We start from the raw sequence: 55,571 nt of genomic DNA, 5'->3' as shown, positions 1-55,571 counted from the left end.
TGACTCGATGAGCGACACGAGCAACACCACCTCGCGGTTGGTGAAGCCAAAGACGCTCGCGCAAAAGGTTGCGAACCCGAACCTCCTGGGTCTTAAGTAGCTTAGCTATAAAATTGGGGGGAGATCCGTTCCATGGATTTGGCCACACGCATCCTCGAACTCCAAAAGCGCGCACTCGATCATCGGGAAGTGCTGCTAACAGAGGAAGCCGCAAAGACGGCGCTCGTTATGCCGTTCTTGCAATCGCTAGGCTATGACGTCTTCAATCCGAGCGAAGTCGTGCCAGAATTTACCGCGGACGTTGGCACCAAGAAGGGTGAGAAGGTCGATTACGCCGTTTGCAACGAGGGAAAGGTCTCAATTCTTGTCGAATGCAAACCGTCCACCGTCGAACTCAACATCAATCACGCAGGTCAGCTATTTCGCTATTTCAGCGTTACCGACGCTCGACTCGCCGTTCTCACTAATGGTGTTGTCTATCAGTTCTATTCAGATGTAGAGCGCCCCAACAAGATGGATGACAAGCCGTTCTTCACGTTCAGCCTGGACGGCGTGAAAACTGCGGACGTCAAAACGCTGGAAAAGTTCGCGAAAGCATCCTTCGATATTGAAAAAATCGTCCAGGAAGCCGGAAATCTAAAGCTACAATCCCTTCTCAGAAAAGAGATAGAGAAGGAATTCGCCGAGCCATCCGAGGAGTTCACCAAGCTTCTCGCCGGTCGAGTTCACGAAGGTCGCCTGACGCCAGCGATCAAGGATAGCTTCGGGAAAATGATAGCTTCATCGATCTCGACCGTCATTCGGGAGCTCGTCAACGAACGGTTGTCCTCAGCACTGAACGCTTCCAACCCTTCGATCTTGGAGAATGACAACCCGGAAGAAGAGCCTAACGAGGATGGCGTCATTACGACCGCGGAAGAAATATCCGGCTTCCACATCATTCAGGCGATTGCTTCTAAATTTGTTGACCCCAAACGCATCATCATCCGAGACGCGAAGTCTTATTGCGCGATACTTTTGGATGACAACAACCGAAAGACCATCGCCCGGATGCACTTCAATGGCATTACCACAAAATATCTAGGTACTTTTGTTGGCAAGGAGGAGCATCGCCACCTTCTTCCGGAGCTGACCCACATCTACCAACTTAGCGATCACATTGAGGCGCGCCTCAAGGAGCTCGACGGCGGGGGCGGCGGCTGACAGGGGCAGAACGGCCTCTGCGAACGGTGTGAAGCTGCTTGCAGAGGCCGCGCCAGCCCTACGAGGGCTTCCCTACCGCTCCAGGAACGGCACGAAGCCGCCGAAGATCATGCGCTTGCCGTCGAAGGGCATGTCCTTGGGGTCCTGCTTGAGGCGCGGGTCGGCCATGACCTTGGCCATGATCTCGTCGCGCGAGGCCTTGTCCTTGTAGGTGATCCACGAGAACACCACGATCTCGTCTTCCTTGGCCTGGACGGCGCGCGGGAACGAGGTCACTTCGCCGTAGGGCGTGTCGTCGCCCAGGCACTCGACGTACGACACCGCGCCGTACTCCATCCAGACCTCGCCGCCCAGCCGGGCCATCGCCTTGTAGTCCTCGACCTTGTCCTTGGGGACCGCGATCACGAAACCGTCGACATAGGACATGACGTCCTCCCTGGGGTTGTTGCCGTCCAAAGGACGGGCGACGGCGCGGCGTTCCGACATGGCGTCGGAAAAAATGGTCGCCGCCCGCGCCTTCGCCCTGGGTCGGCCCAGGACCGACCCTCGGTCGGATCGCCGACCAACGCCATTGCACTTAAGCGCGACCGTGTCATTCTCCTCAACCGGACGGAGCGTCGCCTTGCAACGAGCGCTCCACGGTCGCGAACGCCGGGAGGGCAGGTTCATGGCGCCGATCAGAGGGTTCTTCGTGTGGGGCGGCGGCGCGCTGCTGATCCTGATCCCGTTCTACCTGTTCGCGCTGCTGGGCTGGCCGGCCCATCCCGACTCCTGCACCAACATCAACGCCGCGGGCGTCCAGGTGCCCCCGGTCGTCGACGGCAGGCCCGACTGGGCGCACGCCGACAGCTGCTACTGCGAGGCCTTCCGGATCGAGGACGTCTACAACGGCGCGCCCGGCATCCGGCAGAAGGTCAACACCTACAGCAACTACTACGCGCTGTTCACGTCGCTGGCCGTGGTGTTCCTGATCCGCCGCGACCGCAAGAAGGTGATCGACGGCGAGTCCACCGTCCGGAACGTCTTCTACAATTCCGGCAGCTGGGTCCCGGAGGTCTGGGTCTTCGCCGTTCTGTTCCTGGGCCTGGGCAGCATGTGGTTCCACGCCTCGCTGTCCAGCACGGTCAGTTGGTTTGACGGCATGTCGATGTACGTCTTCGCCTCGTTCCTGCCCGTCATCACGGTCCGACGACGCTTCGACATCGGGGTGTTCTTCTACTGCGCCTATGCGGTGCTGGTGATCGTCTTCACCATGCTGAACCGGATCCTGGACGACGTGCCCCTGATCTCGATGAAGCTGATCGGCTCGCTGGTCGGGCTGTACTTCCTGACCGAGCTGGCGCTGCAGATCTACGACATGATCCGCCTGGGCGGCCCCTCGGCCTGGTGGGACCAGGTCAAGACCGACTGGCGGGACGGCTGGTCCAAGCGCGCGACCATCTTCTGGTGGGTCGGCGCGGGCTGCTTCGGCCTGGCCACCATGTTCCAGATCCTGTCCCAGACCGGCGGGCCGCTGTGCAGCGCCACCAGCGGGTTCCAGCCGCACGGCCTGCTGTGGCACACCCTGTCGGGCGCCATGGCCGTGCTGCTGTACTTCTACTGGCGCGAACAGCCGGACGAGGCCATGCGCGCCCGGTTCGCCTCGGCCAGTTCGAGCTGACCCGTCAGGGCTGGACCGAGTAACCGGCGGAGGCCGGCACCCACATCAGGGTGTCGCCCATGTCCGGCCGCGCCACGCCGTTCAGCTTGACCTCGGCGATCCACCAGTCGCCGCTGCGGCGATAGGTGGTGCAGACCTCCTGGCCCAGGACCGAGGCCATCGACTCCTGGATCTGGGCGCGGATCGGGACCGCGTCCGCCTCCGGGACGCGACGGCCGCGGAAGGCGATCTGGGCCTTGTCGATCCCCGAGATCGGCCCGCAGACCGCCCCGTCCTTCACCGTCACCAGCGTGACCGTGGTCATGGTCACCGGCGGCGAGTCCTGCAGCAGCACCTCGGCCCTGTTGAGGATATTGCCGTCGGCCGCGAAGGCGTAGCCGGCCATGGACCGGCAGGTCTTGCGGACCGGATCGGGCCGATAGCACTGCAGGTCGCCGATGCGGGCGGGCGCCAGCGGATCGGCCATGGCGGCCGGCGCGGCGGCCTGCAGGGCGGCGGCCAGGATCAGGGACAGCACGCTCGGGTTCTCCGTTCGCGCCCGAAGGCGGGGGCACGCACTCGCTCACACGCCTTGGCCGACCTGGCAAGACCTCCACCGCGAGTGTGTGTCCCCTATTCCGGCTACTCCGTCTTCAGATAGATCTCCGAGCCCTGTTCCTTGAACTTCTCGCTCATCTCGGCCATGCCCAGCTCGGCGCTGTTGGGCGCCTTGCCGGCCGCGAAGTCGCGGACCTCCTGACTGATCTTCATCGAGCAGAACTTGGGCCCGCACATCGAGCAGAAGTGCGCGGTCTTGTGCGCCTCCTTGGGCAGGGTCTCGTCGTGGAACTTGCGGGCCGTCTCCGGATCGAGGCCAAGGTTGAACTGGTCCTCCCAGCGGAACTCGAACCGCGCCCGGCTGATGGCGTCGTCCCACATCGCCGCGCCGGGGTGGCCCTTGGCGAGGTCGGCGGCGTGGGCGGCCAGCTTGTAGGTGATGACGCCGGTCTTGACGTCGTCGCGGTCCGGCAGGCCCAGGTGCTCCTTGGGCGTGACGTAGCAGAGCATGGCTGTGCCGAACCAGCCGATCATCGCCGCGCCGATGGCCGAGGTGATGTGGTCGTAGCCAGGGGCGATGTCGGTGGTCAACGGGCCGAGGGTGTAGAACGGGGCCTCGTGGCAGTGCTTCAGCTGCTCGTCCATGTTGGCCTTGATCTTGTGCATGGCCACGTGGCCCGGCCCTTCGATCATCACCTGGACGCCGTGGTTCCAGGCCACCTTGGTCAGTTCGCCCAGGGTGCGCAGCTCGCTGAACTGGGCCTCGTCGTTGGCGTCGGCGGTCGAGCCCGGACGCAGGCCGTCGCCGAGGCTGAACGACACGTCGTAGGCGCGCATGATCTCGCAGATGTCCTCGAACCGCTCGTAGAGGAAGTTCTCCTTGTGGTGCGCCAGGCACCACTTGGCCATGATCGAGCCGCCGCGCGAGACGATGCCCGTCACCCGTTTTGCAGTCATCGGGACAAAGGGGAGTCTCACGCCCGCGTGGATCGTGAAGTAGTCGACGCCCTGCTCGCACTGCTCGATCAGGGTGTCGCGGAAGACCTCCCAGTTCAGGTCCTCGGCCACGCCGTTGACCTTCTCCAGCGCCTGGTAGATCGGCACCGTGCCGATCGGGACGCTCGAGTTACGGATGATCCAGTCGCGGATGTTGTGGATGTTGCGGCCGGTCGACAGGTCCATGACCGTGTCGGCGCCCCAGCGCGTGGCCCAGACCAGCTTGTCGACCTCGTCGGCCACGGTGCCCAGCACGGCCGAGTTGCCGATGTTGGCGTTGATCTTGACCAGGAAGTTGCGGCCGATCGCCATCGGCTCCAGCTCGCCGTGGTTGATGTTGGCCGGGATGATGGCCCGGCCGCGCGCGATTTCCTGGCGCACGAACTCGGGGGTCACGAAGTCGGGGATCGAGGCGCCGAAGTCCTCGCCGTCGCGCACGCACGGGCGGGTCTGCTCACGGCGCAGGTTCTCGCGGATGGCGACGTATTCCATCTCGGCCGTGATGATCCCGGCCCGGGCGTATTCCAGCTGGGTGACCAGCTTGCCGGGCTTGGAGCGGTAGATCTTGCGCGAGGTGTCCGGGAACTCCGGCGCCAGGTGCTTGCCGGCCGCGAAGCCGTTGTCCTCGGGCTTCACCTGGCGGGGATCGGTCACCAGCTCGACGTCGCCGCGCGCCACGACCCAGGCCTCGCGCGAGCGCGGCAGGCCCTTCTCGATGTCGATGGCGACCGACGGATCGCTGTAGGGACCGGACGGGTCGTAGATCGTCACCGGCGGCTCGTTGGCCGACGGGTGGACGGCCACCTCGCGGAACGGCACGCGGATGTCGGGGAACAGTTCGCCGGCCTGATAGACCTTGCGCGAGCCGGGGATCGGCCCCGTCGACAGGGTCTCGGCCACGGCCTTGATGGTGGACTGGATGTTCATTTCGGGCGCTCCTTCAGCTTCAAGGAGACCCGGACGTGTCGCGCTTAAGTCGGTTTACGGACGGGGTTCGAGCGTTCCGACCGCGTTCCCTCCCTTCGCCGGCATGACCCGGATCAGGTTCGACGGGTCAGGGCCAGGCCCAATCTCAGCCGCGCGAAGCGGCCCCCCGGTGAACGGGGCGACCCTAGACCGACTGACGCGCGGGTCAAGGGCGGGCGCTATCGAGAATGCGCCGCGACCGCTCAAGGATCGACGACCGGTCCAGCGCCGCCTCCAGCCGGTCCAGCGCCGCCAGGACGTCGCGCGCCTCGGCGTCCAGTTCGACGGCCGCCGCCGACAGGGCCTCCCAGGCCGGGGCCAGCCGCCGCGCCAGGGCCTCGCCGTCGTCGGTCAGGCGCAGGACCCGGCTGCGGCCGTCGCGCGGGTCGCGGTCCTCGGCCACCAGCCCCTCGGCGACCAGGGCCTGGCGCACCTGGCTGACCGCCACGTGGGTGACCCCCAGCGCGGCCGCCAGGTCGCCGACCGAACGCGGGCCGTGCAGGACCAGCTGGTTCAGCACCCCGAACCAGCGCTGCTCGAACCGCACGTCGAGCGCGGCGTACATCCGGCCGGCGTCGCGGTCGATCCGCTCGGACAGCCGCCGCAGCCGCGCGCCCAGGGCGGCGGCGCCGGAGGCGCGGGGGTAGTCGCCAGAGGTGCTGTCGGGGGACATGTCTTCGGAGGCCATTGACAGAATCCGTAAGTGCTTACATTTCTCTCATCACCTCTACAGGAGACGCCGGCGGATGAACAGACGCGACTTCATGGCGGGCGCGGCCCTCCTCGGCCTCGGCCTGCCCGCCGGCGCCGGCCGGTGCGCCGATCCCGCGTCGGACCTGGCCGGCGACGAGCCCGCCAAGGTCTGGTTCCGGCAATGGCTGGCGGTGTTCAACGGCGACGATCCGGCCGCCTATCGCGCCTTCATCCAGGCCCGGCTGCCCGACGCCCTGCCCTATGTCGACGAGGACCTGGCCACGCGCGAGGCGTCCGGCGGCTTCACCGTGCTGCGCGCTGAGGCGACCGGGCCCGGCGAGCTGACCGTCTGGGTCCAGGACCGCGCCTGGGACCGGTTCTCCAAGGTGGTGGTGACCGCCGGACCGGAAGGCGGCCTGGCCGACATCGCGTTCTCGGGCGCCACGCCCCCGGACGGTTTCCGGATCGCCCGGCTCGGCGAGGCCCAGGCCGTCGCCGCCCTGGCCGGCAAGCTTAGCGCCGAGGCCGCCGCCGACCGCTTCTCCGGCGCCGTGCTGGCCGCGCGGGCGGACCGCGTGATCCTACGCGAGGCCTACGGGCTGGCCGACCGCGCCCGACGAGGCAAGGTCGAGACCGGCACGCGGTTCTGCGTCGGCTCGATGGGCAAGATGTTCACCGCCGTCGCGATCCTGCAGCAGGTCCAGGCCGGGCGGATGGCGCTGGACACGCCGGTGGCCGCCCTGATGCCCGACTATCCGAACGCGGCCCTGGCCAAGCGCCTGACCGTCGAGCACCTGCTGACCCACACCGGCGGCACGGGCGACATCTTCGGCCCGTTCCACGACGCCCATCAGGCCGAGCTGGGCACGGTGTCGGACTATGTGCGGCTGTACGGCCCGCGCGAGCCGCTGTTCGAGCCGGGCGCCCGGTTCGCCTACAGCAACTACGGCTTCGTCCTGCTGGGCGCGATCCTCGAACGGGTCTCCGGCCGGCCCTACGAAGCCTATTTCGACGACCACGTCTTCGGACCGGCCGGCATGAGCGCGACCGGCCAGCGGCCGCGCGACGGCGACGCCCTGCCCTATGCCGGAAGCGCCCTGGCGGGCCTGAAGCCGCTGACGCCCTATGTCGGCCTGCCCGCCGGCGGCGGCTATTCGACGGTGGACGACCTCCACGCCTTCGCGACCGCCCTGCGGGAACACCACCTGCTGGACGCCGCCCATACGACGCTGGCGACCACGCCGAGGGTCGCGGCCGGCGGGGCGTCGAAGTGGGGGCTGGGCTTCCGGATCCAGAGCCGCAACGGCGCGACCTGCTACGGCCACGGCGGCGGCGCGCCGGGGGTCAACGGCGACCTGGCGATCTATCCGGGCTCCGGCTACGTCACGGCGGTGCTGAGCAATCGCGGTCACCCCACGGCTGTGAACCCGGCCGAGTATCTGGGCCATCGCCTGCCCGCCGCGCGGCCGGCGTAACCTTCCCTCCCGCCCGCGCGAATGGCATCCTGCGACCCGGAGCCCGGAGGATGTCGGCATGGCGCGATCGAAGCTCGAGCAAGGCCCCGTTTCCAACCGTCGCGCCGTGCTCGGCGCGGTCCTGGGCGCGACAGCCCTGGCGATCGCCCCGCGCGCGCTCGCCCGAGCGCCCGTCCGCAACGTGGTGCTGGTGCACGGCGCCTGGGCGGACGGTTCGTGCTGGAGCGACGTCGTCGTGCGGCTGCAGGCGGCCGGGTACAACGTCACGGTCGTCCAGAACCCGCTGACCTCGCTGGCCGACGACGTCGCCGCCACCCGCCGCGCCCTGGCCCTGCAGGACGGCCCGACCGTGCTGGTCGGCCATTCCTGGGGCGGGGTGGTGATCAGCGAGGCCGGCGACGATCCGAAGGTCACGGCCCTGGTCTATGTGGCCGCCCGCGCGCCCGACGCCGGCGAGGACTTCGCCGCCCTGGTCGCGCGCTACCCGACCACGCCGGTCCGCGCCGGGGTGGTGACGACCGACGGCTATTCGCGGCTGACGGAGGACGCCTTCCTCAAGCACTTCGCCGGCGACGTCCCGACCGCCCGGGCGCGGGTGCTGTACGCCGCCCAGCAGCCGATCGCCGCGGACCTGTTCGCCGCCAGGACCACGGTCGCGGCCTGGCGCGGCAAGCCCAGCTACTACGCCGTCTCGGCCCACGACGAGACCACCTCGCCGGACCTTGAGCGCTTCCTGGCCCAGCGGATGAAGGCGACGACCATCGAGCTGCCGTCCAGCCACGTCTCGATGATCTCGCACCCTCAGGCGATCACCGACCTGATCGAACGCGCCGCCCAATCAAGCGATTAGAGATGGGCGGGCGGCTAGAGCGTCCGCGCCCCGAACGTGTCGCACGCGCCGGGGTCGCCCGCGTCGTAGCCCTTGCCGAACCAGCGCATGCGCTGGGCCGAGGTCCCGTGGGTGAAGCTGTCGGGCATGACCCGGCCCTGGGCCTGTTCCTGGATGGCGTCGTCGCCGACCGCCGAGGCCGCGCCGAGGCCGTCCTCGATGTCGGCCCTGGTGATCCGGATGCCGCCGTTCGAGGCCTCGGGCGCGTGCCGGGCCCAGACGCCGGCGTAGCAGTCGGCCTGCAGCTCCAGCCGCACCGAGCCGCTTTCGGCCCCGCGCGCGCCCAGCCGCCGGGCCTCGTCGGCCGCGCCGGTCAGGCTCTGGATGTGGTGGCCGATCTCGTGGCTGATCACATAGGCCCGGGCGAACTCGCCCTTGGCCCCGAACCGGGTCTCCAGTTCGTTCCAGAAGCTGAGGTCCAGATAGACCTTGTTGTCGGCCGGGCAATAGAACGGCCCCATGGCCGATTGCCCCGTACCGCAGCCGGTGCCCGTGGCCTGGTCGTACAGCACCACCGCCCGGGGCGGACGGTAGCTGACGCCGTGCTTGGCCAGCAGCGGACCCCAGACGTCGGTGTTGGAGGTCTCGATCACGTCGACGAATTGGCCGTCGCGGTCGCTGACCTGGCCGCGCGCGCCCTCCTGGGCGGCGGGCTGCTGGGCGCCGTTGACGACGCTCATCGTGGTGTCGGGACTGATCCCGAAGACGAAATAGCCGATCGCGGCCAGCACCACCGCCCCGATGCCGCCGCCGGCCAGGCCCACCGGGCCCAGGCCGCGACGGTCTTCGATATTGCCCTCGCGGCGTCCGCCACCCCACTCCATGCGTTCGGTCTCCTGGTGTCTGATCTGGTGTCTGGAAAGGGCGTCAGGACGCCGGCTTGATCGCGCGCAGGCGGGCGTTGCTGGCGGCCAGGGCCTGGTCGGTCAGTCGCTCCATCCGCTCGATGTCGGACGCCATGTCCCCGGCGCTGGGACCGCGCGGCGGGGCCGGCGGCAGGGTCGAGCGCAGCGTCGGCTCGGTGGGCGGATGCGCCGCCTCGTCCAGCGACCGCAGGGTCAGTTGGGCGTTGTAGCGGCTCTGGGCCGCCGACAGCTCGCGCTGGGCGGCCAGGGCGTTCTGGCGGTTGACGTCCTGCTGCAGATAGAAGGCGTTGCGCTCGCGCTGGGCGCGCGGGTCGATCTGGGCGGAGGCCGAGGCGGCGAAGGCCAGGGCCAGCCCTGTCGCCGCGATCATCGTCCGAACCTTGCTCATGCCGTCAGGGCTCCGCTTTCGAGCCCTTCAACCTACGCCGCCAATGCGTCGGGTTCAGGGCCGCTTGACGGTGAAACGCGTGAGCTCCTGTTTGGGGGCCTGCCAATCGGGATCGAGCTCGGCCGCCTTGGTGAAGTCCAGATAAGCCGCCTTCACGTCGCCGAGGTTCTCGTGGGCGATCGCGCGGTTGAAATAGGCCTTCTGCGGATCCTTGACGCCCAGGGCCAGGCCCTGGTCGATCTGGGCCAGGCCCTCGCCGTAGCGGCTGGACCCGACATAGGCCGCCCCGCGATTGACATAGGCCTCGCCCAGGCCCGGATCGATCTTCGAGGCGGCGTCGAAATCGCCGATCGCCCCGTCGAAATCGCGTTGCCGCAGGTGCAGGACGCCGCGATTGACATAGGTGCGGGCCTGGTCGCGGAAGTTCAGGATCTCGGTCTCCAGGGCCAGGGTGCAGGTGGTGATCGAGGCGTTGTCGGAGCGCCCGTCCAGGGCCGCGTCGGCGCATTCCTTGGCCGCCCCGCCGCCGATGATCAGCGTCGAGGCGCCCGCCGGCGCCGCGCACAGCAGCAGCCCCGCCGCCGCGCAGAGGATGATCCTGATCGAAGCCATGCGCCTCTCCCCAGCGCGGCCAGCCACGCGACTTTTGGGGGCGCGGCTGGAGGCAGTCGCGCGGAGAACGCGCCGGGTCGTGCTTTTCTGACCGTCAGCATAGCACGACCGCGCCCGAGTCTGTAGGGAATCGGCGAACGTCCGCCCTCCAGTATCGAAAGACGCCCGATGCATCTGGCCCGCTTCCCCCGCGCCCGTTTCGCCCACCTGCCGACGCCGCTCGAGCCCCTGCCCCGCCTGGGCGCCGAGCTCGGGATCGACCTGTGGGTCAAGCGCGACGACTGCACCGGCCTGGCCGGCGGCGGCAACAAGACCCGCAAGCTGGAGTTCCTGCTGGGCGAGGCCCTCGCCCAAGGCGCCGACACCCTGGTCACCCAGGGCGCGGTCCAGTCCAACCACGTGCGCCAGACCATCGCGGCCGGCGCGCGCTTCGGCCTGAAGAGCGAGATCATCCTGGAGGAGCGCACGGGCTCGAAGGCCAGCGACTATGTCGGCAACGGCAACGTGCTGCTGGACCGGCTGATGGGCGCCTCGATCCGCTTCGTGCCCGGCGGGACCGACATGGTCGCCGAGCTGGAGAGCAGCGCCGATGCGGTGCGTCAGCGCGGCGGCAAGCCGTATGTGATCCCGGGCGGCGGCTCCAACACGGTCGGCGCCCTGGGCTATGTCGACTGCGCCCGCGAACTGGTGGTCCAGGCCGACGCCCTGGACCTGAAGATCGACCGCCTGGTCACCGCCACCGGCAGCGCCGGCACCCATGCGGGCCTGGTCGCCGGCTTCGCCGCGCTCAGCGTCGACATCCCGATCCTCGGCTTCGGCGTCCGCGCGCCCAAGGCCAAGCAGGAGGAGAACGTCTTCAACCTGGCGGTCGCCACGGCCGAGGCCATCGGCGCCGCCGGCCGGGTGAAGCGCGAGGCCGTCGTGGCCGACTGCGGCTATGTCGGCGCGGGCTACGGCCTGGTCGACCAGGGGGTGATCGACGCCCTGACCCTGGCCGCGCGCACCGAGGGCCTGCTGCTGGACCCTGTCTATTCGGGCAAGGCGATGAAGGGCCTGATCGACCAGGCCCGCAAGGGCGCCTTCAAGGGCCAGCGTGTGGTGTTCCTGCACACCGGCGGCGCCCAGGGCCTGTTCGGCTATCAGAGCGAACTGGAGGCCGCCCTTGTCTAAGACCCCCCATTCGAAAGTTTTGGGCGTCCTCGGCGGCATGGGCCCCGCCGCCACCCTGGATTTCCTGGCCAAGCTGCAGGCGGCCACGCCGGTCAGCCGCGAGCAGGACCACCTGCGGGTGCTGGTCGACATCAACCCCAAGGTCCCCGACCGCAACAACAGCTATGACGCGGCCGGTCCCGTCCTGGCCGAGATGGCCGTGGGCCTGCGCGAGGCCGGCGCCCAGGTGCTGGCCATCGCCTGCAACACCGCCCACGCCTACGCCGACCAGGTGAAGGCCAGCGGCCTGCCCCTGGTGGACCTGATCGAGACGGCCGGTCTGGCGGCGAAGAAGGACGGCGCCGAGCGCGTCGGCGTGCTGGGCACCGGCGGGGCCCTGGCCCTCTATCGCCGGACCTTCTCGCACCTGGAGATCGAGGCGGTCACCCTGGACGACCACGAGCAGGTCGAGTTCATGGCCCTGCTCTACCGCATCAAGCACGGCGACCTGGGACCCGAAAGCCGCGAGACCATGGCCGCCCTCGCCCATCGCCTGGTCGGCAAGGGCGCCCAGGTGGTGGTGGCCGGCTGCACCGAGGTGCCGCTGGTGATGGGCGCCGCCGACCTGACCGTGCCGTTCATCGACGCCACCGAGGCCCTGGCCAAACGGTGCGTGGAGGTCTGCCTGGCGTCTTGAGGGCCGGTCCTACAGGCCGATGCAGTCGACCAGCTGGGGCGAGCTTTCGTGCTTGGCCACGCGCCAGCTGTTGTCGGGCATCGCCCTGAGCGCGACGACCTCCTCGCGGCACTTGGCTTCCTTGGCGAACTTGGTCTGGTAGGTGACGATCGCATAGCCGCCCTTGGCCTTGCCCGGCGGGTCGATCTCGCGCTTGGCTCCGGTCTGGCGGCGATCCTCCGCCACGCCGAGCGGCGCGTGCCCGGCCTTGTACGAGGCCTCGAATGTGGCCCACGGGATGCCGATCGATTTGTCGATCTGCTCGTAGGCTTCCAGATACTTTTCGTTGTCGACCAGCTCGACGTACTTGCGGGCCACGAAGTCCGGATCCTCGGTCGGCCAGACGATCGGCTGGGAGGCCGTTGGCGGGGCCGCCTGGCCAGACGCCTGGCCAGACGCCTGGGACGGCGCCTCGGCGGCCTTCTCGGTTGCGGCCGGCTTCTCGGGCGCCGGGCTGGGCGTGGGAAAGGCCATCAGCACCAGCACGAACACGCCGATCGCGCCGCCGGCCTGGACGAAGCTCTTGTACTTGACGTCGATGAACCCGGGCAGGATCGCTGCGACGCCGCCGGCGGCGAGGGCCAGGATCACGCGATAGGTCCAGATCGCGGTCGAGCTGGGATTTTTCACGATCGTCGCGAACGCCAGGATCGTGATGATGAAGATCGCGCCGAACACGAAGGCGATCAGGGCTTTGACGTCAATTTCGCCGGTTATGAAGGAACGCTTCGGCGGATCTTCCATGAACCCCTACCCCCGCGAAATCTAGCGACTCCCTCATAACGCGACGCTGCGGGAATTGCACGTCGCGAGGCCGCGCGGACGCCCTAGTGGCGGTGGAACGGCCAGGCGGCCAACAGCACCAGCAGCGGCGCGGCGACCAGGGCCGCCTTTCCGCCGACGGCCAACAGCTGGCGATTGGCGTGCCGGATGGTCAGCCCGGCCACGCGATCCGACCCCTTTTCCGACACCCGTCGCAGCGGCGGGATGAAATAGACGATCGTGTTCACGACCACCCCCGCCAGGCAGAGGAACGGGAAGACGGCCACCAGGAGGACGATCAGCGGCAGCGCCTGGACCGGCCCGGCCATCACCTGGGCCAAACGGCCAGCATCCTCGCGATGGAACACGACGTGCAAGCCCCAGACCACGTGCCGGCAGAACCAGACGTACGAGACCAGGCACAGGCCGGGGACCAGTAGGACCTCGATGGGCTTCCACCACGACCTCTGGGCGTCCCGCCGCTCACGCCAGCCGGGACGCAGCTTGTCCATCAACGGATCGATCATCGCCGCGCCCTATTCCGCCGCCAGCTCATCGACCACGAAGGGCTGGACGACACCCATCGTCCGTTCGACCCAGGCGTCCTTCTCGCCCACCGGAGCGACATAGTGGATCGCGTCGCGAGCCGCCGCGCGGCCGGCGGCGCGCAGGATCATCCAGGCGGCCAGGTACTGCGAGGCCAGGCATCCGCCGGCGGTGGCGACATTGCCCCGGGCGAAGAACGGGGCGTCGATGACGTCGACGCCGGCCTCGACCACCCAGGGCTTGCTCGTCAGGTCGGTGCAGGCGGGGACGCCGTCGATCAGGCCCAGGCGGGCCAGCAACAGCGTGCCCGAGCACTGGGCGGCGATCAGCTGGCGCGCCGGGTCCAGGCCGATCTGGGACAGCAGCCCGGCGTCGGCGGCGACTTCACGCGTCTTCACGCCGCTGCCGATGATCACCGCGTCGGCCTCGGCGGCGAAGGCCAGCGGCTTCTGGCGACGCACGACGACGCCGTTCATCGAGGTCACCTCGTCGGTCGGCGCGGTGATGTGCGCCTTCCAGCCGTGGGGCTTCATGCGGTTGAGGATCGCGGCGGCGATGAACGAGTCCAGCTCGTTGAAACCGTCGAACGTCAGAACCGCGATCTGCACGAGCTTCCGCTCCCAAGGACTTCGAACCTGTCCCGGGTCTTAGGCCATGGCGGCGCGGAGGTCACTCCGCCGTGACGCCGGCGAAGGTGCGGGCTTCGGGCTTGATGGTGACCTGGGTGCGGATGCCGTCCTCGAACAGCGCGCTGGCGTAGTCGAGGGCGGCCTTGTAGGCGGCTTCCTGGCTGGAATGGCGCGACAGGGTCTGCCCCTTGCGTTCGACACACCAATCGAACGGTTTGGTGACCACCAGGATCAAGTCCACGATCCGCTCCCGATCAGGCGACTCGCGTCGCGCGTGATCCCCCAGTGAGCGAATGATGACCGATTCCAAGGGCCAGACTATGCAGAACGGCGCGTTTTCGCTCCGTGGACCCGTGTTTCTGCGCGAACGCGGTTAACGGCCGCAGCAGCCGCCGTGACCGCCCGTGGAGCCGCCGCCATGGCCGCCACCGCCGCCCCGCCCGCCGCGCGACACCGTCACGCTGACCGACGAACTGGCGCTGGAGCTGGCCTGGGCGCTGGACGACGCCGACGCGCCCGACCAGCCGCGGGCGTAGCCCGACCGTCCATAGGCCTGGCCGCCGATCCAGCCGCCGCCGACGCCGTAGCGGGCCGTGGACGAGCCGTAGTAGCCGCCGCCGGCCGTCCCCTCCAGCGACTGGGCGTAGCCGTCGCCGGCCATGTAGCTGCCCTGATAGCTCCAGCCTTGGCCTTCCTCGCTGTAGCGCGAGCTCTCGGACTCGTAGGTCTCCTCCGATCGCTCGACCTGATTTTCGACCCTACCCTGCTGGCGATAGCCGCGATCCTGGTAGGCGTGCTCCTGATAGCCGCGACGATCGTCGTCGCAGTCGCAGCCGCGACGTTCCTCGCGCTCGACATAGACCGGCACGCGGACGATCTTCTCGACCGGGACCTCGACCCGCTTCTCGACGATGCGGTCGACCGGCTTTTCCACGATCTTGACCACCGGCACCTCGACGCGCTTCTCCACGATCCGCTCGACGGGCACTTCCACGCGCTTCTCGACGATCCGGTCCACCGGACGATCGACATAGACCGGGCGGTCGACGGTCTTCTCGACGATCACCGGCACCTCGACCCGCTTCTCGACGACGCGGTCCACCGGGTGATCGACATAGACGAGCTGCTTGACGACCTTCTCGACATAGACCGGGCGCTCGACGACCTTGACCCGGGTCCTGACGACGGGCTTGGGGGCGGGCTTGGCCGCCGGCTTCGGCGCGGCCTGGGTGATGGGCGTGGCGCGGGACGGATAGCCGTCCGCCAGGGCGGCGGTCGCCGGTCCCAACGCGGCGAGCGTCATCGTCGCGGCTCCGATCAGGAGCGCTGCCTTCGGGTTCATCGTCAAAGCCTTTCCGACTACGCCGCCCAGCCGCCCGGCGACCGCTCCCCCGAACGGCGGTCGAAAGGCGTCCCATTCTGGGTCGCGGCGTCAGTCCGGCAGCAAGGCCCGGACCACTCTTGCTTCCGCTCATCCCGGCATTCGATGAGCGGATTATCTTGAAGGGTCAGAGCCCGAAGATCCGCCGCAGCCATTTCGGCACATGCTTCGGACGCGGCGCCTCTTCGATCTCGTCAGGCTCGACCTGGCGGTAGCGCGGTTCGGGCGGGGCGTCGCGCGCCACCAGGCCCGCCTTCAGCCCGGCGGTCATCACGTCGCGCCAGATGCGGGCCGGCAGGTCGCCGCCGACCATGCGGGTCATCGGCGAATGGTCGTCGTTGCCGACCCAGACCCCGACCACCAGGTCGCCGGTGAAGCCCACGAACACCGCGTCGCGATAGTCCTGGGTGGTGCCGGTCTTGCCGTAGGCCTTCTGGCCCAGGCGCGCCGCGCGGCCGGTGCCCTCCTCGACCACCGCCCCCAGCAGGTCCATCAGGGCGGCGCGCTGGTCGGGATCGAGGTCCTGGACCGAGGCGCCCACCGTGTCCGGACGCCCATAGGGCCGCACGGGCGTCTTGCCCGAGGCGACGGCGGCGTAGGCGCTGGTCAACTCCAGCAGGCTGGTCTCGGCCGTGCCCAGGGCCAGGGTGGCGTCGTCCTGGCGCAGGGGCGAGACGATGCCCAGGTCCCGCGCCGCCTGGACCACCGCCGGTCCGCCGGCCTGCTGGTAGACCCGCGCGGCGATGACGTTGTTGGACTGGGCGAAGGCGTCGCGGATCGTCAGGTCACGCCCGCCCCCGCCTTCGTAGTTGGCCGGGGTCCAACCGCCGATGGTGACGGGATCGCCGATCACCAGGTTGTCCGGCGTGGCCCCGTCGCGCAGGGCGGCCAGGTAGACGAACAGCTTGAAGGCGCTGCCCGGCTGGCGCTTGGCCTGGACGGCGCGGTTGAACGGGGTCTGGCGATAGTTGGTCCCGCCCAGCATGGCCACGACCCGGCCGTCCGGACGCATGGCGACCACGGCCACCTGGCCGACCTTGCGCTTGGCCGCGCCCTTCATGTCGACGGCCACGGCGCGCTCGACGATCCGCTGCAGGCGGCCGTCCAGGGTGGTGGGCACGCGCACTTCGCCGTAGCCGGGGCCGTCGAAGGCCGACTTCACCTGGGGCGAGATCCAGTCGGCGAAATAGCCGCCCACCGGCAGGTCGGCCCGGGTGGTGCGCACCGCCACGTGGCCGGCCGCGGCGGCCTGGTCCGCCGTGATCGCCTTGGTCGCGACCATGGCGTCCAGCACCAGCCGGGCCCGCGCGCCGGCCGCCTGGGGATGGTCGACCGGGTCCAGGTCGACCGGCGCCTTGACCATGCCCGCCAGCATCGCCGCCTCGCCGATCGACAGCTGCTCGGGCGGCTTGCCGAAATAGTGCCGCGCCGCCGCGCCCAGGCCATAGACCCCGTCGCCGAAATAGATGCTGGAGAGATAGCGCGACAGGATCTCGTCCTTGGACAGCCGCAGCTCCAGCCACACGGCGATCAGCGCCTCCTGGCCCTTGCGGCGCAGGCTGCGTTCGGGCTTGAGGAACGCGTTCTTGGCCAGCTGCTGGGTGATGGTGCTGCCGCCCTGCACGGTGCGGCCGGCCTTGGCGTTGACCACCAGGGCCCGCGCCATGCCCCCGAGATCGACGCCCAGGTGGTGGTAGAACCGCCGGTCCTCGATGGCGATGAAAGCGGCCGGGACGTGCTTGGGCAGCGCCTTGATGACCACCGGCGCCTCCTTGTAGGCCCCGCGGCGGGCGAAGGGCCGGCCCTGGTCGTCCAGCAGGATCAGCGCCCGGTTGGGCAAGGGCTCCAGGGCGCGCGAGATCGGCAGGCTGGCGCCCAGCCAGACCAGCAGGACCGCCAGCGGCAGCAGCGCCCCGATCCCCGCCCCGAACCACAGCCGATGGCGGACGACGAAGGCGCGCGAGACCGTCCAGGCGGACGCCAGCCTTGCCTTCATGCTCCCAGGGATCATCAGCGACGCGCCTCCGCGACCTCAACGCCGCTCAAGCTTGCACAACGGCCCAGGAGGATCGGGGTTCACCGTGTCAGGACATTGGCGGCGCTCGCCTGCACGCGGCCTCAGCCGTCTTCAGGCCAGCGGCATGAAGGCGTCGACCTTGTCCAGGGCGGCCAGCGGCGCGTGGATGCGGCAGCGCAGCCCCTCGGGACGGTAGTCGATGTCGACCTCGCCGCCCAGTTCATTGGGCAGGGCCAGCTCGACGATGCGCGAGCCGAACCCGCGCCGCTCGGGCGGGCGCACCGTGGGGCCGCCCTGCTCGGTCCAGGTGATGTCCAGCCGGTCGCCGCCCGCCACCGACCAGCCGATGTCGACATGGCCGCCGGCCGACGACAGGGCGCCGTACTTCAGGGCGTTGATCGCCAGCTCGTGGAAGGCCAGGGCCAGCACCACGGCGGGCTTGGGCGAGACCATCAGGTCCTGGCCGCTGATCGTCAGCTGTCCCGGATTGGCGCGATAGGGCGTGACCGAGCCGTCGATGATCTGGCGCAGGCTGGCGGCCGACCAGTTCTCGTCGGTCAGCACGTTGTGGGTGGCGGCGATGGCCATCAGCCGTCCCTCGAACGCCCCGCGCACGGCCAGGTCGACGCCGGCGTTGCGCAGCGACTGGCTGGCGATCGACTGGATGGTGGCCAGGGTGTTCTTCACCCGGTGGTTCAGCTCGTTGACCAGCAGCTGGCGGTGGGCCTCGGCGCGCACCTCGCCGGTCACGTCGCGCGAGGTGGCCAGGACCCGGATCACCCGGCCCTCGTCCCCCCGCTCTTCCGACAGGATGGGCGACACCGTGGTGTCCCACCAGCGCGGCTCGCCCCTGGCCGTCGGGCACTGGGCGCGGAAGGCCGAGGCCTCGCCGGCCAGGGCGGTCCGCAGGGCCTGCTCGACGGCCGTGCGGCTCTCGGCGGGCCACATCTCGGGCCAGTAGCGGTTGCGGTTGCGGCCCGCGAAGTCCTCGATCTCGAACAGCGCCTGGCCGCGGGCGTTCATGTATTCGACGAAGCCTTCGGGGCTGATCACCCGGATGCAGTCGCGGCTGGCTTCCACGATGCTGAGGAAGTACGCCCCCGCGCCTTCCAGAACGGTCTTGTCCGATCCCTCGCCCGACACCAGGGTCTCCTTGCTGGAACCCATGTTCACCGAGCCGCGCAGCAATTCAAGCGATGCGTGTATTTTAGGGACGGACTTCTTGGGAAACGACCGATCCAACCTCAGCCCGGCAGTTCTTCGCGGCTGGCTTCCAGCATGCCGACCAGGGCCGCCGACAGACGCGACGTCTGGGCCATGCGGCGCAGCGCCTCGCGGGCGTGATCGCTGTCGGCGAGCTCGGCTTGCCGCTCGAGACGCTCGGCTTCGTTCAAATGGTCGAGTTGGCTGGGCATGCTGAACATTTACGGGAGATGAACGACGCCATCCATGTGACCGCTGGTCGCAGAACGGTGTAACATCACGTAAAATCAAGCGCTTAGGCCGGACACCGGTGTCAGAACTGAAAACGGCCCCGAGTCATTCCTGACCCGGGGCCGTCGTCCTGTTCCCCAACAGGACGGCGTCGCGCGCTACCAGAACCGGCGCGGCGGCGTCGCCTCAAAAACCGATGCCCCGTTCTCGCTCGACGGCCGTCCCGGTACAACGTGACGGCCTGTCGCAGGAGAATGACGCCGGCGTCACATAACAAAGCTTTACCAAAAGGCGCTGGTCAAGTCATGACACCGGTATCATACCTATGCCCAACACACGCCGCCCCAAGGGCGACAAGGGTTTCGGCAAGGACCGACCGGGAGGACGACCAGGAACGCGAGGGTTTGGTAAGGCCCTCCCGCTTCCTCTCCCGGCCGCCACGCCGCGTCCTTGCGTCGCGGGGTTCGGACGTGAAGTCCCAGGGAGAGTCTCGTCGTCATGCCGCTTAGCCCCCTCACCCGCCGCCGCCTGCTGGCGACGACCACCGCCACCTTCGCCGCCGCCGCGGCCATGGCCCCGCTGAAGGCCCTGGCCCAGGGCGCCGCGCCGTCCAAGGACCAGGTCCTGACGACGATGAAGAAGGCCACGACCTTCATGGCCGAGAAGGCCGCCTACGAGGGCGGCTATGTCTGGAGCTACCTGCCCGACTTCTCGCGCCGGTTCGGCGAGATGGAAGCCTTCCCGACCATGATCTGGGTCCAGCCGCCCGGCACGGCGACCATGGGCCACCTGTTCCTCGACGCCTATCACGCCACGGGCGACGAATATTACTACGAGGCGGCCAAGAAAGCGGCCCTGGCCCTGATCAAGATCCAGCACCCGGCGGGCGGCTGGAACTACATGGGCGACCTGGCCGGGCCGGAGTCGCTGAAGAAGTGGTACGACACCATCGGCAAGAACGGCTGGCGGCTCGAGGAATTCCAGCACTACTATGGCAACGCCACGTTCGACGACGAAGGTACCGCCGAGAGCTGCCAGCTGATGCTGCGCATCTATTTGGAAAAGAAGGACAAGGCCTTCAAGCCGGCGCTGGACAAGGCCATCCAGTTCGTCCTCGACAGCCAGTATCCGGTCGGCGGCTGGCCCCAGCGCTTCCCGCTGATGAGCGGCTTCGAGAACAAGGGCCACCCCGACTACACCGGCTACATCACCTTCAACGACGGCGTGGTCGACGAGAACGTCAAGTTCCTGATCATGGTCTGGCAGACCCTGGGCGACAAACGCGTGCTGGACCCGATCAAGCGGGCCATGGACGTCTACATCGCCGCCCACCAGCCGATGCCGCAGCCCGGCTGGGGCCTGCAGCACACCGTCGCCGACCTCAAGCCGGCCGGCGCGCGCACCTACGAGCCCAAGGCCTTCGCCAGCCACACCACGGCCGGCAACCTCGAAAACCTGATGGACTACTACGAGCTGACGGGCGACCCGAAGTATCTGGACCGCATCCCCGAGACCATCGACTGGCTGGCCTCGCTGAAGCTGCCCGACAACGTCGCGCCCGGCCGCCCGCGTTATCCCACCTTCATCGAGATCGGCACGAACGAGCCGCTCTACGTGCACCGTCGCGGCTCGAACGTCTTCAACGGCGAGTACTTCATCGACAAGCACTGGGAGAACACCATCGTCCACTACTCGTCGTTCCGGGCAGTCAACATCGACAAGCTGCGCAAGCGCTACGCCGCCCTGAAGGCGACCCCGGCCGAAGTGGTCAGCAAGGACTCGCCGCTGAAGGTGAAGGGCGGCAGCCGCCCCCTGCCCCGCTACTTCACCACCAAGACCATCTCGGTCTCCGACCTCAATGTCGGCGCCCTGAAGACCAGCGAGAAGACCACCGACGCCGAGGTCGCGGGCCTGATGGCGGGCTTGAACGCCGAGGGCTGGTGGCCCACCCCGATGAAGGCGGTCAGCAACCCCTATATCGGCGACGGCTCCACCACCGTGACCCCGGGCGAGTTCTCGATGACCCGCGTGGGCGACCCGACCGACACCTCGCCCTACATCGCCGACGTGCCCAAGCCGGGCATCTCGACCGGCGCCTACATCGAGAACATGGCGGCCCTGATCCGCTACATCACGGCCTAGGCCGGCCCAAGGCCAAATGTCGCACCCCGCGAAACGGGGCCTTGGGGAGCATATTCCTAACGGTTTTCCGCTAGACCGGCGGTATGACGGGGCAGACGCCTTCGCCCGGGCCGGCCAGGCTCGGCATTCTGGACGAGCGGGTCGACGAGGTCGCCGCGGCCAGCCGGCGCGCGCGTCCTCAACGGCTGATCATGGCGGTGTTCATCACCGGCTTCCTGCTGTTCAACCTGGGTTTCCGCACCGCCTTCGTCTGGCTGGCCGCGGTGCTGTTCGCCGACCTGTACGGACTGGCCGTCACCCGCCTGGCCGCCAAACGGGGCGCCGGGCCCAAGGTCCGCCGCGCCGGCTATGTATCGGCCGTGGTGGTGATGGTCAGCGTCTGGACCTCCCTGGCCGTGGTGCTGTGGCTGTCCGAACACCCGGCCCTGCGCTTCGCCGCCGTCTGCCTGACCGCCGGACAGCTGATCCACGCGCAGGCGGTCACCTTCCGCTCGCCGACGGTGTTCGCCTTCGACGCCGGGCTTCCGGCCCTGGCCCTGGCCGGCATGCCGCTGCTGCTGGGCGGCTACGGCGGCTGGTCCAGCCTGACGGTGCTGATCGCCGTCGCCCTGGTCCTGCTCTACACGGTCTCCAGCGCCACCCTGAACGCCCGCCGCGTCTCCGCCCTGGAGGCCGCCGAGCGCGCGGCCATGTCGGCCAGCGCGGCCAAGTCGGTGTTCCTGGCCACCATGAGCCACGAGCTGCGCACGCCGATGAACGGCGTCCTGGGCATGGCGCGCGCCCTGACCGCCGGCCCGCTGGACCGCCAGCAGGCCCGCCAGGTCGACATGCTGATCCGCTCGGGCGAAGGCCTGATGACCATCCTCAACGACGTGCTGGACGTCTCCAAGATCGAGGCGGGCAAGCTGGAGCTCGAGGTCCTGGCCTTCGACCTGCGCGACCTGGTCGACGAGGTCGCGGGCCTGTGGGCCGAGGCGGCGACCGCCAAGGACGTGCGCCTGACCAGCGTGGTGGATCCCCTGGCCCCGACCTGGGTCAGCGGCGATCCGACCCGGCTTCGCCAGGTCCTGACCAACCTGATCTCCAACGCCCTGAAGTTCACGGCCAGCGGCGCGGTGACCCTGCGCGTCGGCCCGGCCGGCGCGGCGTTCCAGGAGATCCAGGTCGTCGACACCGGCATCGGCATGTCGGCCGAGCAGCAGGCGCGGCTGTTCCAGGCCTTCTCCCAGGCCGACGCCTCGATCACCCGCCGGTTCGGCGGCACGGGCCTGGGTCTGGCCATCTGCAAGCAGCTGACCGAGCTGATGGGCGGGGCCATCACGGTGCGCAGCGCGCCGGGCCAGGGCTCGGCCTTCACCCTGGCCCTCCCCCTGCCGGCCGTCGCCGCGCCCGAGGTCGCGCCCAGCGCGCCGTGCGAGGGCATCGCCGGGCTGCGGCTGCTGGTCGCCGACGACAACCACATCAACCAGCTGGTGGCGCGCACCATCCTGGAAGCCGCCGGCGCCCGGGTCGAAGTCGCCGACAACGGCCGCCAGGCCCTGCAGCGCCTGGGCGAGCACGCCTATGACGCGGTGCTGATGGACGTGCACATGCCCGACATGGACGGGCTGGAGGCGCTGCGGCGGGTCCGCGCCGGGGCGGCCGGGGCCGGCGACATCCCCGTCATCGCCCTGACCGCCGACGTCATGCACGGCGACGAGGGCGACCTGCTGGCCTGCGGCTTCGACGCGGTGCAGGCCAAGCCGATCCAGCCGGCCGCGCTGATCTCGGCGATCGCCCGGGCCTGCCCCGGCGCCCGGCCGACGACCCTGGCCGCGTCCTAGGCCAGCAGCTTGCGCATGAACCAGCGCGGATAGAACGGCTCCGGGCCGTCCATCCGCGCGAAGACCTCGAAGCCCAGCCGCTCGTAGAACGGCCGGGCCTGGAAGGCGTAGGTGTCCAGCCACATCAGGTGGCAGCCGCGCGCCCGCGCCTCGGCCTCGGCCCGGGTCATCAGGTCAGTCCCCACGCCCGTCCCGCGCAGCGCCTCGGGCACCACGACCATGTCGACATAGAAGGCGCCCCAGCGCGACTGCGCCCACAGGCCGCCCCGCACGGCCGGCTCGCCCGGCGTCCGGATCAGCAGGGCGAAGTCGCGGTTGTCGGGCGGGCCGACCGCCTCGCCAGTGAAGGCGCGCAGCACCGCCAGGCCCTGCTGGTAGGACTCCAGCGACGGCGTCTCGGTCTGGTGGATTTCGAAACTCATCCGACCAGCCTAACGCCCTTTCTCCTCCCTCGCGAAGCGGGGAGGTGGCGCGATGCGGATACGCATCGTGACGGAGCGGGCGTCCGCCGCACGACCCCCTCCGTCTCGTCGCTGCGCGCCGATCCACCTCCCCCGTTTCACGGGTGAGGACGTCGAGGTTCCGACTCTGGAACCCGTCCCCCGCCCAGGACGCTGTTCCTGTGTCGGATCAACAGCAAGTTCGTGTGCGTCATGGCCCTCAAGGCCTTCATTTCCCTCGCCGTCCTGGCCGCCGTCCTGGTCGGCCTGCTGATGCCCGTGCCCGGCCACCGCAAGGCCGAGGCCACCCAGTCGCGGATCGAGACGATCGACATCAAGAACTAGCGGCCCTTGATCGCAGGGCCGGGCCCGCTAGTTTGCGCTCAAACAAACGTTTGGGAGCACCCGCGCCATGACCTCCTCTGTTTTCGGCGCCTTCATCTGCGACGCGATCCGCACGCCGATCGGCCGCTATGGCGGGGCGCTGTCGGGCGTGCGGGCCGACGACCTGGCGGCGATCCCGATCAAGGCCCTGGCCGAGCGCAACCCGGGCATCGACTGGGGCGCGCTGGACGACGTGGTGCTGGGCTGCGCCAACCAGGCCGGCGAGGACAACCGCAACGTCGCGCGCATGGCCGCCCTGCTGGCGGGCCTGCCGACCACCGCCTCGGGCTCGACCGTCAACCGGCTGTGCGGCTCTGGCCTGGACGCCCTGGGCGTGGCCGCCCGCGCCATCAAGGCCGGCGAGGCCGGGCTGATGATCGCCGGCGGCGTCGAGAGCATGAGCCGCGCGCCCTTCGTGATGGGCAAGGCCGACAGCGCCTTCTCGCGCAACGCCGAGATCTTCGACACCACCATCGGCTGGCGCTTCGTCAATCCGGCCATGCGCAAGGCCTACGGCGTCAATTCCATGCCCGAGACCGCCGAGAACGTCGCCGACGACTGGAAGGTCAGCCGCGCCGACCAGGACGCCTTCGCCCTGCGCAGCCAGGCCCGCGCGGCGGCCGCCCAAGCCTCGGGCCGGTTCGACGCCGAGATCGTCCCGGTCGTCCTGCCCCAGCGCAAGGGCGATCCCGTGGTGGTCTCCAAGGACGAGCACCCGCGCGCCACCACGATCGAGGCCCTGTCGGCCCTGAAGCCGATCGTCCGCCCGGACGGCACGATTACCGCCGGCAACGCCTCGGGCGTCAACGACGGGGCCGCCGCCCTGATCGTCGCCTCCGAGGCGGCGACCAAGGCCCACGGCCTTACGCCCCGCGCCCGCATCCTGGGCGTAGCCGCCGCCGGGGTCGAACCGCGCGTGATGGGCATCGGCCCGGTCCCCGCCACGAAGAAGCTGCTGGCGCGCCTGGGCCTGTCGATCGGCGACATCGACGTGGTCGAGCTGAACGAGGCCTTCGCCGCCCAGGGCCTGGCGGTGCTGCGCGACCTCGGCCTGCCCGACGACGGCGACCACGTGAACCCCAACGGCGGGGCCATCGCCCTGGGCCACCCCCTGGGCATGAGCGGCGCCCGGCTGGGCCTGACCCTGGTCGAGGAGCTGCACCGGCGCGGCGCCCGCTACGGCCTGGCCACCATGTGCATCGGCGTGGGTCAGGGCATCGCCATGGTGGTGGAGCGGGTCTAGGGCCGCCCCTACCGCGCCGCAGCGTGACCTCTACGCTGAATCATCCATGATCGGCCCCGCATCGTCGGAGCCCGCCCATGACCCTTCGCGCCCTCGCCCTGTCGCTCGTCGCGGCGGCCCTGCTGGCCACGCCCGCCGCCGCCCAGACGCTGAGGATCACCGGCGGCGAGATCGCCGCCGCCCCGGCCGCGGCCGACGGCGTGCGGGTCTACAAGGGCCTGCCCTACGCCGCCCCGCCCGTGGGCGAGCGCCGCTGGAAGCCGCCCGAGCCCGTCCAGCCCTGGACCGGCGTGCGCCCGGTCGACGCCTACGCGCCCAACTGCCTGCAGCCCAAGCGCTACGACGACATCGACCCGTTCACCCCGTCCATGAGCGAGGACTGCCTCTATCTGAACATCACCACGGCCGCGAAGCCGACCGAGAAGCTGCCGGTGTTCTTCTGGATCCACGGCGGCGGCTACGGGGCGGGTTCGGGATCGGAGCCGCGCCATGACGGCCAGGCCCTGGCCCGCAAGGGCATGGTCGTGGTGACGATCAACTACCGCCTCGGCGTCTTCGGTTTCCTGGCCCATCCGGAGCTGACCGCCGAGAGCCCCCGCCACGCCAGCGGCGACCAGGCCCTGGCCGACATGGTCGCCGCCCTGCGCTGGGTGAAGGCCAATGTCGCGGCGTTCGGCGGCGACCCGGACAACGTCACCATCGCCGGCGAGTCGGCCGGTTCGGACGCCGTCAGCCGGATGATGATCTCGCCGGAAGCCAAGGGCCTGTTCCACCGCGCCATCGGCGAAAGCGGCTCGGCCTTCTCGATGATGGGCGACGACCAGACCCTGGCCCAGGCCGAGGCCGTCGGCCAGGCCTTCGCCCGGTCGCTGGGCGGCGACGACCTCAAGCGCCTGCGTGAACGCTCCTCGGCCGAGATCCTGGCGGCGAGCATGGCCCCGAACGCCGCCTTCGCCTTCCGGCCGAACCTGGACGGCTGGATCCTGCCCGCCACCGCCGCCCAGACCTTCGCCGCCCGCCAGCAGTCGGACGTGCCGCTGCTGGTCGGCTGGAACCGCGACGAGGGCAGCCTGTTCCAGGGCGCGATCTTCGGCGAACGCGCGCTGCAGCCGGTGCTGGCCGAGCGCTTCGGCCCCCGGGTCGGCGACGCCCTGGCCCTCTATCCCGCCGATCCGCCCGCCGTGGCCCGCGCCTCGCAGCAGACCTATGCCGGCGACCTGTGGATGGGCCTGCCGACCTGGCGCTGGGCCGTGGCCCAGACCCAAACCGGCAAGTCGCCCGTCTATGTCTACCGCTTCGACCACGCGCCCAGGATTCCCGACGGCTGGTTCGGCGCCGCCAACCGCGGCAAGGACTTCGGGGCGTTCCACTCGGCCGACATCGTCTACGTGTTCGACCATCCGGAGATCCTGAAGGCCTGGACCACCGACGCGGTCGACCGCCGGGTGGCCGACCAGACGTCGTCCTACTGGGTCAATTTCGCGCGCGCCGGCGATCCGAACGGCCCCGGCCTGCCGGCCTGGACGCCCTACGACCCCGCCACGCCGAAGAAGATGCTGATCGGGCCCGAGACCCGGCTGGTCGACGATCCGGACATCGCGCGGCTGCGGTTCCAGGAGAGCGCGGGGAAGTAGCGGCTATTTCCGCGCCGCCTTGATCGCCGTCTCCAGGTCCGCCCGCCGCGCCTGGAGGTCCTCCGTCGCCGCCGCCTCCTCGGCGTCCAGCGCCGCGCGGCGTTCGGCGAAGGCCAGTTCCGAGGCTTCGGCCTCGTCCTCGAGGGCGTCCAGCCGCGCCTTCAGGGCGGCCAGCTTCTCGGCTCGCGCCGTCTCGGCCTTGGACGGTTTGCGCCGCGCCTTGGCGGGCAGTCCCTTCAACGCCGCGCCCAGGCCGCCGGCCGGGGTGGTGACCACGGTTTCCGGCCCCTTCAGGGCGGCGTCGTGGGCCGGCCCCTCGGCGATCTCCCGGGCCGTGCCGTCCTTGAACAGGTCGCGGCCGACGTCCCACGCCTCCAGGGCCTTGGCGCGCGAGGTCGCGGCCACGGTGTAGTCGTGGAGGCCGTCCGACCAGGAGAACACCTTGAGCTTGCGCGCCATGCCTCACGAACGGCCGGATTGTTCAGCTTGTTCCGAAGGTTGGCCTTAGGAACCTCACCCTGCGGCGAAGGATTTTCCCTCCACGAGAGATGGAGGACGACGATGCCCCAGGGCGACAAGTCGAAATACACCGACAAGCAGGAACGCAAGGCCGACCACATCGCCGAAGGCTACGAGGCGCGCGGCGTCTCCGAGAAGGAGGCCGAGCGGCGCGCCTGGGCGACGGTCAACAAGGACGACGGCGGCGGCAAGAAGCCCGGCGGCTCCGGCCGCGGCAAGTCCACCGGCCATCCGGCGGCCCACAAGGGCGGCGAAAAGGGCGGCAAGGCGGCGGCTTCGCGCACCGCGGCGGAACGCTCGGCCTCGGCCAAGAAGGCGGCCGCGACCCGCAAGCGCAACGCCGAACACCACGCTCATCATTAGGAACGTCCATGACCGACAAGATCAACAGCCCCGGCCGCGAGGCCAACGAGGCCCTGCCCGCCGGCGAACATCCGGGACTGGTTTCGGACGCCGACACCAGGAAGACCGGCCAGAAGGAACGCCGCACGGCTGGACCCGACGGCGGCGACTCCCGCGAGATCGGCGACACCTTCAAGAACAGCCCCGGCGGGCGGGCCTAGGCCTCGGCTGAAGCCGGGGACAGGCGCATGCGCCTGTCCCCGACGGCAAGCCTCAGGACTTGCTCAGATCCATCCCCAGGGTCGGCCCGATCCCCTCGGGGTGCTCGCCGAACGGGTTGGACGACCGCCGCTTGGCCGCCGCTTCCAGCTTGCGGCGCAGGTCGTCGTCCAGGGCCAGTTCCGCCTTGGGTACGGGGTCGTCCTCATCCACCGCATCGTCGACCAGCGAGGCCGACAGCACCTGGCGCAGGCGGGCGCCGAAACGGGCGTCTTCGGGGGTGCCCGGCGCGGGCGGCGCGGCCAGGAATTCCAGGACCTCCTCAAGCGCGGTGTCGTTGTCGACGTGATCGGTCATGGGAGGTCTCCAAGGCGGTTCGCACTGCCGATCCAACGGCTTGGCCGCCACGACGGTTGCCGAGCGCCCCCCGGTGGTCCTAGACAGGCCCCTCACCTCTTCGGACCCGATCCCATGGCCTGGACCCGCCTCTACGACGAAGCCGAGCCGCAGCGCGTCAACCGCTGGCTGGCCCAGAACGGCGTCTGCTCGCGCCGCGAGGCCGAGGCCCTGATCAGCCAGGGCCTGATGTCGATCGACGGCCAGCGGGTGGACGACGTCGGCCGCAAGATCGAGCCCGGCCAGACCCTGGTGCTGTCCGACCGCGCCCAGGCCAAGCTGGAAGGCGCCCTGACGGTGATGATCCACAAACCCGTCGGGATCGTCTCGTCGCAGCCCGATCCGGGCCAGGTCCCGGCCGTGCGCCTGCTGACCCGCGAGGCCCTAGTCGGCCAGAGCCCGGTCATCCCCGGCTTCGACAACAAGCTGGCCCCGGTCGGACGCCTCGACATGGATTCGCGCGGCCTGCTCATCCTGTCGGAGGACGGGGTGGTGGCTAAGGCGGTGATCGGCCCGGCCTCGGAGCTGGAGAAGGAATACCTCGTCTGGGTCGACGGCTGGATCACCGACGAGAAGCTGGCCCTGCTGCGCCACGGCCTGGAGCTGGACGAGCGCCAGCTGCGCCCCGCCGAGGTCGAGGTCGTGGGCCGCCAGCAGCTGCGCTTCGTGCTCAAGGAAGGCCGCAACCGCCAGATCCGCCGGATGTGCGAGCTGGTCGAGCTGACGGTCACCGACCTTCTGCGCATCCGCATCGGCGACCTGGTGCTGGGCGACCTGCCCGAGGGACGCTGGCGGCCCCTGACCCCCGCCGAACGGGCTGGCCTGATCCATCCCGCCGCCGGATAAACCCGACGTTGACCGCCACCCCGGGCGGGGGCAGGTTCGCAATACCGCTTGGGGGATCGGGCCGGTGGGCTTAAGCCGGTCGCCTGTCCCCTTCGGCAGCCGCATCCAGTTCGTACAGCCATGATCGCCATCACGCCCGCAGCCGCCGCGCCGGTCCGCAAGAAGAACCGCAATCGCTACCGCAAGCCGGTGCGCACCCTGCGGACCGTCCTGCCGGCGATCGCCGTCGGCATGGCCGTGGCGATCGTCGGCCAGGGCGTGATCCGCGCCATGGCCGTCAAGCCCGCCGCTCCCGCCTCCGCCGCGCCGCTGCGCATGGAGAACCCACGCTTCACCGGCACGCTGAAGGACGGCCGCGCCTTCCTGATCACCGCCTCCTCGGCCACCCGCGACCTCAGCAACGCCGACCAGGTGTTCCTGAAGAACCCGCAGCTGACCCGCGGCTACGGCTCGGACAACCCCACCCACGTGGTCTCCAAGGACGGGGCCTACCAGGAGGAGAAGGGCTCGCTGCTGCTGACCGGCGACGTCAAGATCGACAACGGCCAGGGCTACCAGTTCGCCTCGCAGAAGGCGCTGATCGACACCCACACCGGCGACCTGGTCGGCGGCGCCGCGGTCGAGGGCGCCGGCCCGAACAACGGCTCGGTCCGGGCCGACAACTACTCGGTCAGCGACAAGGGCAACCGGGTGGTGTTCAAGGGCCGGGTGCGCACGCGCCTCACGCCGCAACAGTGACCGCGACCGACCCGAAGGGCGGCGGATCCAGGCCCAGCGTCTGTTTCCTCTACATCGCCCAGACCCACCAGATCCTGCACAGCCTGCCGATCGCCATCGCCCTGGCCCGGGGCTGGCCCGACGTCGACGTGCATATCGCCGCCACCGCCCAGGAACACCTGGACTATGTGCGCGACCTGCTGGAGACGCTGAAGGCCCCGCCCATCCCCATGCGGCTGCTGCCGCCGACCTGGCTGCGCGAGCTGCGGCTGAAGGGCTCCTCGACCCCGCCCAAGGCCCTGATGCTGGCGGCCAACGTTCACCGCCTGGGTCGCTACGACGCCGTGGTCACGCCCGAGCGCACCACGGCCCTGCTGCGCAAGCTGGGGGTCAAGGACACCAAGCTGGTCTACACCCAGCACGGCGCCGGCGACCGGGGCGGTCCGTTCGAGCCGCGCCTCAAGCAGTTCGACCTGGTCATGGCCGCCGGCCCCAAGCAGCGCGACCGCATGCTGGACGAAGGCTGGGTCACGCAGAAGACCTGCGCCATGGTCGGCTATCCCAAGTTCGACATCATCGACGCCCTGCCGCCCTCGCCGCTACCGGTCTTCCCGCAGGCCAAGCCGCTGGTGCTGTACAACCCGCACTTCCACCCGACCCTGGGCTCCTGGCCGAAGTGGGGCCGGCGGATTCTCGAGCGGTTCGCGGCGGACGAGCGTTACAATCTGATCTTCGCGCCCCATATCCGCCTCTTCGAAGGCGCGGATCCCCGTTCGATCGAGGCCCTGGCCCCGTTCGTCGATCATCCGCGCATCCATCTCGACCTGGGGGGGCCCGCGGCGATCGACATGACCTACACCCGCGCGGCGGACATCTATCTGGGCGACGTCTCCAGCCAGGTCTACGAGTTCCTGCGCACGCCCAAGCCGTGCCTGTTCCTCAACCCCACCCACGCCGACTGGCGCGGCGACGAGAGCTTCCATCACTGGCTGTACGGGCCGGTGCTGGACGACATCGAGGGCGTGGTCGACGCCGTCGCCTCGGCCCAGCGCGGGCACGGCGACTATGTCGAGGCCCAGAGGAAGGGCTTCGCCGAGAGCTTCGACCTGCGCGAGACGCCCTCGTCGGTCCGCGCCGCCCAGGCGATCGTCGACCGCCTGCCATCGGGACGCCGACGTCCGCGATGAGCAAGGAAACCAAGGTCTTGCACCGGGTTCTGGCCAATGCCGGGACCCTGCTTGGAGGGCGTACGGTCAACGCCGTGGTCGGCCTGGCCTATATCGCCTTGACCGCACGTGGCCTCGGCAAGGAGCTGATGGGCGTGATCGTGCTGATCAACGCCTTCTCGCAGTTCCTGGGCGAGGTGGCCAAGTTCCAGTCGTGGCAGACCCTGCTGCAGTACGGCGCCTCGGCCCTGCTGCAGAACGACCGGCCGCGCTTCCAGCAGGTGCTGCGCTTCACCATCCTGCTCGACTCGCTGGGCGCCGCCGTGGGCGTGACCCTGGGCGTGGTCGGCGCCCTGCTGTTCGGACATTTCCTGGGCTGGCCGGCCGAGCTGTCGCCCGCCGCCGCCTGCTACGCCCTGTCGATCGCGGTCATGGACTCGGCCACCTCGGTCGGCCTGCTGCGGCTGTTCGACCGCTTCCGCTTCCTGGCCGCCGAACAGGCCGTCAGCTCGGCGGTGCGACTGGTCGGCTGCGCCCTGTGCTTCACCCTGCACGCCCCGATCGAGGCCTATCTGGCCTCCTGGGCGGCGGGGACCGTCGCGGCCTTCCTCTACGTCAACGGCGTGGCCCTGTGGGACCTCAACCGCCGCCAGTTGCTCAAGGGCTTCACCTTCCGCGGCCCGCTGTCCGAGGGCCTGCCGGGCATCTGGCGCTTCGCCTGGGCCACCAATTTCAGCGGCACCATCGACACCGCCTTCAGCCAGGTGATCACCCTGGTGGTCGGCTCGGTGCTGGGCCCGGGCCAGGCCGCCATGTGGCGCGTGGGTCGCCAGGTGGCCGACGGCATGGCCAAGCCGGCCAAGCTGCTGGTCCCGGCCCTCTATCCCGAACTGGCCAAGATGCGGGCCACGGGCGGCGAGGACGCCATGCGCAAGCTGTCGCGCCAGATCGGCCTGATCGGCGGCGGCGTGGCGGGCCTGCTGCTGCTGGTCTCGATCCTGTTCGGCGCCCACATCCTGGCCATCGTGATGGGCCCCGCCTTCGCGGCCGGCGCCAGCATCATGAACTGGCAGGTGGCCGCCGCCGCCATCGGCGTCCTGGCCATGCCGCTGGAGCCGATGCTGGTCTCGCTGGGCAAGGCGGGCCTGGCCCTGCGCGTGCGGGCCGTGGTCTGCGCGATCTACCTGGCCTGCCTGGTGCCGCTGATCCGCGCCGCGGGCCTGGACGGCGCCGGGGCGGCCCTGGTCGGCGTCGCCGCCGCCCTGGCGATCGGCATGTACATCGCCCTCAAGCGAAGCCTGGCCCAGGAAACGGCCCACGCCAAAGACGAACAAACTTGCGCCGAGGATCAAAACGGCGCCAAAGGCCTTCCGCAATGATTACTCCGACGTCCTCTTCGCGAACCGTGAGATTCGCCGATTTCCCCACCCTGACCGCCGCGCTCGACTTCGCCGCGACCGGTGAAACGGGGATCAACCTCTATTCGCTGCGCGGCGAACTGGTCGAGGCCCTGCCCTACGCCAAGCTGCGCGAGCAGGCCCTGGAGCTGGCGCCGCGCCTGCTGGCCACCGGCGCCAAGCCGGGCGACAGCGTCGGCCTGATCGCCGAGACCGAGGGCGACTTCGTGCGCGCCTTCTTCGCCTGCCAGTACGCCGGCCTGGTCCCCGCGCCCCTGCCGCTGCCCGCGCCGCTGGGCGGCCGCGAGGCCTATGTCGAGCAGATCGCGCGGATGCTCGACTCGGCCCACGCCAAGCTGCTGATCGGCCCGGCCGGCATGAAGGACTGGGTGGCCGAGATCGCCGCCAAGACCGCGCTGAACTTCGCCGGCGTCCTGGCTGATCTGCCGGCCTCGAAGGGCGACGCCCTGCCCGAGGTGAAGCCGGACAACACCTGCTACCTGCAGTTCTCGTCGGGCAGCACGCGCTTCCCGACCGGGGTGCTGGTCACCCACCGCGCCCTGATGGCCAACGCCGTGGCCATCACCCGCGACGGCCTGCAGGTGCTGCCGACCGACCGCGCCGTCTCGTGGCTGCCGCTCTATCACGACATGGGCCTGATCGGCTTCCTGCTGTCGCCGATGACCAGCCAGATGACGGTCGACCTTCTGCCCACCGGGGCCTTCGTGCGCCGGCCGCTGCTGTGGCTGGACCTGATCACCAAGAACGGCGGCACGATCAGCTACAGCCCGACCTTCGGCTACGAGCTGTGCGCCCGTCGCGCCGAGGTGGCCTCGATCGAGCACCTGGACCTGTCCAAGTGGCGCAGCGCCGGCCTGGGCGGCGACATGATCCGCACCGGCCCGCTGCGCGCCTTCGCCGAGCGGTTCGCCAGCGTCGGCTTCTCGGAAAAAGCCTTCGTCGCCAGCTACGGCATGGCCGAGGCGACCCTGGCCCTGTCGATGGCCCCGCTGGGCGGCGGCCTGAAGACCGAGCGCCTGGACGTCGAGCGCCTGGAGCAGCACGAGGCCGTGCTCACCGACGACCTGGACCGCTCGCGCGAATTCGCCCGCAACGGCCCCGCCCTGCCCCACCACGAGCTGGAAGTGCGCGACGAGAACGGCGCGGTGCTGCCCGAGCGCGGCGTCGGCCGCATCTACGCCCGCGGCCCCAGCCTGATGCGCGAATACTTCGAGCAGCCCCAGGAGACCGCCCGCGTGCTGTCGGCCGACGGCTGGCTGGACACCGGCGACCTCGGCTACCTGATCGAAGGCGAGATCGTCATCACCGGCCGCGGCAAGGACCTGATCATCCTCAACGGCCGCAACATCTGGCCGCAGGACCTGGAATGGACCGCCGAGGCCGAGGTCGACGGCCTGCGCAGCGGCGACGTGGCGGCCTTCTCGGTCCCCGGCGACGAGGAAGAGGTCGTGGTGATCCTGGTCCAGGCGCGCGGCGGCGACGCCGACACCCGCGCGGCCCTGGTCGAGAAGATCCAGGGCGTCCTGCGCCTGCGCCACCAGGTCGAGACCCAGGTCCAGCTGGTGGGCGCCCACGCCCTGCCCCAGACCTCGTCCGGCAAGCTGAGCCGCTCCAAGGCCAAGGCCGCCTATCTGGCCGGCGCCTATGGCGAGCGCGCCTGACATGACGGGGGCCCACAAGGGCCCCGTGGTCGCCGTCACGGGGGCCACGGGTTTCCTGGGCCGCCGGCTGGTCAAGGTCCTGGCCGAGCAAGGCTGGACCGTCCGCATCCTGGCCCGACGGGACATCACCGACCCGATGTGGCGGGGCCTTGAGCCCCAGTTGGTGATCGGCGACCTGGCCAACACGGCCGCCCTGGCCGCGCTCTGCGACGGCGCCGAGGCGGTCGTCCACGTGGCCGGTCTGATCAAGGCGCAGGACCGGGCGGCCTTCGATCGCGGCAATGTCGAGGGGACGCGGCGGGTGGCTCAGGCGGCCAAGACGGCCGGCGCGCGACTCATCCTGGTCTCCAGCCTGGCCGCCCGCGAGCCCCATTTGTCCGATTACGCGGGCAGCAAACGTGGCGGAGAAGACGCAGCCCGCGAGATTTTCGGCGGTGATCTGACCATCGTCCGCCCGCCGGCGATCTACGGACCGGGCGACGTCGAGACGCTTAGACTGTTCAAAATGGCCTCGAAAGCGGCCTTTTTACCCGTTTTGAGCCCCAAAACGCGCATGGCGTGGATCCACGTCGACGACGCCGCGGCCCGAATCGCCGACTTGGTCAAAACGCCGCGCCTCGGGCTGCTCAGCTTGTCCGACAACCGTCCGGAGGGGTATGGCTGGATCGAACTCATGCGGACCGCGTCCAAAGCGGTCGGCGCGTCGCCAAGGCTGGTGCGCATCCCCTCGGGGGCGATCAAGGCTTTGGCGGTGTTGTCAAAATGGGCGTCCGCCGCAACTGGGAAGGATACAATTCTCACGCCGGGCAAGGCTCGGGAGTTGCTTCACGACGATTGGGCCCTATCTAGCAACGATCCGATTCCGGACTTTCCCCCAGTGAGATACCCTCTCGAAGCGGGATTCGCGCAAAGCGTGCGCTGGTATCGCTCGGAAGGTTGGTTGAAGGAAGAAAAGTCTCGAAAATAGCCGAATACGGCGATTTTCTGGCGGGACTGCTGTTACAATTCGGTTATGTAAGACTGTGGTCGGGGATACTGTCGGGTCGATGGAAGCTGTTACGGATCTCACTCTACGTGAAATCGGACTAGCGACGAGCAAGGTGCTCGGGCGCTCGGTCGATGTGGCGAACGATACTCATATCGGCCGCGATCTGGCGGTCGACTCCCTGGCCCTCATGAACATCATCATGGAGCTCGAAGACACCTTCGACATCTCCATTCCTCTGGATCGCCTGGCTTCGGTGGAAACCGCCGGAGACCTCGCCTCCCTGATTAAAGATCTTCGGAATAGGGCCTAAGCCATGGGGCTGTTCGACAAGCACCTCGCATATCGCGACGCCTACAATGCCATCCGGCAAGCCGGCGCCGATCCCTTCAGCGTGCGCTTCGACGCCGTCGTCTCGCCGACTGAAGGCGTGATCAACGGCAAACGCACGATCCTGCTGGGCACCAACAACTATCTGGGCCTGACCTTCGACGAGCAGGCGATCGCCTCCTCGGTCAAGGCTGTGCAGGAACGCGGCACCGGCACCACCGGTTCCCGCATCGCCAACGGCAGCTTCGAGGCGCACGTCGAGCTCGAAGCTGCCCTGGCCAAGTTCTACAAGCGCAAGCACGCCATGGTGTTCACCACCGGCTACCAGGCCAATCTGGGCGTGCTGTCGACCCTGGTCGGCCGTGGCGACCACCTGATCCTGGACGCCGACAGCCACGCCTCGATCTACGACGGCGCGCGCCTGGGCCACGCCGAGGTCATCCGCTTCCGCCACAACGACCCGGAAGACCTGTACAAGCGCCTGCGCCGCATGAAGGACGTGCCCGGCGAGCGCCTGATCGTGGTCGAAGGCATCTATTCGATGATCGGCGACACCGCGCCGCTCAAGGAAATCGCCGCCGTGAAGCGCGAGCTGGGCGGCTACCTGCTGGTCGACGAGGCCCACTCGATGGGCGTCCTGGGCGAGCACGGCCGCGGCCTGGCTGAACTGGCCGGCGTCGAGGCCGACGTCGACTTCGTGGTCGGCACCTTCTCCAAGAGCCTGGGCGCCATCGGCGGCTTCTGCGTCTCGGACATGGACGACTTCGACGTCATGCGCGTCACCTGCCGTCCGTACATGTTCACCGCCTCGCTGCCGCCGGCCGTGGTCTCCTCGACCGTGACCGCCCTGCGCCGCCTGGAAGAGCAGCCCGAGCTGCGCCACAAGCTGATGGACAACGCCCGCCGCCTGTACGACGGCCTGTCGGGCATGGGCTACGTCACCGGCCCGACCTCCAGCCCGATCGTGGCCATCACCATGCCCGACACCGAGCGCGCGATCGGCATGTGGAACGCCCTGCTGCAGAACGGCGTCTATCTGAACCTGGCCCTGCCGCCCGCCACGCCGGACAGCCGTCCGCTGCTGCGCACCAGCGTCAGCGCCGCCCACACCTTCGAGCAGATCGACCAGGTCCTGGCCGTGTTCGCCGAACTGGGCGCGGCCATGGGCCTGATCGAAGCCCCGCTGAAGCGCGTCTCGGCCTAAGGCCGGACAGCTCTGGAAAACGAAAGGCCCGAGGGAAACCTCGGGCCTTTTCTTTTTGCGGTCGGGGACATGCCCTTGGGCGTGTCCCCAAGACTTGGCTCCGTGGATGCTGATGGGGACACGCCCAAGGGCATGTCCCCATCTACGCCCCATTCCCCGCCTTCGCCCGGTCCTGGGCCTGCCGTCGGCGCCACAGGCCCCACAGCACGCCCGGCGCGGCCAGCACCGGATGGCGCTCGCGCCAGGGCGTCACCTCGACCGGCATGCCGGTGTGGCGCTCGATCTTCCAGGCGGCGTAGCGCGCGGCCCCGTCGAAGGTGAAGGCCGCCTTGATCAGCCGGGCGTAGTTCAGGGGCCGCCCCATCCGCCGGCGCAGGCGCCAGGCGGCCAGCAGGCGTTTCCGGCCCGCTTCGTCCAGCTTGGGCCGCACGACGCCGTCGGCCTCGATGCCCAGCAGCCCTTCCTCGCACCAGCAGGCGATCAGCAGGCGATGGTACCGCGCCGCGTCGAAGCCAAGGATCGAGCGCTCGCGCCCGCCCTTCTCGACCCGGAACTCGGCCGCGTAGGTCTCCTTGAACAGCGCCGTCCAATAGGCCTCGGACGGCCCCTCGGCGGGGCCCAGGGCGGCGGCGAAGCGGGCGGCGGTACGGGCGGCGTCGGCCACGGCCTCGACGACCTGGCCGGCGATCGCCGGATCGGCGCTCCACACCAGGCCCGCGGGCTGGACGAAGCGAGCCCAGATGGTGGTGTCGATCCCCTGCCCGCGCGTCGCCGCCTGGAACTGAGCCAGGGTCATGGTCGCCACCTTGGCCCGCAGCACCTGACCGTCCACCTCCAGCTCGTGATAGCTGACGTCCGGCCACAGCAGGCGCGTGACCAGGCCGCGCGGGCCCGGACGGACGCGCTCGGTCAGCACGTAGAAGTCCAGCACCCCGTCTAGGTCGCCCGTGCGCAGGATCGAGCCGTAGAACAGCACCGCCAGCGGCGTCTCGAAGCGGTCCAGGAGCTTGGCCGCGAAGGCCACGGCCTGCGGCGGGGCGGGAGCCAGCAGCTCCTCGCCCACCAGGCTTGCGACGGACCCGGTCATGCCGCCAGGAACCTCAGGGTCGGGGCCAGCACCACGGTCAGGCCGCCGGAGCCGTCATAGACGTCGCCGTCCACCACCAGCGGCTGGTTGGTGGTGATCCGCAGCCTCGAAGCGTCGCCGCGCCGGTAGCCGTAGCGGCCCGACCAGGCCGACTCCTTGCCGGCCACCAGGGCCGGGAAGGCGCCCGGCAGGCCGCGGGGCGGAGCGTCGACGTCCAGGAACTTCAGGCCCTCGCGCGGCGGGCCGAACGGCTTGACCCCGAACGGCAGGCGCTTGAGCGTGGTGGCCAGCACCAGGAAGCGGTCGGCCGTGCGGGTCTCCTCGCCGTCGATGGCCAGGCACAGCGGCACGCCGGCCCGCCACTGGTCGCGCTTGCCGCCCATGACGGTGCCGACCAGGGCGCCCAGCACGCTCATCGCCACGGCGATGCTGTGGAAGGCGCCGGTCTTGTGGACGGTCTGGGCCAGGCTGGTGGCGCGCACGAAGGCGCCCAGGCCGAAGACGAAGCCGCGCAGGCTGGGCCGCCCGTCGTCCCAGCGGACCTCCAGCGGCGCGCGGTGCTTGATCACGGCGTCGGGCGACTTGGCGGCCGCCAGGGCCTTGGCCAGGGTGAAGTCGCGCGGCACGCCCAGGTCGATGGCCAGCACGTTGGTCTTGCCGGACGGGATCAGGGCGATCAGCGGCATGGCGTCGCCGAAGATGGTCGCCGCGCGGCTGAGGACGTCGCGGATCGTGCCGTCGCCGCCGTCGATCACCAGCATCTTCACGCCGCACTGGGCGAAGGCCTGCAGGTCCTGCTCCAGCGCCTCGGGCGTGGCCGGCTCGACGAGCAGCACCGCGTCGGTCGTCGACGCGTCGCCCGTATCGGACTCCGAGCGCCCGATATTGGCGTGGCTCATCGGATTGCGGACGACGCCTACTCGCATCAGCGCGACAACCAGGAAACGACGGCCCCCTTCGGGGCGGCCAGGGCTTGCAGGATTTGCGCGGCGTGCACGACCAGGCAGATGCCCGTCCAGACCGCCACCGCCAGGAACCCGATGTCGGGACGACCGGCCACAACCGCAAGGGTCAGCAGGATCAGGTTCGGGTTCCGACGGGCGGTGATCTGCCGGAAGAAGCTGTCGAACGGCCGCCAGGCGTGCATCTCGACCTTGAACAGGGCCAGGAAGATCCCCTCCTCAACCCGCTGCAGGACGTAGCCGGCCAGGATCACCGCCAGGGCCAGCTGGCCGTGCGGCATGGTCAGGCCCAGCGCGCCGACGCCGACATACCAGGCCCACCACCAGAAGGGCGGATGCACCAGGTCGATGCCGTGGTCGAAGACGTTGCCCCACTTGGACGAGGTCAGGGTCACGCGGGCCAGCTTGCCGTCGACGGTGTCGAGGAAGGTCATGATCCAGGCGCAGACCAGGCCCCAGCCGAATTCGCCCTTCCAGAACAGCCAGAAGGCCGCCAGCACCAGCAGGAAGCCGATCAGGGTCACCTGGTTGGGCGTCATCCTGGCCAGGGCGCACCAGCGGGTGACGATCCGGGCGGGCACGGGCCACACGTGCTTGGTCACCAGGTCGGTGACGCCCTTGTACGAGCCCTGGAACAGGCGCTTCTCGACGGCCACGCGGGTCTCGGGCGTCAGGCGCTCCAGCACCGGCGGCTCGCGCTTGCGCAGGGCGTGGTTGTAGGCCGAGCCCAGCTCCACGGCGGTCAGGCGGGTGTCGACCAGGGCGGTGACGTCCTCGCCGGTGTCCAGCCGCACGATCGCCTCGCGGGCGCGGGCGGCGGGGACGTTGACGGCGACGATGCGGCCGGCCTCGTCGACCAGGGCCACGCCGGGACGGCCGGCCAGGGCCTTGATCAGCGACTCGTCGAACACCCAGCCGGCGTCGACCACCACCACGTCGCCGCTGACGAAGACCGTCTCGTGTCCGGCCTCGACCAGGCCCAGGCGGCGATAGATGCGCGACAGCCGCTCGGCCGAGGTCATCCCCCAGAGGCGCGTTTTCGCCTGACCGACCGTGACGGCGGACGGGCCGGCGGCGTCATTTGGACGATTTTCCACGCTCACGATAGACAACCCCTTGAAACCTGGGGCGATTGATAAGCAGCTTCGGCCCCTTCCGCCAGAATCCGTGAACCAAACTTTGTCGATATTCCGCTTGGCCCACCTCTCCGACCCGCATCTGCCGCCGCCGCAGGGGGCGTTCGGCTGGCGGGACCTGCTGTCCAAACGTCTGCTGAGCCGGATCGCCTGGCGGCGCAAGCATCGCGAACACCGGCCCGAGGTGCTGGCGGCGATCGTCGCCGACCTCAAGGCCCACGCCCCCGACCATGTCGCCATCACCGGCGACCTGACCAACTACGCCGCCCCGGCCGAATACGAGGCGGCCCGGGTCTGGCTGGAGGCCCTGGCCCCCGCCCGCGACGTCACCGTCAGCCCCGGCAACCACGACGCCCTGGTCGAGACCAAGGGCGGCCGGCCGTTCGCCCCCTGGACGCCCTGGCTGGGCGACGAGGGATTGGGCGAAGGCGGCGACGTCGCCTTCCCGCAGGTGCGGGTGCGCGACGGGGTGGCGCTGTTCAACCTGTGCTCGGCCGTGCCGACCGCCCCGCACCTGGCCACGGGCCGGCTGGGCAAGGCCCAGCTGGAGCGGCTGGACGCCCTGCTGGCCGACCCGGCCTATCGCGACCTCTTCCGCGTGCTGCTGATCCACCATCCGCCCGTCCCGGGGGCGGTGGCCAAGCGCAAGGCGCTGGAGGACCAGGACGCCCTGCGCGCCCTGCTGGCCCGCCACGGCGCGGACCTGGTCCTGCACGGCCACGCCCACGAGGCGATGGTGGCGACGGCCCCCGGGCCGGACGGCGCGATGATCCCCGTGCTGGGCGTGCCCTCGGCCTCGGCCATGGGCGAGCGCGGCCATCCGGCGGCGCGCTGGCACGGGGTCGAGATCGACCGCCAGGCCGACGGCGGGGTCGAGGTCAGGGTCGTGGCGCGCGGCCTGGATCCGAAGACCGGCCGGCCCGCCGAACTCAGCCGCTACGTCCTGCTGCAGGCCGGCCGGCCGCCCGCCGGACACGCCTAGCGCGAAAAGCCCGGAACCGGAGCGAACCGCGCCGTTCGGACTTCCATGGAAAAGGCCGCGTCCCTATTGTATGCGACGGCGGCGAACGCCCCGAGGCGAGGCCGACATGACCAATCCCACCGCAGAGAATTTCGGGTATCCGCGCACCAAGGTGGCGGAAACGGAGAGCTGGCTGGTCCTGGTGCGCCCCAAACAACCGACCTTCGGATCGCTGGTGCTGGTATGCAAGGAATCGGTCGAGTCCTTTTCCCAGCTGAGTCCCGCCGCCTTCGCCGACCTCAAGACGGCGACCGAGGGCGTCGAACGCCTGCTGGGCAAGGTCGTGGCGTACGAGAAGATCAACTACCTGATGCTGATGATGGTCGATAAGGACGTGCATTTCCACGTGATCCCGCGCTACGCCGGGACGCGCGAGCATGAGGGCCGCACCTTCGCCGACGCCGGCTGGCCCGCCGTTCCGGCGCTGGGCTCGACCGTCGACCTGGACCCCGACGCCGCCGAGCGCCTGGCCCAGAGCTTCGCCCAGGTCTGGTCGGCCGCGTGAAGAAGCCCATCCCCACGCCGCACGGCACGTCGCGCTTCCGGCTGATCGACGCCTATCTGCTGCGCCTGCTGACCTGGCCGATCATCGGCTGCCTGGGCGTGACCGTGATCGCCCTGTTGCTGGAGCGGGTCCTGCGCCTGCTGGACGTGCTGTCGCAGAGCAGCGCCCGCTTTGGCTACGTCACCCAGCTGGCCGCCAACCTGGTGCCGCACTATCTGGGCCTGGCCCTGCCCGTGGCGTTCTTCGTGGCGCTGTTCATCGTCATCACCAAGCTCAGCGACGGGTCCGAGATCGACGCCCTGCTGGCCAGCGGCCAGTCCCTGACGCGCGTGGCCGCTCCGTTCGTCTATGTCGGCCTGTTCCTGATGGTCTTCAGCCTGATCGTCTTCGGCTACATGCAGCCCTACAGCCGCTACGCGTATCGCGCGGTCATGCACGAGGCGATCAACGCCGGCTGGAACGGCAAGCTGAACGGCGGGGCCTTCATCGACCAGCCCAAGCTGCTGATGACCGCCGACGGCGCCGACCCGGCCGGCCAGCAGCTGACCCGGGTGTTCATCCGCCGCCAGGACGCCGCCGGCCGCGAGGAGGTGATCACCGCCGCCACCGCCGACCTGCGGGCCGACGCCGACGGCAAGAACGTCACCATGCTGCTGCGCAAGGGCCAGCGGATCGCCGTCGATGCCCGCGGCGAATACCGCACCCTGGTCTTCGACCAGTTCACCACCAACGTGCCCCTGGCCGGCGCGGCGGCCCTGCTGCGCAACCGGGGCGGCGACGAGCGCGAGCTGACCCTGGGCGAGCTGGCCCGCCAGGCCGACAGCCCCAACCCGGTCGTCCCGCGCGCCACCCTGCTGGCCGAGCTCTACGGACGCCTGGCCCGGGCCGCCTTCCTGCCCTTCCTGCCGCTGCTGGCCTTCCCGCTGGGCCTGGCCGCCAAGCGCGGCAACCGCACGCCCGGCCTGATCATCGCCGGCGTCCTGCTGCTGGCCTTCCAGCACAGCCTGCAACTGGGCCAGAGCCTGGCGGAATCGGGCAAGGCCATGCCGCTGGCGGCCATCGGCGTCCCGTGGCTGATCTTCACGGGCCTGAGCCTGTGGATGTTCATCGGCAGCCGCAAGCGTCCCGGCCAGACCCCGGTCACCGAGCTGATCCGCCGGTTCGGCGTGGGCATCAAGCGCTTCCGGCGCATGTTCCGCGACAAGTTCGAGCAGGCCGACGCATGAAGATCCAGCTGTACGTCCTGCGCACGGTCGGCACGCGGGTGCTCGGCGCCGCCCTGATCCTGTTCTCCATCCTGCAGATCCTCGACCTGCTGGAAGTGACCACCGACATCCTGGACCGGGGCCTGGGCACGGCCGGGGTGCTGTACTACGCCGCCCTGCGCTCGCCGCGCCTGATCGAGCAGGTGGCCCCCATCGCCACCCTGGCCGGCGGCCTGTTCGCCTTCTCGCAGCTGGCCCGCGAGAGCGCGATCATCGCCATGCGCGCCACCGGCATCTCGGCCTATCGCATCGTCGCCATGGCCCTGCCCGTCGCGTTCCTGGTGATGGCGCTGGACTTCACCTGCGCCCAGGTGATCGCCCCGCGCACCGATCCGGTGTTGGCCGACTGGTGGCAGGCCACCACGCCCGTCGCCGACCGCAAAGTCCCGGGTCCGCGCAGCTTCCGGGCCGGCGACGACCTGGTGATCGCCGCCGGCGCCTCGGCCGACGGCCGCACCCTGAACGCGGTGAAGATCTATCGCCGCGACAAGACCGGCCGGCTGATCGAGCGGATCGAGGCGCCGTCGGCCGCCTACGCCCGCGACAAGGGCTGGACCCTGGTCAAGCCGGTGATCGTCCGGTTCAACGGCGAGCACGTCGACGTCACCCCCGCCGCCAGCATGATCTGGCCCTCGCCCCTGCATCGCCAGGACGTCCAGGCCCTGTTCGCCGACAGCCCTGTGCCCACCGCCGCCACGGCGCGCCGGGCGCTGCTGAACGGCGGCGGCGACCGCCCGTCCACCTTCTACGAGACCCGCCTGCTGGCCGCCTTCGCCGGACCCGTGGTGTCCCTGGTGATGCTGCTGCTCAGCGCGCCGGTGGCCCTGGCCAATTTCCGCAGCGGCCAAGGCGCCGTGCTGCTGACCGGCGGCCTGGCGGCCGGCCTGATCTTCCTGGTCGTCAACGGCATGCTGTCGGCGCTCGGCGAAGGCGGATCGCTCTCACCCATCCTGGCCGTCTGGGGCGGCCCGGTCATCTTCGCGGCCCTCGCGATCTACGCGCTCGTTGTCCTGGAGGGCTGAATGCCGTTCGACACCACTGAATCCGGTCTTGAGATCATCCCCGTCAGCTCGAAGGCCGAACTGAAGCGGTTTATCGACCTGGCCAACCGCCTCAACGCCAAGGACCCCAACTGGGTGGTCCCGCTGATGTACGAGCGCATGGCGGCCCTGACGCCGGCGACCAACCCGTTCTTCCAGCACGCCGACGTCCAGTTGTGGCTGGCCGTGCGCGGCGGCCGCGACGTGGGCCGGATCAGCGCCACGATCGACCACCTGGCCACCGAGGTCGGCGCGGGCAAGACCGGCAATTTCGGCATGATCGCCGCCGAGGACGACCCGGCGATCTTCAAGGTGCTGTTCCGCACCGCCGAGGACTGGCTGACGGCCCGCGGCTGCACCCGGGCCCTGGGTCCGTTCAACCTGTCGATCAACGAGGAGGTCGGCCTGCTGGTCGACGGCTTCGACACCAAGCCGATGGTGATGATGGGCCACGACCCCCGCTACGCCGCCGCGCGGGTGGAGGAGCAGGGCTACACCAAGGCCAAGGACGTCTACGCCTATGTCTGTGATCCCCGCGCCGCCCTGCCCCCGGTGGTGGTCCGCCGGGTCAAGCGCGGCCTGCCCGAGGGCGTGGTCCTGCGCCAGCTGGACATGAAGCGCTACGACGACGAGGTCAAAGCCCTGACCTCGATCCTCAACGACGCCTGGTCGGAGAACTGGGGTTTCGTGCCGACCACCGAGGCCGAGACCGCCCAGCTGGGCAAGGCCCTGAAGGACGTGCTCGACCCGCGCCTGGTGCTGTTCGCCGAGATCGACGGCGAGGTCGCCGCCTTCATCGTGCTGCTGCCCAACGTCAACGAGGCCATCGAGGGCCTGAACGGCAAGCTGCTGCCCTTCGGCTGGGCCAAGTTGCTGTGGCGGCTGAAGGTCAAGCGGGTGAAGTCGATCCGCATCCCGCTGATGGGCCTGAAGAAGAAGTTCGCCGACAGCCTGCGCGGCCAGGTCGTGCCGTTCCACCTGATGAACGCCGGCCGCGACGCCGGCATCGCCCTGGGCTACGACAAGTTCGAGTTTTCGTGGATCCTCGAGGACAACATGCCGATGCGCCGGATCTCCGAGGCCATGGGCGCCGAGATCTACAAGACCTACCGCATCTACGAGAAGGCGCTGCAGGCGTGACCCAGCCGTTCCAGGCCCTGGTGCTGGCCGGTTCGCGCGGCGGGGTCGATCCCGTCGCCGACTACGCCGGCGTCAGCCAGAAGGGCCTGATCGTCCTGGGCGGCCGGACGCTGCTGAACCGGGTGCTGACCGCTCTGGACGAGGCCGGCGCCCAGCGCATCGCCGTCTCGACCAACGACGCGGCCCTGCAGGCGGCCCTGGAGGCCGAGAAGACACGGGCGACGCTGTCGCGCCTGCCCTCGGCCGCCGGCCCCAGCCAGAGCGTCCACGAGGGCGCGGAGGCCATGGGCACGCCCCTGCTGGTCACCACGGTCGACCACGCCCTGCTCCAGCCGGACTGGGTGACCGACTTCATGGCCGACACCCCGGCCGACGCCGACATCGCCATCCTGCTGGGCGAGGAGCACCTGGTGCAAGCCGCCGCGCCCACGACCAAGCGCACCTATCTGGCGTTCCGCGACGGGCGCTATTCGGGCTGCAACCTGTTCTACCTGAAGACCCCGGCCTCGCTGAAGGCCATCGACCTGTGGCGCACGGTCGAGAAGCACCGCAAGCAGCCGTGGAAGATCGCGGCCCTGTTCGGACCGGTGATGCTGGCGCGCTACCTGCTGGGCCTGATGACCCTGGACGAGATGGTGGCGCGGATCGGCCGCCTGGCGGGGGTCAGGGCGGCGGCCGTCCGGGCGCGGCACGGCTTGGCGGCGGTGGACGTCGACAAGCCGGCCGACCTGGACCTGGTGCGGTCCCTGGTCGAAGGGTGAGCCCCTTCGCGCCGGATTTGGCTCAGGAGGTCGCGGCCTCGGGCGCGTTGCCCTCGTCGCCGCGATAGAACACCCCGACGGCGGCGACCCAGAGCACCGCGACGATCGTGGGGATCCACGCCACGGACTCCGGCAGCGGAATGGGCGAGATCGGCCCGAGCGTCGCGGTCCAGATGACGAACGAAATCGCCGAGATCACGATCGCCAGCACCTGCGGTTTGACCCCGCCTTTCGAGGTGGACTTGACCCGGACCACCACCAGGATCGCGATACAGGCCACCGCGATCACGATCAGACAGACCAGCTTGATCGTGCCCGTGACCGAGGCCGGGATCAGGGCCACGGTCGCGGCGTAGGTCCCCAGCGCCTCGGCGGGGATCAGCTTGGCCAGGCGCGAGGCCCAGCCGTCGGTGTTGGTGTCCTGCGGAGGCGGATTGTCGCCCGGCGCCAGCGGCGGGCCGTTAACTCTCAGTGACATGGATGCTCCCTCTTCTCTTCAAAATGGTTCTTCGAAGCTGGGCGCCGACGTCGCGACTTTCCGACGCGATACTGAGTCATCCACGAGACGCCCCAGCGTGAGCGTGACCGAAGTCGCCCGCGAACGCAATCGACGAGAGAGTATGCATTTAAGCGCAACCGTAGAGCGGCAAGCGCGCGCGGACACGAAAAACCCCGCCGCCGACCACCGCGGGCGCGGCGTCGACGGCGGGGTCCTTGGAGGCCCGGAAAGGCGGAAGCCGGCTACTTCAGCTTGGCGCTGACCGAGATCCCGACGATGCGCGGCTCGTTGTAGACGGCCGCCATGTAGTTCTCGATGACGCCCTTGAGGTTCTTCTCGTTGGTGATGTTGCGGCCGAACAGGGCCACTTCATAACCGCCGTTATTGCCCTCGTAGCCCAGCTTCAGGCCGCCCTCGAAGTTGTCCTTCGAGTAGAACTCGTCGGTGTCGTAGAGCACGAAGTTCGTATAGCCCTGGATGTTCCAGTCGGTGGCGACGAACAGCTTGCCGTCGGCGCCGACCGGCAGGTCATAGCGGCCGGTGAAGCTGAAGTTGTACTTCGGCGCGTTGGGCAGCGGCTGGCCGTCGATCTGGGCGAAGGTGTTGGCGCCGACCTTGATCGTCGGGTTCTTCACCGTGCAGACCACCACGCCGTTGAGGGCGCAGACCTGGGCGTAGACGCGCTTGTCGTCGATCTCGCTGTGCAGCAGGCTGAGGCCCGCCGTCAGGGTCAGGTTGGTGATCGGGCGCCACTCGGCGTCGGCTTCCAGCCCGTAGGCCTTGGCCTTGTCGGCGTTGAACAGCACGCCGTTGCCGTTGGAGTCGTTGCCGTTCAGCTGGATGTCCTTGACCTCGTAGGTGAAGGCCGAGGCGTTGAAGCGCAGGGTGTTGTCCAGCAGCGTGCTCTTCAGGCCCGCTTCCCACGACAGGATCGTTTCCGAGTTGGCGGTGGTGAAGTCGCTGTTGAACACGGCCGAGCGGCCCTGGATGGTCGGGCCGCGGAAGCCCTTGGCCACGCGGGCGTAGAGGTTCAGGTCGGGATTGACCTCATAGTTGGCCGACAGGTCCCAGCTGACCTGCTCGTCGGCCAGGCGCACGTAGCGGCGGCCGGTGTAGGTCGAGACGTTGGCGGCGGTGTTGGACGTCTTGACCAGCACGGTCTTCTTGGCGTCGTAGGTGTCGCGCAGGCCGCCGGTGATCGTCAGGGCGTCGGTCAGCTTGTAGCTGACCTGGCCGAACACCGCCCACGAGGTGTTCAGGTTGTTCAGCCGCACCCAGTTGTTGGGGTTGTAGCCGGCCGAGGTCGGCAGCAGGAAGTAGCCGCGCTGATAGAAGTCGGTCGTGTCGCGCGAGTCGAAGTACAGCGCGCCGACCTGCCACTTCAGGCGGTCGTCGCCGTTGCTGGCCAGGCGGATTTCCTGGGTCAGCTGGTCCAGGTCGCGGACCTGGCCCATCGACTGGCCGAAGCCGTTCGGAGCGCCGGCGACCGGGAAGTTGGCCGCCGCGCCGCCGTCGGTGTCGCCGCGGCTGTAGCCGTTGGTGGTCTCGTAGGCGCTGATCGAGGTCAGGGTCACCGGACCGAAGTCGTAGGCGATGTTCAGCGACGCGCCCTGGGTGTCGTAGGCCTGCGGGTTGTTGGCCGCCTCGTCGAAGGCGACGCTGTCGCGCGGGGCCGACGAGCTGTTGGAGCCCTTCTTCAGCGCCTGGCGCAGGAACAGGGTCGAGGTGCCCTCGTACTGGCGGGCGTGGGCCGAGGCCAGGACCGTCAGCTGGTCGGTCGGGGTGGCCAGCAGCTGGACCCGGACGTCCTTCTCGTCGAAGCCGCCCATGGCGTTCTTCTTCGGGGTGACGGTGCCGTCGGCGCTGGTCCCGGCGAAGGTGTTGTCGACGTAGTCGTCGCGGTGCTGGTAGAGCGCCGACACGCGGAAGGCCAGCTTGTCGGCCACGATCGGGCCGCCGATGCCGCCGTCGAAGGTGGTCGTGCCGTAGGTGCCGTACGAGGCGCTGGCGCGGCCTTCCAAGGTCTGGGTCGGCTTGTTGGTGTCGAACTTGACGATGCCGGCGGTGGTGTTGCGGCCGAACAGCGAGCCCTGCGGGCCGCGCAGCACTTCCACCTGCTTGATGTCGAACAGCGGGTTCGACTTCAGGACCACGTGCTCCAGGATCACGTCGTCATGGATGATCGACACGGGCTGGGATGCGCCCAGGTAGAAGTCGATGTTGCCGAGGCCCCGGATGTAGAAGCGCGGGAAGATCCGGCCCGTGGTGGTCTCGGCGTAGAAGCTGGGGACCTTGCCCGACAGGGCCAGGATGTCGCTGCCGTCGGCGTTGACGGCGCGCAGCTGGTCGCCGCCGACCACGGCCACCGACACCGGCACCTTCTGCAGGTTCTCCGAGCGGCGCTCGGCCGTGACCACGATCTCGTCCAGGGCGGTCGAGGACGCCTCCTGGGCCAGGGCCGCCGTCGCGAACGACAGCGCCGACAGGGCCACGCCCGTCAGCAGGCTGACTTTCTGAATTCCGAACTTCCGCATGAGATCCCCATTTCCGGCCGTGCAGGCCTTGTATCGATCGATACGCCGGAAGGTGTCGGACATTGACCCTGTCCCCCACAAGCGTCGCCACCGTTTCCAGGTAGAGCGGACCGGCTATAGGAGTCGCCTGTGACTGGTCGATGACAGAGTAAGAAGCAGCTTACTTTGTTTGTGGATGAGACACGGAAATGCGCATCGCGATGCGGCTTTGCCACACCGGCGAGCACTCTTCAGTTTACGGAATATCCCGGCCGGAAGGCCGAGCCCGCCGGCCTACTCGCCCGCGGCGACCCAGGCCGCCGCCAGTTCGCGGTTCTTCGGCACGTCCTCGGGGAAGTCCATCTCGGCCCATTGCAGGCCCTGGATCGACTGCACCCGGACCACGTCGTGCTCCTGGGCGATCTGGTTGATCACGCTGAGGTACCAGCGCTTGAGGCCTTCCGGCGTGCGCAGGGCCTGCTCGACGATGCGGGTGAACAGGGCCGCGCCCTCGGGATCGAAGCGCAGGAAGCCGATCGACTCGGCGTCGTACTGCTCGATGGTCTTGCCGATGGCCCGCAGGGACAGCCCCTCGGTCAGCACCTTCATGTCGTCGGCGTCGTAGCCGCCCTTACGGTCGATGGTGACGGTGATCGGGGCCGACGGCGCGGCGATCAGCGCCTCGGCGATCGGGCGCTCGAACAGGGTGTCGCCGTTCAGCAGCAGGAAGTCGCCGCGCATCTCGCCGCGCGCCAGCCAGCAGGTCGCCAGGTTGTCGGTCAGGGCGTAGAACGGGTTGAACAGGGTGCGGACCTTCAGGCCCGGGATGTCCAGCCCCGCGACTTCCTTCTCGACGGTGTCGGCGGCGAAGCCGGTCACCACCACCGCCTCGGTGATCCCCGCCTCGGCCAGGTGCTTGAGCTGCCAGTGCAGCACGGTGCGGCCCGAAAGCTCGACCAGGCACTTGGGGCGGGTGTCGGTCAGGGGCGACAGGCGCTTGCCCTGGCCGGCGCTGAGGATGATGGCTTTGGCCGGTTTCGCCACGGGCGTGGTCTCGTCTATCTGGGGGAATTGAGAGCGCGAAATAGCGACGACGGGACGGGCCAACAAGCCCGCCCCGTCGTTTCAGGGTTGGAAGTATCAAGTTTCGCGGGAGGGGCGCAAGCGCGACCCCTCCCCTCGTTCAAGCGGGCCGCCTAGAACGGCAGAGTGAACTTCACGGCCAGGGCCTGGTTGCTGACCCGGTCGCCGAACTGACCCGACCAGTTGAGCTTGGCGCTGGCGCCCTTGGCGTTGACCAGGGACACGCCCAGCTCGGCGTCGCCCGTGGTCTTGTCCAGCCGCGAGGCAACATCGTACGAGCCGGCCACCGGCGGCGCGCCTTCGAAGGCCGTCGTGAACTGCGGGGCGCTGCCCGACAGCATGTGGCTGGCGCCGATGCGGGCATAGGGCCGGATGGCCGTGACGCCCTGCATGAACTCGGCGCCGACCTCCAGCTTGACGCTGGCCCGGGTGGACTGGTCCACCTGCTTGGGCGCGACCAGGTTCAGCGCGCCCGCGCCCTTTTCGGCGAAGGCGTCGGTCTGGATGCGGGCGTAGTTCACCTCGGCGATCGGCTTGGCGTAGGCCTTGTCGGCGCCGAAGCGGTAGCCGGTCCGGACGGTGACCGCCTGGAAGGTCTGCTCCTGCTTGGCCTGCGCCATCCGCAGGCCCGACGGCAGCAGGACCGCGCGGCGGGTGTCGACCGAGCTCGTGCCCGTGGTGAAGGCCATGGCGAACGCGGCCGGACCGTCGATCACCTTGGCCACGACGCCCAGCTGATAGCGGTCGCCGTCGCCCTGGGTGCGGGTCGGCACGCCGGTCCGCAGGCTCTCGCCCGACAGCGCCATGCCCAGCCGCCAGTGCGGACCGGCGGCGCGCTCGAAGCCGCCCTGCAGGCCCGCGGAGCGTTCCCGGTAGGCCATGTCCTGCGTCGTGGCGTCCAGCGTCAGCTGGCGCCCGCCGGCCTTGGTCCACACGCAGTCGTCAGCCTCGTCCCGGCCCGGCGTCGTCGGGCAGGTCATCATCGAGTCGGTGAAGCCGGCGATGGCGAAGTTGGTCACCGCCACCTGGTCGGCGTAGGTCTCGGCGCTGAAGCTGTCGTAGTAATTGGCCAGGGCCGTCTGCGACGGCTCCCAGAACAGCTCGGCCGCCACCGGCGCGAAGGCGTCGGTGCTGCCGGCCAGCTGGATGTTGTTGATGTGATCGCCCACCGAGGTGCGGTTGACGTTGAACCCGGCCGGCGAGAAGTCGACCACATAGTGCAGGTTCAGGTCGTCCTTGGTCGTCTTGAGCTCGAAGGTGGCGATCGACGAGGTCGGGGCCACCAACTGGACGCCCGAGGCGGTCACGGTGCCCGAGCCGTTCAGGATCGTGGCCGTGTGGTCGCCCGGCAGGATGTGGCCCGGGTCGGCGATCTGCAGGACGAACTTGCCCTTCAAGTCCAGCGAACCGGTCAGGTCCAGGCGGTCGATCTCGCCGGCCTTGCCCGTCTTGCCCAGGTCCAGGTCGGTCAGGAACACGCCGGTCGCGGTCTGCTTGAAGTCGCCCTCGACGCTGGTGGTCTGCACGTGGCCGTTGCCGCCGGGCGTGAAGATCCCGTCGTTGGTCAGCAGGCCGCCGTTCAGCTTCACATAGTCCAGCGACACCAGGGTCGAGGTCGTCGTGTTGTTGAAGGCGTTCAGGCCGCGGCCCAGGTCGATGTTGCCGATCACGCCCTTGTTGCTGATGAACGTGTCGTTGCCGGTGGTGGCCAGGATGGCCAGGTTCGAGTCCGCCGACACCACGCCGTTCAGGGTGATGACGTTGTTCTTGCCGCCGTCGACGAACACGCCCTTGCCGTAGACCGCGCCGCCGTGGACGTCGCCGTTCAGGGTGGCGTTGATGTCGGCCGCCGTATAGGTCGGCGTCGCCGCCGCCGAGGCCGACAGGCTGTGCGAACCGGCCGCCGGGACGTCGCCCGCCTGGCTCTGGAAGAAGGCCCCGACGCCGTTCTTGCCGCCGGCCCAGATGTTGCCGTTCTGGATCACGGTGACCGTGCCGGCGTCGCCCGTGCCGCCCAGCGAACCGGCGAACGACAGGCCCAGGCCGCTGCCGAACAGGCCGCCGCCGCCGCCCACGCTCTGGGCGAAGATGCCGACCGCGCCGTCGCCGAGCAGGATGATGTCGCCGGTGTTGACCACCTTCACATCGCCGCCGTCGCCGCCGTAGCCGTCCAGCGGGTTCAGGCTCAGCTTGCCGTAGTCGCTGTAGTCCTCGCCGCCGAACGGGCCGAAGTCGCCCCACGAGGCGATGCCCAGCGAGGTGTCGCCGGCCACGCCGCCGCCGCCGCCCACGCTCTGGGCGAAGATGCCGTAGGCGCCGTAGCCCGAGGTCTGGATCAGGCCGTTGTTGGTGACGACGACGTCGCCGCCGTCGCCGGCCGTGCCGCCCAGGCCCGAGAACACGATCTGGCCGACGGCCGTGATCGTCCCCTCGCCGCCCGTGCCGCCGCCGCCGCCGACGCTCTGCGCCATGATGCCGTGCGACAGGCGGCCCGAGGTGTAGATCGCGCCGTTGTTGGTGACCGTGACCAGGCCGCCGTCGCCGGCCGAACCGCCCGTGCCGCCGATGCTGATGCCCCAGGCCGGCTCGCTGAACGAGTCGATCAGGTCCTTGGTGGCGGTCAGGTTGCCGACCACCTTCATCGTGTCCGACAGGCCCTTGCTGTAGGAATAGGTGTCGTCGCCGTCGTAGTCGGTGGCGCCGCCCGTGCCGCCGCCGCCGCCCACGCTCTGGGCGAACACGCCGCGCGACAGGGCTCCTTCGGTGACGATGGTCCCGTTGTTGGTCACCCGGACCTCGCCGCCGTCGCCGGCCACGCCGCCCTGGCCGCCGATGCTGACCTCGCCGGCCAGACCCGAGCCGCCGTCGCCGCCGCCGCCGCCCACGCTCTGGGCGAACACGCCGTGCGAGTCGTTGCCCTTGGTCCAGATCAGGCCGCTGTTGAGCACCTTGACCAGGAAGCCGTCGCCGCCGCCCGCGCCCGAGCCGCCGATGGCGATCTGGCCGCCCTTGGCCTCGCCCTTATTGGCCATGTCGAGGAAGGTGACGACCTCCTCGCCCTGGGTCGAGATCAGGCCGCCGCGACCGCCGCCGCCGCCCACCGACTGGGCGAACACGCCGTGCGAGTCGCTGCCCTCCGTCAGGATCTGGCCGCTGTTGTCGACCCAGACCTCGCCGCCGTCGCCGGCCGCGCCGCCCTGGCCGCCGATCGAGACGTTGACCGAGGTGGCCTTGCTCGTGCCGGCCGGCTTCTTGGAGAAGCTCAGCGAGAAGCCGCGGGCGTCGCCGCCCGAGCCGCCGCCGCCGCCCACCGACTGGGCCACGATGCCGCTGGAATTGCCGCCGACCGTGCTTAGCGAGCCGCTGTTCTTGACGTCGACCAGCTTGCCGTCGCCGGCCGCGCCGCCCGTGCCGCCCAGGGCGATGGCGTAGGTGCCGTTCTGCCCCTGGCCGAAGCTGCCGGACGCCGCCGTGGCCACGCCCGCGTCGCCGCCGCCGCCGCCGATGCTCTGGGCGTAGATGGCGTTGGCCTGGGACTCGCCGGTCGTGGCCACCACGCCGCTGTTGGTGACCCTGACGATCCCGCCGTCATTGCCCGTGCCGCCGTCGCCGCCAAGCGCGACCGAGATGTTGTTGCTCTTGGAGCCCAGGCTGACCGTGCCGGCGCCGCCGGCCATGTAGTCGGACCACTGGTTCTCGTCGATGCCGGCCATACCGCCGTGGCCGCCGCCGCCGCCGATGCTTTCGGCGAAGATCCCGTGCGACTGCTCGCCGTGGGTGACCACCGTGCCGCTGTTGACGACCGTGACGTCGCCGCCGATCGAGCCCGTGGCGCCCGAACCGCCCATGTTCATCGACAGGTTGGTCGACTCGCCGCCAGACACCGCCAGGGCCCCGGCCGCGCCGCCGGCCCCGCCGCCGCCGCCCACGCTCTGGGCGAAGATGGCCGTGGCGTCGTCGCCCTCGGTCACCACCAGGTCGGTGGAGGTGACCTTGACGTCGCCGCCCTTGCCGCCGCCGCCGCCCGAGCCGCCGAACGCCAGGGAGACGTTCTTGGACTTGGCGCCGCCCAGCGCCGCCGAGACGGCCATGCCGCCGGTCCCGCCGCCGCCGCCCACGCTCTGGGCGAAGATGGCCGTGGCCCCGTCGCCGGTGGTGCCGACCTTGCCGTTGTTGGTCACCTCGACCAGGCGGCCGACGCCCGCCGAGCCGCCCGAGCCGCCGATCGACACGCCGATGGCGATGTTGTCGGTCGACGAGAGGCCGCCGGTCAGGGCGCCGGCCATGCCGCCGTCGCCGCCGCCGCCGCCCACGCTCTGGGCGAACACGCCGTAGGCCCGCGCGCCCTCGGTGGTGGTCACGCCGTCGGTGGTGACGTGGACCTCGCCGGCGTCGCCCGCCGAACCGCCCTCGCCGCCGATGCTGGCCGAAAGTCCGACCGTGCTGGTCCCCTGGGTCAGGGTGCCGCTGATCGAGAAGCCGCCGCTGCCGCCGCCGCCGCCGATGCTCTGGGCGATCAGGCCGTGGGCCTCTTCGCCATGGGTCACCGCGCCGACGTCGCTGGTCACGGTGACGGTCTCGGCGTCGCCGCCCGCGCCGCCCGAGCCGCCGATCGCCGCGCTGATCCCCTTGGGCGCGCCGGACGACAGGGCCGCGGTCACCGCCGCCGAGAAGCCGCCCGCGCCGCCGCCGCCGCCGATGCTCTGGGCCTGGACGCCGTAGGCCCGGTCGTTGTGGGTCTCGATCAGCTCGCGGCTGTGGACGGTCACGACGCCGCCGTCGCCGCCGACCCCGCCGCCGCCGCCGATGCTCAAGCTGCCCGCGCCGGTGCTCTGGCCGGCCGCGCCGCCCGCCGCGATCGAGAAGCCGCCGCTGCCGCCGCCGCCGCCGACCGACTGGGCCAGGACGCCCACCGCGTCGTCGCCGTGGGTCTCGATCTGGCCGAAGCTGTCGACCTTGACTTCCTTGCCGTCGCCGCCGCCGGCTCCATTGCCGCCGACGCCGACCGAAACCGCGCCGCTGGTGTTGCCCGAGGCGATGGCCAAGGCGCCGGTCCAGCCGCCCGCCCCGCCGCCGCCGCCGATGCTCTGGGCCTGGACGCCGTTGGCCCGGTCGCCCGTGGTCGAGATGTCCGCGTGGCTGGTCACCGTGACCAGGTCGCCCGCGTCGCCCGCCGCGCCGCCGGACCCGCCGATGCCGAGCGAGCCGGAGCCCGAGGTCTGGCCGATTCCCGCGCTGCCGGTCAGCGAGAAGCCGCCGCTGCCGCCGCCGCCGCCGATCGACTGGGCCAGCACCGCCGTGGCGTCGTCGCCCAGGGTCAGGATCATGTCGATGACGTCGACCTCGACGTCGCCGCCCTTGCCGCCGCCCGCGCCGGAACCGCCCACGCCGACCGCGATGGCCGCCGTGCTCTGGCCCGCGCCCACCGACAGGGCGCCGGTGAAGCCGCCGCTGCCGCCGCCGCCGCCGATCGACTGGGCCTGGACGCCGTAGGAGCGGTCGCCCCGGGTGCTGATCACGCCGGTGCTGGTCACCTTGACCAGCTCGGCGTCATTGCCCGCGCCGCCGTTGCCGCCGACGCTGACGGTCGCCGCGCCGGCCGTCTGGCCCGCGCCCACGCCCGCCGCCAGCGAGAAGCCGCCCGTGCCGCCGCCGCCGCCGATCGACTGGGCCAGGACGCCCGCGGCGTCGTGGCCCTCGGTGAAGATCCCGCCGGTGCTGGTGACGGTCACCTGCTTGCCCTTGCCGCCCAGCGCGCCCGCGCCGCCGACGCTGACGCCGACCGCGCCCGCCGTCTGGCCGGCCGCGATGGCCAGCGAGCCGCTCCAGCCGCCGTTGCCGCCGCCGCCGCCGATGCTCTGGGCGAAGACGCCCTGCGAACGATCGCCCTGGGTGTGGATCGTGCCCACGCTGTCGATGGTGACAATGTCGGCGTCGCCGCCGCCGTCGCCGCCGCCGCCCACGCCGACCGAGCCGCCCAGCGCGCCCTCGCCCACCGCGACGCCCGCCGCGATCGAGAAGCCGCCGCTGCCGCCGCCGCCGCCCACGCTCTGGCCGAAGATGCCCGCGGCGTCCGCGCCCTGGGTCTCGATCCGGCCCGTGCTGTCGATCTTGACCTCGCCGCCCTTGCCGCCGTGATCGCCGTCGCCGC

At 69.9% G+C, this 55,571-nt stretch carries 52 protein-coding genes and 1 riboswitch; of the genes, 27 read left to right on the top strand and 25 right to left on the bottom strand.

Annotation, left to right across the window (positions count from 1 at the left end):
• The first annotated feature begins 132 nt into the window (after positions 1-132).
• Complete coding sequence (locus tag WAE60_RS20405; protein WP_029916664.1) at positions 133-1,203, top strand: type I restriction enzyme HsdR N-terminal domain-containing protein; 1,071 nt, start codon at positions 133-135, stop codon at positions 1,201-1,203.
• A gap of 72 nt (positions 1,204-1,275) precedes the next feature.
• Here WAE60_RS20405 and WAE60_RS20400 read toward each other — a convergent pair whose 3' ends face one another.
• Positions 1,276-1,629 (bottom strand): DUF1428 family protein, encoded by a 354-nt coding sequence (locus WAE60_RS20400; RefSeq protein ID WP_029916666.1) that lies wholly within the window; start codon positions 1,627-1,629, stop codon positions 1,276-1,278.
• 241 nt (positions 1,630-1,870) lie between these two features.
• Here WAE60_RS20400 and WAE60_RS20395 point away from each other — a divergent pair, with 241 nt between their 5' ends.
• Positions 1,871-2,863: a ceramidase domain-containing protein gene (locus tag WAE60_RS20395; protein WP_051696054.1), complete on the top strand. Its 993-nt coding sequence runs from the start codon at positions 1,871-1,873 to the stop codon at positions 2,861-2,863.
• A 4-nt stretch (positions 2,864-2,867) separates the two neighbouring features.
• Here the strand turns inward: WAE60_RS20395 and WAE60_RS20390 are convergent, their stop codons facing one another.
• The 3 genes from WAE60_RS20390 to WAE60_RS20380 all read right to left on the bottom strand — a co-directional run bounded on the left by WAE60_RS20390 (position 2,868) and on the right by WAE60_RS20380 (position 6,050).
• Positions 2,868-3,380 carry a hypothetical protein gene (locus WAE60_RS20390; RefSeq protein ID WP_337688307.1) on the bottom strand — a complete coding sequence of 171 codons (513 nt, stop codon included), beginning with the start codon at positions 3,378-3,380 and terminating at the stop codon, positions 2,868-2,870.
• A gap of 104 nt (positions 3,381-3,484) precedes the next feature.
• Positions 3,485-5,323 carry a phosphomethylpyrimidine synthase ThiC gene (gene thiC / locus WAE60_RS20385; RefSeq protein ID WP_337688305.1) on the bottom strand — a complete coding sequence of 613 codons (1,839 nt, stop codon included), beginning with the start codon at positions 5,321-5,323 and terminating at the stop codon, positions 3,485-3,487.
• A gap of 73 nt (positions 5,324-5,396) precedes the next feature.
• Positions 5,397-5,502: riboswitch (TPP riboswitch) on the bottom strand.
• A 26-nt stretch (positions 5,503-5,528) separates the two neighbouring features.
• Complete coding sequence (locus tag WAE60_RS20380; RefSeq protein ID WP_337688303.1) at positions 5,529-6,050, bottom strand: MarR family transcriptional regulator; 522 nt, start codon at positions 6,048-6,050, stop codon at positions 5,529-5,531.
• Positions 6,051-6,108: 58 nt separating this feature from the next.
• Here WAE60_RS20380 and WAE60_RS20375 point away from each other — a divergent pair, with 58 nt between their 5' ends.
• Both WAE60_RS20375 and WAE60_RS20370 read left to right on the top strand, forming a co-directional pair.
• Entirely contained in the window at positions 6,109-7,530 is a 1,422-nt protein-coding gene (locus WAE60_RS20375) for a serine hydrolase domain-containing protein (protein ID WP_337688301.1), read from the top strand.
• A gap of 58 nt (positions 7,531-7,588) precedes the next feature.
• A complete protein-coding gene (locus WAE60_RS20370; protein WP_337688299.1) occupies positions 7,589-8,380 on the top strand; it encodes an alpha/beta hydrolase in 792 nt (263 codons plus the stop codon).
• A 14-nt stretch (positions 8,381-8,394) separates the two neighbouring features.
• Here WAE60_RS20370 and WAE60_RS20365 read toward each other — a convergent pair whose 3' ends face one another.
• From WAE60_RS20365 to WAE60_RS20355, 3 genes are read right to left on the bottom strand one after another with little or no spacing between them, the layout of a single operon-like run.
• Positions 8,395-9,243 (bottom strand): neutral zinc metallopeptidase, encoded by an 849-nt coding sequence (locus tag WAE60_RS20365; RefSeq protein ID WP_337688297.1) that lies wholly within the window; start codon positions 9,241-9,243, stop codon positions 8,395-8,397.
• A 43-nt stretch (positions 9,244-9,286) separates the two neighbouring features.
• The gene (locus tag WAE60_RS20360; RefSeq protein ID WP_337688296.1) at positions 9,287-9,673 is read right to left on the bottom strand and encodes a hypothetical protein; all 387 of its coding nucleotides are present in this window, start codon (positions 9,671-9,673) and stop codon (positions 9,287-9,289) included.
• Between the two features lie 54 nt (positions 9,674-9,727).
• On the bottom strand, positions 9,728-10,285 hold the full coding sequence (locus WAE60_RS20355; protein WP_337688294.1) for a tetratricopeptide repeat protein: 558 nt from the start codon (positions 10,283-10,285) through the stop codon (positions 9,728-9,730).
• 168 nt (positions 10,286-10,453) lie between these two features.
• On the opposite strand from WAE60_RS20355, the gene WAE60_RS20350 reads away from it, so the two are divergent.
• Together WAE60_RS20350 and WAE60_RS20345 are read left to right on the top strand one after the other, a co-directional pair.
• Positions 10,454-11,455: a D-cysteine desulfhydrase gene (locus WAE60_RS20350; protein WP_337688292.1), complete on the top strand. Its 1,002-nt coding sequence runs from the start codon at positions 10,454-10,456 to the stop codon at positions 11,453-11,455.
• A complete protein-coding gene (locus tag WAE60_RS20345; RefSeq protein ID WP_337688290.1) occupies positions 11,448-12,131 on the top strand; it encodes an amino acid racemase in 684 nt (227 codons plus the stop codon). Before WAE60_RS20350 ends, WAE60_RS20345 begins: the two co-directional genes overlap by 8 nt.
• Positions 12,132-12,140: 9 nt before the next feature.
• Here WAE60_RS20345 and WAE60_RS20340 read toward each other — a convergent pair whose 3' ends face one another.
• The 8 genes from WAE60_RS20340 to WAE60_RS20305 form a co-directional block, all read right to left on the bottom strand.
• Positions 12,141-12,914 carry a DUF4019 domain-containing protein gene (locus WAE60_RS20340; protein ID WP_029916698.1) on the bottom strand — a complete coding sequence of 258 codons (774 nt, stop codon included), beginning with the start codon at positions 12,912-12,914 and terminating at the stop codon, positions 12,141-12,143.
• Positions 12,915-12,997: 83 nt separating this feature from the next.
• Positions 12,998-13,459, bottom strand: coding sequence for a hypothetical protein (locus WAE60_RS20335; protein WP_337688287.1), 462 nt, complete (start codon positions 13,457-13,459; stop codon positions 12,998-13,000).
• A 9-nt stretch (positions 13,460-13,468) separates the two neighbouring features.
• Positions 13,469-14,086 (bottom strand): DJ-1/PfpI family protein, encoded by a 618-nt coding sequence (locus WAE60_RS20330; RefSeq protein ID WP_029916702.1) that lies wholly within the window; start codon positions 14,084-14,086, stop codon positions 13,469-13,471.
• A 61-nt stretch (positions 14,087-14,147) separates the two neighbouring features.
• Positions 14,148-14,348, bottom strand: a complete 201-nt coding sequence (locus WAE60_RS20325) for a hypothetical protein (RefSeq protein ID WP_337688284.1) — start codon at positions 14,346-14,348, stop codon at positions 14,148-14,150.
• 132 nt (positions 14,349-14,480) lie between these two features.
• Positions 14,481-15,410, bottom strand: a complete 930-nt coding sequence (locus WAE60_RS20320) for an IMCp domain-containing protein (RefSeq protein WP_337688281.1) — start codon at positions 15,408-15,410, stop codon at positions 14,481-14,483.
• Positions 15,411-15,615: 205 nt separating this feature from the next.
• Complete coding sequence (locus WAE60_RS20315; protein WP_337688279.1) at positions 15,616-17,499, bottom strand: transglycosylase domain-containing protein; 1,884 nt, start codon at positions 17,497-17,499, stop codon at positions 15,616-15,618.
• A gap of 117 nt (positions 17,500-17,616) precedes the next feature.
• Complete coding sequence (locus WAE60_RS20310) at positions 17,617-18,648, bottom strand: HWE histidine kinase domain-containing protein (RefSeq protein ID WP_029916709.1); 1,032 nt, start codon at positions 18,646-18,648, stop codon at positions 17,617-17,619.
• A gap of 101 nt (positions 18,649-18,749) precedes the next feature.
• Positions 18,750-18,920 (bottom strand): hypothetical protein, encoded by a 171-nt coding sequence (locus tag WAE60_RS20305; protein WP_197026752.1) that lies wholly within the window; start codon positions 18,918-18,920, stop codon positions 18,750-18,752.
• Between the two features lie 517 nt (positions 18,921-19,437).
• On the opposite strand from WAE60_RS20305, the gene WAE60_RS20300 reads away from it, so the two are divergent.
• Together WAE60_RS20300 and WAE60_RS20295 are read left to right on the top strand one after the other, a co-directional pair.
• Entirely contained in the window at positions 19,438-21,081 is a 1,644-nt protein-coding gene (locus WAE60_RS20300; RefSeq protein ID WP_337688276.1) for a pectate lyase, read from the top strand.
• Positions 21,082-21,164: 83 nt separating this feature from the next.
• Positions 21,165-22,904: an ATP-binding protein gene (locus WAE60_RS20295; protein WP_337688274.1), complete on the top strand. Its 1,740-nt coding sequence runs from the start codon at positions 21,165-21,167 to the stop codon at positions 22,902-22,904.
• Here WAE60_RS20295 and WAE60_RS20290 read toward each other — a convergent pair.
• Positions 22,901-23,326: a GNAT family N-acetyltransferase gene (locus WAE60_RS20290; RefSeq protein ID WP_029916715.1), complete on the bottom strand. Its 426-nt coding sequence runs from the start codon at positions 23,324-23,326 to the stop codon at positions 22,901-22,903. The two genes, WAE60_RS20295 and WAE60_RS20290, sit on opposite strands and share 4 nt — an antisense overlap.
• 231 nt (positions 23,327-23,557) lie before the next feature.
• On the opposite strand from WAE60_RS20290, the gene WAE60_RS20285 reads away from it, so the two are divergent.
• The 3 genes from WAE60_RS20285 to WAE60_RS20275 all read left to right on the top strand — a co-directional run bounded on the left by WAE60_RS20285 (position 23,558) and on the right by WAE60_RS20275 (position 26,605).
• A complete protein-coding gene (locus tag WAE60_RS20285; RefSeq protein ID WP_255347308.1) occupies positions 23,558-23,689 on the top strand; it encodes a hypothetical protein in 132 nt (43 codons plus the stop codon).
• Positions 23,690-23,756: 67 nt separating this feature from the next.
• Positions 23,757-24,971 (top strand): 3-oxoadipyl-CoA thiolase, encoded by a 1,215-nt coding sequence (pcaF, locus tag WAE60_RS20280; protein ID WP_337688272.1) that lies wholly within the window; start codon positions 23,757-23,759, stop codon positions 24,969-24,971.
• Positions 24,972-25,048: 77 nt separating this feature from the next.
• The gene (locus WAE60_RS20275) at positions 25,049-26,605 is read left to right on the top strand and encodes a carboxylesterase family protein (RefSeq protein WP_035018962.1); all 1,557 of its coding nucleotides are present in this window, start codon (positions 25,049-25,051) and stop codon (positions 26,603-26,605) included.
• A gap of 3 nt (positions 26,606-26,608) precedes the next feature.
• Here WAE60_RS20275 and WAE60_RS20270 read toward each other — a convergent pair whose 3' ends face one another.
• The gene (locus WAE60_RS20270) at positions 26,609-27,064 is read right to left on the bottom strand and encodes a hypothetical protein (protein WP_337688271.1); all 456 of its coding nucleotides are present in this window, start codon (positions 27,062-27,064) and stop codon (positions 26,609-26,611) included.
• Between the two features lie 102 nt (positions 27,065-27,166).
• On the opposite strand from WAE60_RS20270, the gene WAE60_RS20265 reads away from it, so the two are divergent.
• Together WAE60_RS20265 and WAE60_RS20260 are read left to right on the top strand one after the other, a co-directional pair.
• Positions 27,167-27,487: a hypothetical protein gene (locus WAE60_RS20265; protein WP_029916724.1), complete on the top strand. Its 321-nt coding sequence runs from the start codon at positions 27,167-27,169 to the stop codon at positions 27,485-27,487.
• 8 nt (positions 27,488-27,495) lie between these two features.
• Positions 27,496-27,687, top strand: coding sequence for a hypothetical protein (locus WAE60_RS20260; protein WP_337688270.1), 192 nt, complete (start codon positions 27,496-27,498; stop codon positions 27,685-27,687).
• Between the two features lie 52 nt (positions 27,688-27,739).
• Here the strand turns inward: WAE60_RS20260 and WAE60_RS20255 are convergent, their stop codons facing one another.
• Positions 27,740-28,042: a hypothetical protein gene (locus tag WAE60_RS20255; protein ID WP_029916728.1), complete on the bottom strand. Its 303-nt coding sequence runs from the start codon at positions 28,040-28,042 to the stop codon at positions 27,740-27,742.
• Positions 28,043-28,156: 114 nt separating this feature from the next.
• Between WAE60_RS20255 and WAE60_RS20250 the strand changes: the two genes are divergently transcribed.
• The 8 genes from WAE60_RS20250 (at position 28,157) to spt (ending at position 36,408) form a co-directional block, all read left to right on the top strand.
• Entirely contained in the window at positions 28,157-28,927 is a 771-nt protein-coding gene (locus tag WAE60_RS20250; RefSeq protein WP_337688269.1) for a pseudouridine synthase, read from the top strand.
• A gap of 120 nt (positions 28,928-29,047) precedes the next feature.
• Complete coding sequence (gene lptC, locus WAE60_RS20245; protein WP_337688267.1) at positions 29,048-29,665, top strand: LPS export ABC transporter periplasmic protein LptC; 618 nt, start codon at positions 29,048-29,050, stop codon at positions 29,663-29,665.
• Positions 29,662-30,831, top strand: a complete 1,170-nt coding sequence (locus WAE60_RS20240) for a glycerophosphotransferase (RefSeq protein WP_337688265.1) — start codon at positions 29,662-29,664, stop codon at positions 30,829-30,831. Before lptC ends, WAE60_RS20240 begins: the two co-directional genes overlap by 4 nt.
• Positions 30,828-32,189: a lipopolysaccharide biosynthesis protein gene (locus tag WAE60_RS20235; protein ID WP_029916735.1), complete on the top strand. Its 1,362-nt coding sequence runs from the start codon at positions 30,828-30,830 to the stop codon at positions 32,187-32,189. Before WAE60_RS20240 ends, WAE60_RS20235 begins: the two co-directional genes overlap by 4 nt.
• The gene (locus WAE60_RS20230; protein ID WP_337688261.1) at positions 32,186-33,889 is read left to right on the top strand and encodes a fatty acyl-AMP ligase; all 1,704 of its coding nucleotides are present in this window, start codon (positions 32,186-32,188) and stop codon (positions 33,887-33,889) included. The genes WAE60_RS20235 and WAE60_RS20230 overlap by 4 nt, the downstream gene beginning before the upstream one ends.
• On the top strand, positions 33,873-34,856 hold the full coding sequence (locus tag WAE60_RS20225; protein WP_337688259.1) for an NAD-dependent epimerase/dehydratase family protein: 984 nt from the start codon (positions 33,873-33,875) through the stop codon (positions 34,854-34,856). Before WAE60_RS20230 ends, WAE60_RS20225 begins: the two co-directional genes overlap by 17 nt.
• 79 nt (positions 34,857-34,935) lie before the next feature.
• On the top strand, positions 34,936-35,187 hold the full coding sequence (locus tag WAE60_RS20220) for an acyl carrier protein (RefSeq protein ID WP_026176593.1): 252 nt from the start codon (positions 34,936-34,938) through the stop codon (positions 35,185-35,187).
• Between the two features lie 3 nt (positions 35,188-35,190).
• Positions 35,191-36,408, top strand: coding sequence for a serine palmitoyltransferase (gene spt, locus WAE60_RS20215; protein ID WP_337688257.1), 1,218 nt, complete (start codon positions 35,191-35,193; stop codon positions 36,406-36,408).
• A 142-nt stretch (positions 36,409-36,550) separates the two neighbouring features.
• On the opposite strand, the gene WAE60_RS20210 is transcribed toward spt, so the two are convergent.
• Genes WAE60_RS20210 through WAE60_RS20200 form a run of 3 tightly spaced genes read right to left on the bottom strand, consistent with a single transcriptional unit; the run spans position 36,551 to position 39,479 of the window.
• The gene (locus WAE60_RS20210) at positions 36,551-37,495 is read right to left on the bottom strand and encodes a hypothetical protein (RefSeq protein WP_337688255.1); all 945 of its coding nucleotides are present in this window, start codon (positions 37,493-37,495) and stop codon (positions 36,551-36,553) included.
• Positions 37,492-38,421 (bottom strand): diacylglycerol kinase family protein, encoded by a 930-nt coding sequence (locus WAE60_RS20205; RefSeq protein WP_029916747.1) that lies wholly within the window; start codon positions 38,419-38,421, stop codon positions 37,492-37,494. Before WAE60_RS20205 ends, WAE60_RS20210 begins: the two co-directional genes overlap by 4 nt.
• Complete coding sequence (locus tag WAE60_RS20200) at positions 38,421-39,479, bottom strand: CDP-alcohol phosphatidyltransferase family protein (protein ID WP_231499543.1); 1,059 nt, start codon at positions 39,477-39,479, stop codon at positions 38,421-38,423. The genes WAE60_RS20205 and WAE60_RS20200 overlap by 1 nt, the downstream gene beginning before the upstream one ends.
• 157 nt (positions 39,480-39,636) lie before the next feature.
• On the opposite strand from WAE60_RS20200, the gene WAE60_RS20195 reads away from it, so the two are divergent.
• The 6 genes from WAE60_RS20195 to WAE60_RS20170 all read left to right on the top strand — a co-directional run bounded on the left by WAE60_RS20195 (position 39,637) and on the right by WAE60_RS20170 (position 45,325).
• Entirely contained in the window at positions 39,637-40,575 is a 939-nt protein-coding gene (locus tag WAE60_RS20195) for a metallophosphoesterase (RefSeq protein WP_337688251.1), read from the top strand.
• 106 nt (positions 40,576-40,681) lie between these two features.
• Positions 40,682-41,119, top strand: coding sequence for an HIT family protein (locus WAE60_RS20190; RefSeq protein ID WP_029916753.1), 438 nt, complete (start codon positions 40,682-40,684; stop codon positions 41,117-41,119).
• Between the two features lie 8 nt (positions 41,120-41,127).
• Positions 41,128-42,345 carry an LptF/LptG family permease gene (locus tag WAE60_RS20185; RefSeq protein ID WP_035019013.1) on the top strand — a complete coding sequence of 406 codons (1,218 nt, stop codon included), beginning with the start codon at positions 41,128-41,130 and terminating at the stop codon, positions 42,343-42,345.
• On the top strand, positions 42,342-43,406 hold the full coding sequence (locus tag WAE60_RS20180; protein ID WP_029916757.1) for an LptF/LptG family permease: 1,065 nt from the start codon (positions 42,342-42,344) through the stop codon (positions 43,404-43,406). Before WAE60_RS20185 ends, WAE60_RS20180 begins: the two co-directional genes overlap by 4 nt.
• Positions 43,407-44,564, top strand: a complete 1,158-nt coding sequence (locus WAE60_RS20175; RefSeq protein ID WP_337688248.1) for a dATP pyrophosphohydrolase — start codon at positions 43,407-43,409, stop codon at positions 44,562-44,564.
• Complete coding sequence (locus WAE60_RS20170; protein ID WP_337688246.1) at positions 44,561-45,325, top strand: nucleotidyltransferase family protein; 765 nt, start codon at positions 44,561-44,563, stop codon at positions 45,323-45,325. Before WAE60_RS20175 ends, WAE60_RS20170 begins: the two co-directional genes overlap by 4 nt.
• Positions 45,326-45,347: 22 nt before the next feature.
• Here the strand turns inward: WAE60_RS20170 and WAE60_RS20165 are convergent, their stop codons facing one another.
• From WAE60_RS20165 to WAE60_RS20150, 4 genes are all read right to left on the bottom strand, one after another.
• Positions 45,348-45,803: a hypothetical protein gene (locus WAE60_RS20165; protein ID WP_029916763.1), complete on the bottom strand. Its 456-nt coding sequence runs from the start codon at positions 45,801-45,803 to the stop codon at positions 45,348-45,350.
• Positions 45,804-46,066: 263 nt separating this feature from the next.
• Positions 46,067-48,358, bottom strand: a complete 2,292-nt coding sequence (locus tag WAE60_RS20160) for a TonB-dependent receptor (RefSeq protein WP_029916765.1) — start codon at positions 48,356-48,358, stop codon at positions 46,067-46,069.
• 273 nt (positions 48,359-48,631) lie between these two features.
• A complete protein-coding gene (locus WAE60_RS20155) occupies positions 48,632-49,381 on the bottom strand; it encodes a sugar phosphate nucleotidyltransferase (RefSeq protein WP_029916767.1) in 750 nt (249 codons plus the stop codon).
• A gap of 152 nt (positions 49,382-49,533) precedes the next feature.
• The coding region (locus WAE60_RS20150; RefSeq protein WP_337688242.1) for a hypothetical protein at positions 49,534-55,571 on the bottom strand (6,038 nt) is incomplete at its 5' end.

This window comes from Caulobacter sp. CCG-8 (genome assembly GCF_037402475.1).
In the GTDB taxonomy this organism is placed as follows: Bacteria; Pseudomonadota; Alphaproteobacteria; order Caulobacterales; family Caulobacteraceae; genus Caulobacter.
This window is presented reverse-complemented; position numbering and strand designations above follow the sequence as displayed.

What these genes read in the sequence shown, in the direction of transcription:
- WAE60_RS20405 (WP_029916664.1), top strand. Translation starts at nt 133, where the DNA reads ATGGATTTGGCCACACGCATCCTCGAACTCCAAAAGCGCGCACTCGAT.
- WAE60_RS20400 (WP_029916666.1), bottom strand. Translation starts at nt 1,629, where the DNA reads ATGTCCTATGTCGACGGTTTCGTGATCGCGGTCCCCAAGGACAAGGTC.
- WAE60_RS20395 (WP_051696054.1), top strand. Translation starts at nt 1,871, where the DNA reads ATGGCGCCGATCAGAGGGTTCTTCGTGTGGGGCGGCGGCGCGCTGCTG.
- thiC (WP_337688305.1), bottom strand. Translation starts at nt 5,323, where the DNA reads ATGAACATCCAGTCCACCATCAAGGCCGTGGCCGAGACCCTGTCGACG.
- WAE60_RS20380 (WP_337688303.1), bottom strand. Translation starts at nt 6,050, where the DNA reads ATGGCCTCCGAAGACATGTCCCCCGACAGCACCTCTGGCGACTACCCC.
- WAE60_RS20375 (WP_337688301.1), top strand. Translation starts at nt 6,109, where the DNA reads ATGAACAGACGCGACTTCATGGCGGGCGCGGCCCTCCTCGGCCTCGGC.
- WAE60_RS20370 (WP_337688299.1), top strand. Translation starts at nt 7,589, where the DNA reads ATGGCGCGATCGAAGCTCGAGCAAGGCCCCGTTTCCAACCGTCGCGCC.
- WAE60_RS20365 (WP_337688297.1), bottom strand. Translation starts at nt 9,243, where the DNA reads ATGGAGTGGGGTGGCGGACGCCGCGAGGGCAATATCGAAGACCGTCGC.
- WAE60_RS20360 (WP_337688296.1), bottom strand. Translation starts at nt 9,673, where the DNA reads ATGAGCAAGGTTCGGACGATGATCGCGGCGACAGGGCTGGCCCTGGCC.
- WAE60_RS20355 (WP_337688294.1), bottom strand. Translation starts at nt 10,285, where the DNA reads ATGGCTTCGATCAGGATCATCCTCTGCGCGGCGGCGGGGCTGCTGCTG.
- WAE60_RS20350 (WP_337688292.1), top strand. Translation starts at nt 10,454, where the DNA reads ATGCATCTGGCCCGCTTCCCCCGCGCCCGTTTCGCCCACCTGCCGACG.
- WAE60_RS20340 (WP_029916698.1), bottom strand. Translation starts at nt 12,914, where the DNA reads ATGGAAGATCCGCCGAAGCGTTCCTTCATAACCGGCGAAATTGACGTC.
- WAE60_RS20335 (WP_337688287.1), bottom strand. Translation starts at nt 13,459, where the DNA reads ATGATCGATCCGTTGATGGACAAGCTGCGTCCCGGCTGGCGTGAGCGG.
- WAE60_RS20320 (WP_337688281.1), bottom strand. Translation starts at nt 15,410, where the DNA reads ATGACGCTCGCCGCGTTGGGACCGGCGACCGCCGCCCTGGCGGACGGC.
- WAE60_RS20315 (WP_337688279.1), bottom strand. Translation starts at nt 17,499, where the DNA reads ATGATCCCTGGGAGCATGAAGGCAAGGCTGGCGTCCGCCTGGACGGTC.
- WAE60_RS20305 (WP_197026752.1), bottom strand. Translation starts at nt 18,920, where the DNA reads ATGCCCAGCCAACTCGACCATTTGAACGAAGCCGAGCGTCTCGAGCGG.
- WAE60_RS20300 (WP_337688276.1), top strand. Translation starts at nt 19,438, where the DNA reads ATGCCGCTTAGCCCCCTCACCCGCCGCCGCCTGCTGGCGACGACCACC.
- WAE60_RS20295 (WP_337688274.1), top strand. Translation starts at nt 21,165, where the DNA reads ATGACGGGGCAGACGCCTTCGCCCGGGCCGGCCAGGCTCGGCATTCTG.
- WAE60_RS20290 (WP_029916715.1), bottom strand. Translation starts at nt 23,326, where the DNA reads ATGAGTTTCGAAATCCACCAGACCGAGACGCCGTCGCTGGAGTCCTAC.
- WAE60_RS20285 (WP_255347308.1), top strand. Translation starts at nt 23,558, where the DNA reads ATGGCCCTCAAGGCCTTCATTTCCCTCGCCGTCCTGGCCGCCGTCCTG.
- pcaF (WP_337688272.1), top strand. Translation starts at nt 23,757, where the DNA reads ATGACCTCCTCTGTTTTCGGCGCCTTCATCTGCGACGCGATCCGCACG.
- WAE60_RS20275 (WP_035018962.1), top strand. Translation starts at nt 25,049, where the DNA reads ATGACCCTTCGCGCCCTCGCCCTGTCGCTCGTCGCGGCGGCCCTGCTG.
- WAE60_RS20270 (WP_337688271.1), bottom strand. Translation starts at nt 27,064, where the DNA reads ATGGCGCGCAAGCTCAAGGTGTTCTCCTGGTCGGACGGCCTCCACGAC.
- WAE60_RS20265 (WP_029916724.1), top strand. Translation starts at nt 27,167, where the DNA reads ATGCCCCAGGGCGACAAGTCGAAATACACCGACAAGCAGGAACGCAAG.
- WAE60_RS20260 (WP_337688270.1), top strand. Translation starts at nt 27,496, where the DNA reads ATGACCGACAAGATCAACAGCCCCGGCCGCGAGGCCAACGAGGCCCTG.
- WAE60_RS20255 (WP_029916728.1), bottom strand. Translation starts at nt 28,042, where the DNA reads ATGACCGATCACGTCGACAACGACACCGCGCTTGAGGAGGTCCTGGAA.
- WAE60_RS20250 (WP_337688269.1), top strand. Translation starts at nt 28,157, where the DNA reads ATGGCCTGGACCCGCCTCTACGACGAAGCCGAGCCGCAGCGCGTCAAC.
- lptC (WP_337688267.1), top strand. Translation starts at nt 29,048, where the DNA reads ATGATCGCCATCACGCCCGCAGCCGCCGCGCCGGTCCGCAAGAAGAAC.
- WAE60_RS20235 (WP_029916735.1), top strand. Translation starts at nt 30,828, where the DNA reads ATGAGCAAGGAAACCAAGGTCTTGCACCGGGTTCTGGCCAATGCCGGG.
- WAE60_RS20230 (WP_337688261.1), top strand. Translation starts at nt 32,186, where the DNA reads ATGATTACTCCGACGTCCTCTTCGCGAACCGTGAGATTCGCCGATTTC.
- WAE60_RS20225 (WP_337688259.1), top strand. Translation starts at nt 33,873, where the DNA reads ATGGCGAGCGCGCCTGACATGACGGGGGCCCACAAGGGCCCCGTGGTC.
- WAE60_RS20220 (WP_026176593.1), top strand. Translation starts at nt 34,936, where the DNA reads ATGGAAGCTGTTACGGATCTCACTCTACGTGAAATCGGACTAGCGACG.
- spt (WP_337688257.1), top strand. Translation starts at nt 35,191, where the DNA reads ATGGGGCTGTTCGACAAGCACCTCGCATATCGCGACGCCTACAATGCC.
- WAE60_RS20210 (WP_337688255.1), bottom strand. Translation starts at nt 37,495, where the DNA reads ATGACCGGGTCCGTCGCAAGCCTGGTGGGCGAGGAGCTGCTGGCTCCC.
- WAE60_RS20205 (WP_029916747.1), bottom strand. Translation starts at nt 38,421, where the DNA reads ATGCGAGTAGGCGTCGTCCGCAATCCGATGAGCCACGCCAATATCGGG.
- WAE60_RS20200 (WP_231499543.1), bottom strand. Translation starts at nt 39,479, where the DNA reads ATGACCTCGGCCGAGCGGCTGTCGCGCATCTATCGCCGCCTGGGCCTG.
- WAE60_RS20190 (WP_029916753.1), top strand. Translation starts at nt 40,682, where the DNA reads ATGACCAATCCCACCGCAGAGAATTTCGGGTATCCGCGCACCAAGGTG.
- WAE60_RS20180 (WP_029916757.1), top strand. Translation starts at nt 42,342, where the DNA reads ATGAAGATCCAGCTGTACGTCCTGCGCACGGTCGGCACGCGGGTGCTC.
- WAE60_RS20175 (WP_337688248.1), top strand. Translation starts at nt 43,407, where the DNA reads ATGCCGTTCGACACCACTGAATCCGGTCTTGAGATCATCCCCGTCAGC.
- WAE60_RS20165 (WP_029916763.1), bottom strand. Translation starts at nt 45,803, where the DNA reads ATGTCACTGAGAGTTAACGGCCCGCCGCTGGCGCCGGGCGACAATCCG.
- WAE60_RS20160 (WP_029916765.1), bottom strand. Translation starts at nt 48,358, where the DNA reads ATGCGGAAGTTCGGAATTCAGAAAGTCAGCCTGCTGACGGGCGTGGCC.